The organism is Facklamia sp. P12945 (assembly GCF_050409485.1).
Lineage (GTDB): Bacteria > Bacillota > Bacilli > Lactobacillales > Aerococcaceae > Facklamia.
The window spans coordinates 115344-159367 of record NZ_JBNUPJ010000001.1; the positions used below are offsets into that span (position 1 = coordinate 115344).

Sequence of the window (44024 nt, forward strand, 5' to 3'; positions counted from 1 at the left end):
GCTCAATCTAATTATTCGTAATCGAAATTAAGAGATAGGAAGATTTTGTTGTAAAATCAAGGTCAATTCGTTGTCTTAACCTTGATGTTATGTTATTCTATACAAGAAATAATCAACAGATGATTATTTTCCAATCTATAGAAATAAAGGAGGAGATTTATTAATGGCAAATAAAGCAGAATTAGTAGAACGTGTAGCTGGAAAAACTAACTTAACAAAGAAAGATGTAACAGCCACTGTTGAAGCATTATTCGAATCAGTTCAAGAATTTTTATCTGAAGGTGAAAAAGTTCAGATTATTGGTTTCGGAACTTTCGAAGTTCGCGATCGTGCAGCTCGTAAAGGACGCAACCCACAAACTGGTGAAGAAATTGAGATTGCAGCCACTAAAGTTCCTGGCTTCAAAGCTGGTAAAGCTTTAAAAGAGGCAGTTAAATAATTAAGCATTAGATTGGTGATGAAAGTTTCTGGCTTTCATCACTTTTTTATTTAGCAGTCTTTATCCTCTAATAGTAATATGAAAATAGATTCAAAGGGATGATCTATTTGGTTGTCTTTGTCTAGCATGGTATAATAGGCTAGACATGGAGGGAACCAAAATGGATAATTTTTTCAGCTTAATGGAGTCTACTAATCAGATTGAGGAGCAATATAAGCTCTTTAAACGCCATTTAAAAAGAATGGATGGAATGGATGAAGCTTTTTTAGCGCAAATATTAGACCGAATGGCTTTTTGGGGTCAATCAGGCTACCGACATCTGCAGATTCAAGCTTATGAAGCTCTTTATCAAAAATTTCCGTCCTCAGTGTTAGCTTTTCTTTTAGGGTATAGTTATTCCGCAGTTAGTCAATATGACAGGGCTTATCAATGGTTGGATAAAGTCGATAAGCAAGACTTGGACCTAGAAGGTCGCTTATTGCTAGCGGATGTCAATCTTAAGCTAGGACACTTAAATGAAGCGCGCAAAGAATTACAAGCTATCATTAACGACCATCCAAGAGATTATCGAGCTTATCATCAAATGAGTGAATTCTATCGCATGCAGGCTATTAATGAAAAAGCAATCTACTATCTTGAGACCTTAATGGAATATTTTATCTCAGAGGATGATTCTTTAAGGCGCCAATGGCGAACAGATCTCTTAGCCCTTTATTTAAGTAGTGAGAGAATCGACACTGAAAAAATCAGTGCATTATTTGATCAAGATAATGAAGATTTGACGATTGAAACAGCTGATGAATGTTATTTATTGGCGCATTTTTATGCCCAAATTAATGATTTCAATCGATCAAATCATTTCTGCGAGTTAGGCCTTCAAATCGATCCCGACCATTTTGAATTAAGACTCTTACAATTAGAAAATTTAACCTATCTACAAGAAACTAGCCGATTTGCCAATCAGTTAGATCAACTATTAAAAAGCCTACCTCCATATGATGGAGTGGTTATGGATTGCCTGCGTTTGGCTGATCGAATGGGAGTCTTTACAGCCAAGCTCATTCAATTATTGGAGGATTACTACCCTTTATTGGATAATGCTGAGGATCAATTCTTAGTTCTCTCGGCCTATGTGGCTTATTATCTTGATCAAAAAGACTATCAACAGGCAAACTTGTTTATGGAAAAATTTGATTTACAAGCCATTGACGAGTCACTCTTGGCCTATTTAAAAGGCAAAATCTTATTTCATCAAGGACAAAAAGAGCAAGCTAAGGCTTATTTAGATCTAGCATGGGATCAACAAGTTCTTGCTAAAGATTTACCTGACATGATCCAGCAATTGTCCAATCTCTAGTCAATCTTAAAAACTCATGAGGGAGGTAAGACCATGGAAAATATTCAAGATAAACACTTATTTTTAAATTGGATGATTCTCAACCATCCTCATCCCAATCGCGAGATAATGATTTTTTTAGCCTATTTACAAATGAGGCCTAGTGAGCTGCAATGGGTTGAGTTTTCGCATGATGTCATCTATGCTCCAAGAGGAATAAAGATATCCTATCCCCCCTTGCAAGAGCCCCCCTTGGTCTATTATAAAGAAGATTATATCTACCATCAGATTGATCAAGCCTTTCACGATTTCCGGTTGAACTCACTTAAAAAGGGTCAAAGCTTTTACATAGAGTTTGATTTAGCCGATTATCAACTAGAGGCGATGCAAAGAGGTCTTTTAAAAGAAAATCCATTTGTCCCCATCCAAATGAAGGCTTTAGATCAAGTCAATCAAAGCTTACATCAAATTAGTCGCCAAGCTTATAAACAAATGATCATGGAAAAGATTGACGGTGCGTTAGAAACAAATAATTACGATCAAATTGAGCAATGGCTTGATCAATTTCAATCCGGTTTGGAGTGATAGCATGCAAATATCTTTAGAGGATTCGCTTTTTCAAGCGTCTATTCCTGTATTAAAAAAAATTGAGTCTCATGGCTATGAGGCTTATTTTGTTGGAGGGGCCATTCGCGATGTGCTATTAGAAAAATCAATAGGGGATATTGACATTGCGACTTCCGCCTTTCCTCAAGAAATTCAAACCATCTTTCCCAAACACTTTGATGTAGGCATCCAACATGGCACCATTGTGGTTTTATATCAAGGAAACTCTTATGAAATAACTACTTTCCGTACCGAATCGACTTATTCGGATTATCGAAGGCCTGACCATGTAGAATTTGTCAGAAATCTTGAGTTAGATACTTTGAGACGAGATTTCACGATCAACGCCATGGCAGTAGACGCCAAGGGCAATTTATATGATTTTCATGGGGGCTATCAAGATTTGAAAGATAAGTTGCTGAGGGCTGTCGGCGAGCCATTGGAACGTTTTCAAGAAGATGCCTTAAGAATCATGCGTGGCATTCGTTTTGCCTCTCAGTTAGGCTTTCGATTAGAGGAAAAAACTTTCCAAGCCATGTGCCAATTAGCTAGCAATCTGTCTAAAATTTCCATTGAACGCATCCGCATTGAATTAGAAAAGATGATGGCAGGGCCTTATTTAACACAAACCATTTCATCCTTTAAAAAGGCTAAGCTAGACCAAGCTTTCCCTCAAGCCAATCAATTTGATTATGTAGAAGGTTTGACTTACTTGGTAAATCAAACAACAGGACAAGCAGGGCTTAGTCCACTTATCACTTGGTCCTTGCTATTAAAGGGAATGGAAATTAATGATGAAAAGACTCAAAGACACTTGATGAAGCAGTGGACCTTATCTAATCGTTTAATGGATCAAGTAGTCGCTTTTTTAAAGCTTGACCATGAAATTAGCCAGCAGACCTTCACCATCGAAACCGTCTATGGCTATGCTCAAGAAGTGATTGATCAAATGAATACTTATTTAGAAATCACTGATCAAATGGCTACCAAAAAAGAAATAGAAGTTTTAATAAGTAATTTACCTATTAGAAAGCGGCAAGAACTAGCCATTAATGGTAAGCAAATTATGCAAGCACTTAAAATGGCAAAAGGCGGGCCGGTGATTGGACAATTGCTCGATCAAATCGAAGCAAAGGTTATTAGAGGAGAATTAACTAACCAAACCGCTGCCATTATTGACTGGCTCAAAGACCAATAAATATATTAAAAGAGAGGAGGGACTTCATGAAATATGCCATCGTCGACCTCGAATCAACCGGACCACGTCTAGACAGTGGAGACCGAATTATTCAAATTGGGGCGGTTCTTATTGATCAAGGTCAAATCATTGGTCAATATGAAATGCTGATTAATCCTGAACGTGAGGTCCCACAAAACATCCAACAATTAACCGGTATCTCACAAGAAGAGGTTGATCAAGCACCTCTTTTTGAATCAGTTGCAAACTTATGGTTCAAGCGTTTAGAAGATTGTCTTTTTGTAGCGCATAATCTCAACCATGACTTGACCTTTATGCAACACCATTTCCAAGCGTGTGGCTATGATTTTAACCCTTTGGCCATCGATTCCGTCAAGTTAGCTAAAATTATCTTCCCTCAGGCCACAGGATTCAATTTAACAGATTTAAGCTTCTATTTAGACATTCCCTTTAACCAGGCACATCAAGCTTTAGCAGATGCCAAAATAACCGCAAAAATATTAAATGCGATGGCTAGCAAGTGGATGCAACTGCCTAGTAAGACACAAACCCTCTTATTGGATTTAGCTCAGGCTTTAGATAAGCAGGAAATTATTTTCTTTCAACAACCGCAGCAATTCATACTCAATCAAGCAGCAGACACTCAATTAGATAAAAAACCACCATTTGATCAAGAAAATCTTCTAAGTACGAAAGCAAAAGCTCAAATTAATTGGTTGTTAGAAAAAATGCAGACTACAAATCGATTAGTAGTAGAAGGACAATGGCGGCCAATTGATCCACTAGTGGTAAAATATTGGTTACTTGAAGTTTTAGCTAAAAATAAGTCTTCGCTGGTATTAGCTGTTTCTAGTCAATCGGCTCTCGAAGAATGGGCTACTTTCTTCAAGCAAGAAGAAATCCCTTTTTCTTACTTATTGAGACCGAGTCAATATTTACATTTAGATCATTTTAAACGCTACCTTGATCAAGTGGTGATTTCTCAATTAAATCAGCAAGAAATTTTAGTGATTGCTTCAACCTTAGTCTGGCTAGAAGAGACCCAAACAGGCTTACTGATGGAAATGAACCAAGAATTGAAGATTAGCGATCAAATTAATCGCTTTAATCATGGGCTTTATCCGAATTATCGAGCCTCCTATTTTTACCAAAAAGCTTTATCCAATCATGATAAACAAGCAGTCGTACTGACTCAAACCAGCTATTTGATGGAAGAAGCGAGTCAAGAGGGCAGTTTTAGTAAACAGCAGCTCCTAGTGTGTGATAATCTCAGTCTATTAAGCAGACAATTGTCCTTTTTCCACCAAATACAGTTGGCTTATAGTCAACTCTTAATTTTGTGCCAACAAGTCTTGGATATCTTATATCATCAGGATCGAACGCATGCTGCTATTCAAGCTTCAATCTTAAGAATGGATCATTTAATTAATCTAATCCGGCAAGTATTGAATCTTTTAGAAAGTGAAATTCAAAATCACCACTTCCGAGCGGTTGAGCGGGAGTCCAGCAGAGAAGTCAAGGTGTCCTTGTCAACTACTCGAGCTATCTTAAGCATTCAACAGCAAATGCATAAGGCTTTAAAAACACTGCTTCAAGAACAAGCATTAAAAGATCTTTTAGCAAGCAAGCCACATCATCTTAAGATAAAAATGCTGCACCTACAGGCCTTTTTAAATAATTTAGATAACTTTCAAGCTAAAATTAGTCAGTCCGAAGGTTATTTAACTATTCGTGTCAGCCAAATAGAAGATCGTTATTATCAATTCCAACTGACATGGAAACCCATTCGTTTAGTTCAAGAATATCAACATGCCTTTGAAAGCTTTCAACAAGTCTTACTCTTTAGTCCAGGGGATCTGCATTTTCGCTTAAATAGCGGGAGTTATTATCAGTTAGGACTCGATCTATACAACTACTTGCAATTACCACAACCAATGGAAAAGTTAGTCATTGACGTACCATTCGATTGGATTGCTAAAAAAAGTCAAGATTCTCAAAGAAATCAAGAGCAAGGTCGCTTAATCGGTGAAAACTTGCTTGAAAGCATTGAAGCTGATCAGCTGCCACCCTTAAGTCTGATTATTGTAAACAATCGCCAGCAAGCTATTGATGTTTATCGCCAAATAAAAGGCAAGTTAAAAGATCAAGAACAAGTTCGATTGTTGGGTCAACATGTATCTGGATCCTTAAATAAAATCAGACGGTTGGCTATGGATGATTGTGATACCATTTTAGTCATTCAATGGCAGTCGCTCTTAAATGAAAACTGGCTGTTAGATAAGCGACCTTGCCATATATTCTGGCTGCGCTTACCTTTTAGATCGTTAGAAGATGCTTATATTTTAGCATTAGCAGATCACTTGAATCTGCCGTTCGAACTAATCTTTGATCACTTATTAATCGATCGAATGCTAGTCGATTTTGCCATTGCTTTCGACTATTTAGACCGCCACTTTAACTGTCAAAATTTCTGTTTGTTAGATGATCGTGTCTTTACCAAATATTATTCTAAAGAAATCAGACAGAAGCTTGAACATCTGGTAGAATTTAATTTACAATAAGGAATAGAATATTTTAGAGGGGAAGAATAGAAACTTATGAGTAAACGGACAGTTTCAATCTTGACATTCATCACCTTGTCAATCATGATAGCCTTATTAGCTGTTTTTATGAAAAGTCAGACAGCTTATAACTTGGCTCAAGAAGAAGCAATCGCTTTAGTGACATATGATTATGCGGTAGAAAAGGTTAATAATTTTTATTGGACCACCATTGATCAAGCAACCTTTGCTCTTGATTTTTTTGACGAGAATAATCAGCAACACTATGCTATTATTGAACGAGAAGGTGGAGACATTCATTACTATTCAGTGAACGAATTATTTACTGAAGAAGAAGCAAAATCCGTGACAGCTAGCCAAATTGAAGAGCCAAAGATTATGCAAGCTCGCTTAGGTCTTTATCAATCGGAACCTGTCTGGGAAATGACTTTAAAGAATGACAACAACACCATCACTTATTTTCTACTCTCTGCCAAGACCGGCAAGTGGATTCAAACCATATCAAACATATAAGTAGGAGGAAAATAAATGGAAACTATCACAATGAACCAAGCGGCATCACACTTAAACCAAAAAGTACAAATTAACGCTTGGTTAACAAACAAACGCTCTTCCGGTAAAATTGCCTTTTTACAACTACGTGACGGCAAGACTTACTTCCAAGGAATCGTCTTAAAAGCTGAAGTGGGAGATGAAGTATTCGATACTGTTAAGAGCTTGGGGCAGGAATCAAGTCTAAAACTAATCGGAACTGTTCAAGCTGACGACCGTTCTGCTTTAGGCTATGAACTTTTAGTTCATTCAGTGGAAGTGATCGGCGAAAGTCATGACTATCCAATTACACCTAAAGAACACGGGACAGACTTTTTAATGGATCACCGTCATTTATGGTTGCGTTCTAGTCGCCAGCATGCCATTATGCAAATTCGTAACGAAATTATCCGTGCAACTTATGAATTCTATAATGACCGTGGCTTCATTAAGATTGACCCACCCGTTCTAACTGGGTCAGCACCGGAAGGAACCACTGAACTGTTCCACACTAAGTATTTTGAAGAAGATGCTTATCTTTCTCAATCTGGTCAATTATATATGGAAGCAGCCGCTATGTCCTTTGGTAAAGTCTTCTCATTCGGACCAACTTTTAGAGCGGAAAAATCTAAAACTCGCCGTCACTTGATTGAGTTCTGGATGATGGAGCCTGAAATGGCCTTTACCGACCACGAACAAAGCTTAAAAGTCCAAGAAGAATATGTGGCTTACTTGGTACGTAATACGATTGACAACTGCAGCATGGCCTTGGAAACACTAGGACGTGATATTGATGTGCTTGAAAAGTATACTCAAGTTCCTTATCCACGTATTGAATACACTGAGGCCGTTCAATTATTAAAAGATAATGGTTTTGATGATATTGAGTGGGGCGATGATTTCGGTTCACCACACGAGACTTTTATTGCTAACCAACATGAACAACCAGTCTTCATTGTCAACTGGCCACGCTCTATCAAACCTTTCTATATGAAAGTCAATCCTGACAACCCAGAAACCGTTTTATGTGCCGATATGATAGCGCCAGAAGGTTATGGCGAGATTATTGGTGGTTCACAAAGGATCGACGATTATGAGACTTTAGCAGAGAATATTAAGGCCTTTAATTTAGATCCAGCCGTTTATGCCTGGTATCTCGATCTAAGAAAATATGGTAATGTGCCCTGTTCTGGTTTTGGTTTAGGTCTTGAAAGAGCTGTTGCTTGGATTTCTGGTATTGAACATATCCGTGAAACATCACCATTCCCACGTTTGTTAAACCGTCTCTACCCATAAAATGTAAGGAGTTGGACCAATGGCAAACTCAGTTTATGATTGGATGAAAACGGGTTACACCATGGTACCGAATCTTTTGATTGATCACTTTGGTCAACTAGGCCTTAATTCAAATGAATTTTTATTTATTACTTATCTCTTGAAGCAAATTAATCAGTCCCAATCTGCAGATACTATTATAAACTTATCCAATCAATTTGCTTGGGAGAGTGACCTTCTCTACGAAACACTCAATTCCTTGTTAGATAAGAACTATCTTAATATTGAATTAGTACCAGATGAAGAGGGTAAACAAACGGACCATTATACCTTGCGTCCCTTGTTTGATAAGTTAGATCAATTAGTGGCTGACCAAAAAACAAGTCAGACAGAAGCTCTGTCCAATAAACAAGTTCAAGCTGACCAGAAAGTTAAGGCCGGACAATTGATTCAAGTCTTTGAAGAAGCATTCGGCCGTTCACTTTCAAGTGTAGAATTAGAAACGCTCTACCAATGGATTCAAAAGGATGGTTATCAGCCAGATCTAGTCTATCAAGCACTTAAAGAAGCGGCTATTCGTCAAGTCTTTAATCTAAAGTATATTGACCGCATACTGCTGAATTGGCAAGAACAAAACATTCATACTGTAGATGAGGCTATAGTGGCAAGCAAGCAATACAACCACCGTAATCAAAGTATTCAATCAGAAAAACCCAATCAAACATCCAAATTTAAAATACCCATTTTAAAATGGCATAACAAGGACTAAAGAACCTGCCTAGCTGATCGGTGAGATTTATCGAACAGCTAGGCTTTATTTTGTACAAATAAAAGCTTCATCTTCCTATATAGGGAGGATGAAGCTTTTGAATAGGAGCCTAAATTTCTAAGGTCCGCCAATACTTTCGACAGTATTCAGTTTGTCTTCTGGATCAGATGGATTAGGATCTGGAGCCAGAGTCGTTTCGCTAATTTCTAAGGTGGTTTCTTCACTAGTAGTCGTTTCTTCGACAGATAAATCAAAGGTAATAATTAATTGATCAGAGGCAGAATGGCCATCGACAATGCGTAAGCCTAATTCATAATAGCCAGGAGCAGGTGCTGGAACTTTAAATTCAGTATCTGTTCCTGAATAGACGATTTCACCATTCAGTCTTAACTCAAAGCTAGCTTGAATGGTTAATGGTTCCCACTTGGCTTCAATTTCTTCAGTCTCTTCATTGTATTCCGCATCGAAACCACTTGGTGAAGCTAATACTTTATAAACAGGTGAAATCTGGGTCGGTTGACTACCTTTTACAAAGAGTTCATTTGACCGCATATTGGCAGGTGTTTGGGGACTTGGTTTTTGCAGTGGCTGGGTATATTTTTCAATTTCAGCCACTTCGACCGAGTCTGGTTTTTGCCAATCAGCTATCGGGACTTCTTGCATCAGATATTGAATCATCTGGCTGTAAATCAGCTGTGGAATAAGTGAATCCTGATAGCTCAATTGATTACCAGCCTTATAAGGATCATCATAGCCCACCCAAGTGGCAATGGCATATTGCGGTGTAAAACCAGCATACCAAGCATCGGGTGCAGCAAAACTTTGTGGATCAATGCCAATTTCCGTTCTTTGTTGGTCGGAATAGTTGGTTGTTCCGGTCTTACCAGCATGGTAGAGACCATTGACGCCTGCTTTTTCAGCAAAGGTTCCAGGAACACCCTTTAAGATATCCACTAACATATAAGCAGTAGAGTCTTTCATAGCTTGACGACTTTCCGCTTGAAATTCTTGAATGGTTCCTGCTTGAGTAACGACTTTGTTAACGGTATAGGGTTTATGATAGTTACCATAATTAGCAATAGTCGCATAGGCAGCCGATAATTGAATGGGCGTCATTTCACCCCCAATGGCATTGGATTCAACTAATTCGCGTTGGTTATTGTTCTTAATATTTATATCCATCTTTTGTAGGAAGGAATAAGACTTGTCTAAGCCCACTTCTTGTAAGAGTTTCAAGGCCGGGATATTACGTGAACCTACTAAGGCTTCTCTAAGTGTTTGTTTTCCCTTGTAGTCTCTATCATAATTATAAATTTCATCCCCCGAGGTATAAGTGTAAGGTTCATCAACGACCGTTTGGCCAGTTGAATAATTGAGGTATTCAATCGCTGGTCCATAATCGGCTAACGGTTTCATAGTGGAACCGATACTGCGGTTAAGGGTGGCTGTGCGGTTAAGTCCCATAGCCACTTCTTGGTTACGTCCACCGGATAGGGCGGTGAGCTGTCCATTATCGACATTGATGATAGAAACAGCTGTTTGCATTTCATCATTAGGGAAGAGATTGCCATTAGCATCTTGAACCGTTTGATAGAGATATTTTTGAGCGTCTATATCGAGATTGGTGTAAATTTCTAGACCATCCGTATAGACATTTAAGTTCATTTTATCTTGAACTTCTTGAGCGACGACATCGATATAAGCATCGACTATTAAGTCCATTTCACTAAGGGTATCATCATTTAAAGGAGACAGCATGGAAGCCACTGGAATAGCCACAGCTTCATCATATTGAGCTTGACTAATCATTTGACGTTTGAGCATGACCTGTAAGACGGTATCCCGACGCTCTTGGGCGACTTCAGGATAAAGATAGGGATCATACTGCGTAGGGGCTTGCGGTAATCCAGCCAAAAGAGCAGCTTCTGCTAGAGTCAGATCTTTTAAGTCTTTATCAAAGAAAGACCGAGCAGCTGTTTTAGCCCCATAAACATTGTTAGAATAAAACAATTTATTGAGATAGAGAGAGAGGATTTCTTCTTTGGAATATTCTTGCTCCAACTTCAAGGACAACCAAGCTTCTTGGGCCTTTCTTTCTAAGGTTTGATCTTCAAATTTAGTGGAAAAAACCGATAATTTGACCAGCTGTTGAGTAATGGTAGAACCACCTTGGCGAATGTCACCCGCTCTAAGGTTGGCTATGGCCGCCCCTACAATTCGGATAGGGTCAACTCCTTTGTGTTCCATAAAGCGCGCATCTTCAATGGCTAAGACCGCTTGTTTTAAGACTTCAGGGACTTGATCGGCTGTCATTAGATCGCGGTTCTTACCACCTAGGGTTTTGACCAAATTACCTCTATTATCAAAGACTTTAGAAGAGACTTGACCAGTTAAATCGTCTTGGTCAATCTCAGGGGCTGACATGGCATAATAAGTAAAGAGACCAGCACCAGCTATTAAAGTAAGTAGACCTAAAGACAGGCCTATTATGACAATGCGCTTGAACCAGGTCATGAAATTTGTTTTTGATCTCTTAGGGGGATGTTGTTGATGATATTTTTTTCTTTCTACGCGACTTCCTGTCACCATATTTATTCCTCGTTTCTATTAGAGACTTTTTATTTGGCTTCTTCTAAGTAGGCATCCAAGGCACTTAAATAATCGACTGAAATAGGAAATTTGCCTTGGGGACAAGCATAAGCATGGGCTTGAATAAAACTATAAGGGATGCTTTGCTTTTGGTTTTTTTGCAAGAAATTTTCTAGCAGGGGATAGGGAATCAGATAGATTGCATCGTGTACCCTAAAGTAGATCAACAAAAAGACGATGCCTCCTTGCTGGAAGCAAAGCTTCATATGTTCGATTTGATGGTCATGTAAATTGGATAAAGGGAAAGAGGTCTTGTTACGCGTTTCCTTAGTCTCAAAGTCAATATACCTGCCCAGATAGACACCGTTATAGTCAGTGGTAGAGGCCTGACGAAAATAGGCTTCAGTAATACGGGCGGCTGATCGTTTGGGGTAATCGACTTTGACAATCTGCACTGGTGTTGGCTTTTTATGAATGACCGCCAGTTGCCGGTTTAAATAATAAGCATTACTCTGATTGATCATTTCTTCAAAGGACATCCCTCGACTACCGTATTGTGTTTTTTGTTTGGATGTTATTTCTTTCCTTTTAAATTTAAAACGCGGACCTTGTCCTGCAGGATAATTAAACATGGACTCACTCCTCAATAAGTCTTATTATAGCGAATTTTTAGTCAGATACCTAGTTTCAATTCAGACTTATTCTAAGACCTAGTCTAACAACAAAAAATGAATTTTATTAGACTTTATTGGTAATATTGATTTGGTGTTTACAAAAGCAGGGAATTTCGTTAAAATGTATGGGTATGTAAATTATATACTAGTCTTGGAGGAAGAATAATTATGACAACTAAATTTGAAAAAAGCTCTATCAATGAAGGAGTTTTAACATTTGAAATTCCAGTAGAAGATATCAACAAAGGCTTAGATAAAGCTTACAATAAAGTACGTAAAAATATCTCTGTACCTGGATTTCGTAAAGGGAAAGTACCACGTCAAATCTTCAACAATGTTTATGGTGAAGCTTCATTATATGAAGAAGTATTAAACCAATTAATCCCAGGCGCCTATCAACAAGCTGTGGAAGAAGCAGAGATTGAAGCGGTTACTCAACCTGAAATTGATATTGAATCAATGGAAAAAGGGAAGCCATGGGTTATTACTGCCAAAGTTACCTTAAAACCAGAAGTTAAATTAGGTGAATACAAGGGCTTAACAGTAGAAAAACAAGACCGCCAGGTAAGCGATGAAGATGTAGAAAAGCGCTTAGAAGAAAAGCGTCAACAATTAGCAGAATTAGTTGTTAAAGAAGATGCAGCGGTTGAAGGCGATACTGTCGTAATCGACTATGAAGGTTTTCGCGACGGGGAACCATTCGAAGGGGGTAAAGGTGAAAACCATTCCTTAGAATTAGGTTCCAATTCATTCATTCCTGGCTTTGAAGATCAACTAGTAGGTGCTAAACCTGGTGATGATGTAGAAGTTAAAGTTACTTTTCCTGAAGAATACCATGCGGAGGAACTGGCTGGTCAAGACGCTATGTTCAAAGTGCGTGTTCACGAAGTAAAAGCAAAAGAATTACCAGAATTCGATGATGAATTTGCTAAAGATGCAGATGACGAAGTAGAAAGCTTGGACGAATTGCGTAATAAAGTACGTGTTCAATTAGAAGAAGAAAAAGAAAAGCAAGCTAAAGAGGTCATTGAAGATTTAGCATTACGTCAAGCGGTTGAAAATGCTGAAATCGTCGAAATGCCTGAAGCAATGGTTCACGAAGAAATCCACCGTCAAATGGATCACTTCTTAAACAACTTGAAGCGTCAAGGAATTAACGAAGATCTCTATTACCAAATTTCTGGTAGCACTCGTGAAGATCTCCATGAACAGTTTGCAGAAGAAGCAGACCTAAGAACTAAAACGAACTTAGTCTTAGAAGCAATCGTTGCAAAAGAAAAGATTGATGTCAATGAAGAAGAAGTTAATAAGGAAATTGAATTATTAGCCAGTCAATACGGAATGCCAACTGATCAAGTGAAACAATATGTGACTGAAGATATGTTGAAGTCTGATATTCGCTTGAAGAAAGCCATGAGCTTAATTGTTGACTCTGTTGAAGAAAAATAGGATACTAAAATAGAAGAAATAACAAAAGAGGGATCGCAACAGTCTGATTTTAAAGTGACTTTTGCGTCCCTTTTTAGTCTTATTTAAGTAAGTAAGACCAAAAAGGAGGAAACATGGGAAAGACTACAAATATCAATGATTATTACTGCTCGTTTTGTGGTAAATCACAAGATGAAGTCGATAAGATTATTGCTGGACCAGATGTTTTCATCTGTAACGAATGTGTTGATTTATGCCAATCAATCATTCAAGAAGAGATGCGCTTTGAAAAAGAGCAAGAACCAGTTAAAGTGTTAAAACCGCAAGAGATTGTTGATCAACTAAACCAATATGTGATTGGCCAAGATCAAGCTAAGAAATCTTTAGCCGTGGCAGTTTATAATCATTATAAGCGCATCAACTTTAAAGCCGTTGATGACGATGATGTCGAATTGCAAAAGTCTAATATCTGTATTATCGGTCCGACCGGTTCGGGTAAAACCTACTTAGCCCAGAGCTTGGCTCGCATTATAAATGTTCCTTTTGCCATAGCGGACGCTACCACCCTAACCGAAGCAGGTTATGTGGGGGAAGACGTTGAAAATATCTTACTGAAATTAGTACAAGCTGCTGATTATGATATTGAACGTGCTCAAAAAGGGATTATTTATGTGGATGAAATCGATAAGATTGCACGAAAATCTGAAAACACCTCGATTACCCGTGATGTTTCAGGCGAAGGTGTCCAACAAGCTCTACTTAAAATTTTAGAAGGAACGGTAGCCAATATCCCACCTAAAGGAGGGCGTAAGCACCCTAACCAAGATTATATTCAAATCGACACCTCGCAAATTCTCTTTATTGTAGGTGGAGCCTTTGCTGGCATTGAAACTACGATTAAAGAACGTTTAGGCTCTAAAGTAATTGGTTTTGGTACGGATACTCACCGACAACATAGTGATGAGAATATCATGCAATTAGCCAGTTCAGAAGACTTGCTTAAATTCGGCTTAATTCCCGAATTTATTGGACGATTGCCCATCTTAACGGTCTTGGATCAATTATCACAAGAAGATTTAGTCAGTATCTTAACCCAACCTAAGAACGCTTTGGTTAAACAATACCAACGTCTTTTAGAAATGGAAGATGTCAAACTAGAGTTTGAAGAAGCGGCCTTGGAAGAAATTGCTCACCAGGCTATTATTCGCGACACTGGAGCGCGTGGTTTAAGGTCAATCTTAGAAAACACTATGTTAGATATTATGTTTGAAGTACCACAAAGAGAAGATATTTCACGCATCAAGGTCACAAAAGACACGGTATTGGGCAAAAGTCGCGCCACTTATTATAATAAGAGTAATCGCAAGATAAGCAAATAAAAAATGGGGTAGACGAATGCACATTAAAGAAGCAAAATTTGTAATTTCAGCTGTTCAAGAGTCCCAAGCGCCACAAGATGAAGTGCCTGAGATTGCCCTTGCCGGGCGGTCAAATGTTGGCAAATCCAGTTTTATTAACAAGGTCCTCCAACGTAATAAGTTGGCCCGGACCTCTGGACAGCCTGGTAAGACCCAAACTTTAAACTTTTATTCGGTAAACGACGCTGCTTTTCGTGTCGTGGATGTGCCCGGTTATGGATACGCTCGGGTTTCCAAGCTAAATCGTAAAAATTGGGCCAAGATGAATTTGAATTTTCTACGGCAAAGAAGAAATCTTCGTTTATTAATCCTCTTGATGGATATTCGTCATGAGCCCACTCAATTAGACAAAGCAATGTATCAATTTGCCGAAGAATTAGACATTCCTTTTGCCATTTGTTTGACCAAGGCGGACAAAATCAAAAAAAGCCAATGGAATAAACATTTATCCCTCTATAAGAAAAGTTTAAATTTACCAACAACCGATGCGCTTTTCACTTTTTCATCGGTAACCGGAGAAGGTCGCGAAGATATTTTAGACTTGTTTGAAAGTTTATTAATGGATGAATAGGAGTCAATAAAGTGAAAAAGCTATGTTCTACTTATACCAAGAAGGAATTTTCATGGATTCTACAAGACTGGGCCAATTCTGCCTATTCTTTAATGATCACCACCGCTTTATTCCCTATATTTTATAAGAGTATTGCCACCAATGCGGGGGTCTCTGATGCTAATTCAACAGCCTATCTTGGTTATACCAATGCTATCGGGACGATCGCTGTCGCTATGATGGCTCCTTTTTTAGGGACTTTAGCAGATTTTCCTGGTTACCGTAAAAAATTATTTACCACTGCTACGCTCTTAGGTGTTTTCTCAGTGCTATCGATGATTTTGATTGGTCAAGTTTCTTGGCAGTGGCTATTGGTACTTTATGGCTTTTCAGCTGTCGGTTTTTCGACTGCTAATATTTTTTATGATGCTTCCTTGATGGATGTCACCAGTCGCGACCGTTTGGACTTAGTGTCCTCAGCCGGTTTTGGTTTTGGTTATATCGGAAGTGTGATTCCTTTCTTAATTTTTATGCTTTTACAATTTTCAGGTGGGTTAAAAGAGGGTGTAGTGGTTAATATCGGTTTTCTTTTAACGGCTGTTTGGTGGTTTGTTTTTACCATTCCTTATTGGAAAAATGTCGACCAGGTCTATATGGACCAACCAAAGCAGCCCCATATTATCGCTTCAACTTTAGCTTCTCTCAAAGAAACTCTAACGGAACTAACCAAAGACAAGGTGATTGTTTATTTCTTAATCGGCTATTTCTTCTACATAGACGGGGTAGGAACGATTATCAAAATGGCTACCTCCATCGGAAGTGACCAGGGCTTAACAGCTACTCAGTTAATTTTGATGTTGTTAGTGGTTCAAATAGTTGCCTTTCCGTGCTCGATTATTTATGGCATCTTAGCCAAACGCTGGGGAAGGCGCACTATGCTTTTTACAGGTATTGGGACCTACATTCTAATTTGTTTAATGGCCCTATCCTTATCCTCTTTTGTGGATTTTATGATCATCGCTATCTTAGTAGGTTCAGCTCAAGGTGGGATTCAATCTCTTAGTCGTTCTTATTTTGGTTCTATTATTCCACTGGAGAAAAACAACCAGCTTTTTGGTATTTATAATATTTTCGGTAAATTTTCATCAGTTTTAGGTACCACCATTCTGGGAATTATTACCCAACTAACGGGTGATTCGCTCAAAGGCTTGTTTGTAATTGTGATTCAATTTATGATGGGTGCCTTCCTACTGTGGAAAGCTAAAAAGCCAATTACTAAAGCTGTTTAAAACAAGCTTGAAATTTTATTAGAGGAGGCAGGCCATGGCCTATATACCGAATGAGGTGATTGATGCTATCAGGCAGTCGGTTAAAATCGAAGACGTTGTCAGTCAATATGTGCAACTGACTAAAAGGGGTCCAGGCTACTCTGCCTCTTGCCCTTTTCATGAAGACAATAACCCATCCTTTTCCATTCATACCGAAAAGCAAATCTTCAAATGCTTCTCTTGTGGTAGAGCGGGCAATGTCTTTGGTTTTATCCAGGAAATTGAATCGCTACCCTTTAAACAAGCGGTTATTAAGGTGGCAGAGTTTGCAGACTACCCTTTGGATTCAAGTTTATTAGCTGAAGATGATTATAGTCCAATTCCTCATCAAGATAAACAATTGTATGCGATCTATGAAAAAGCTAGTCAATTCTATCATTACTTTTTAACTGCTACAGAAAATGGTAATCAAGCTTATGCTTATTTAAGCGATCGTGGCTTAAAGAAGGAAACGATTAACGCCTTTGCTTTAGGGTTAGCGCCTGATAATTCTGAGCTCTTATGGACTTATTTAAAGGATCAGTCTTTCACTGAAGAAGAATTACTGACTTCGGGTATTTTTTACCAAGCTGAAAATAGTCCAGCCATTATCGACCGCTTTCGTGGACGGATTATCTTCCCTTTGAGATCGAATCAAGGAAAGGTTTTAGCCTTTTCTGGACGCCTCTATCAAGCAGGGGAATCTCGCAAGAGTAAGTATGTTAACTCGCCTGAAACCACTATTTTTCATAAGAGTCAGCTGGTTTATAATCTTGATTTGGCACGACCAGCCATTCGCAAGTTAAAACAAATTATAGTTTGTGAAGGTTTTATGGATGTGATTGCACTTTACGAAGCAGGATTCGAACAGGCAGTAGCTACCATGGGGACTAGCTTGACCCATGATCACTTGTCTTATTTGACCAAATTAGCCAATGAAATTCTCTTTGTATTTGATGGCGATGAAGCAGGGCAAAAAGCTACAGCTAAAGCCTTTGAATTGGGAAAAGATTTTCCCAAAGCCCAATTTAAATCAATCCTTTTACCTAGAGGGATGGACCCTGATGAGTGGTTGAAAGCCAGGGGAAAAGAATCCTTCCAAACACTTTTAAACCAAGCACAAACTTCCTTTAATTTTTTCAAAAATTATCACAAGCAATTCTTTCAAATGGATGATAAAGCTGCTGTGGCGGAATATATCGACCGTTTATTAGTTGATTTAAACAAAATCCAATCACCCGTCGAGAAACAATTGTATCTGGTGGAGCTTGCTGAAGAATTTCAAATAGCAGAAAGCTTCTTGCAAGAGCGAATGTTGCGCTTGAGTGGGGGTCAAAGAAAGACTGCTAAAAAGCAACCAGCTATCAACCATTATCAACCACCTCCGCAATTACAAAGTGATCAGCAGGCCTTAAAAGTAGATTCTTTTAAAGCCTTTCAAAGTGAAAAATTATGGTTAGGCTTTTTAATGTACTATCAAGAGGCTTGGAATTATTTAGAAAAATTAAATGAGCTGCCATTTCTCTACCATGACTTTTCACAAAAGGCCTTTCTAGCCTTGACGGATTACTATTATCAAGGCAACAAATTGCCTTTAACAGGAATAGTTGGTAATATTGAAGAGGTTCAAGTCAATAGTCTTTTAACGAATGTAATGTGGGATTTTGAACCGATTGGTTATCAAGATCAAGCGATGACCGACTGTTTAAATACCATCCAAATCGCCTTTTTAGAACAAGAAATAGAAGAATTAAAGACCCAATTTAAACAATATCACCAACAGCAAGAAGCCGATAAGGCAACCGAGGTGATTAATCGCTTAATGGTGTTGCAAAGAAAATTAAAGACAAAAGAATAGGGGGCTTACTTTATGGCAAAAGAAAAGAAAGACAATAAAGCAAGTAAAAATGAATTAAAGCTGACTTTAGACCAGGCCACTGAAAAGCTGATAAAAGAAAAGAAAATTCTCGGTCAAGTTCACTATGATGACTTGAGCAATCAATTAGCCATTCCATATAAATTAGATGCCAATGGCATTGATAAGCTCATTCAAAAGGTGGAAGACCAAGGGATTGCGGTAGTAGGTGATGATGGTGGACCAACCAAGCAACAAATGGTTAGAGCAGAAGACGTTAAACCAGAAGAAGTCCTAACAGCCGCCCAAAAAGCAGCCGCTTCAAAAATAAAGGTAGCAGATCCTGTTCGTATGTATTTAAAAGAAATTGGTCGTGTCGATCTATTAAATGCAGATGAAGAGGTCGAATTGGCCAAGCGTATCTTAGAAGGCGATGAATTAGCTAAGCAAGAACTGGCTGAAGCCAACCTTCGTTTAGTAGTATCGATTGCTAAGCGTTATGTGGGTCGTGGTATGTCCTTCTTAGACCTCATTCAAGAAGGGAATATGGGCTTGATGAAGGCGGTTGAAAAGTTTGACCATACTAAAGGGTTCAAATTCTCAACTTACGCTACTTGGTGGATTCGTCAAGCCATCACACGAGCCATTGCCGACCAGGCGCGAACCATTCGCATCCCGGTTCATATGGTGGAAACCATCAACAAATTAGTAAGAGTCCAAAGACAATTGTTACAAGACCTGGGTAGAGAACCGACGCCTGAAGAAATCGGAGCAGAAATGGATTTACCGACTGAAAAAGTACGTGATATCTTAAAAATTGCTCAAGAACCGGTCTCCTTGGAAACCCCCATTGGTGAAGAGGACGATTCGCACTTAGGTGATTTTATTGAAGACGAAGGCGCCTTAAGTCCAGAAGATCATACGGCTTCAGCCCTCTTAAGGGAACAGTTAGAAGATGTGTTGGATACCTTAACTGACCGTGAAGAAAATGTTCTACGCTTACGCTTCGGCTTGGATGATGGCAATATTCGCACCCTTGAACAAGTCGGTAAGGTTTTTGGTGTAACGCGTGAGCGTATTCGTCAAATCGAAGCTAAAGCTTTGAGAAAATTACGCCATCCTAGTCGGTCTAAACAATTAAAAGACTTTATCGAATAGAATAAGACAAGAAAAACTCCTTCATACGCTTAAGTGAGCGGAAGGAGTTTTTCGTGTTTAAGCCTTTACTTGCGAAAGCGCTTTAATCGTTTTATACTTAAGGTAGGCAAAAGGGGGAAGATTAATGGAAAGTTATTTATTAAAGAACGGTGTCAAGATTCCTAAAATTGGTTTTGGTACTTGGAAGTTAAAAGAAGGTGAAGAAGCCTATCAAAGTGTCCTTCATGCCTTAAAGGTAGGCTATCGTCACATTGATACTGCTCAAGTCTATGGCAATGAAGCCAGTGTCGGTCGAGCCATTAAAGATTCAGGTATTCCACGTGAAGAGATCTTTCTAACTACTAAAATTTGGAATGACAAGCATTCCTACAGTCTAGCCAAGCAAGCGGTGGAAGAATCCATGCAAAAGTTGCAAGTAGATTATTTAGACCTTTTGTTAATTCACTGGCCTAATCCCGTTCACTTACGCAAGGACAAGGCATGGATGCAAGCTAATCAAGAAGTTTGGCAGTTGATGGAAGAATTATATCAAGATGGAAAACTAAAAGCCATTGGGGTGTCCAATTTCATGGTTCATCACTTAGCTGCTTTACTAGCCTCTGTCAAGATAAAGCCCATGGTTAACCAAGTCTTACTCGCTCCGGGAACTACGCAAGAGAATTTAGTTAATTTTTGCCAACAACATGATATGGTTCTAGAAGCCTATAGTCCGCTAGGAAGTGGTAGTCTTTTTAAGCAAGTGCCAGTCGAAGAAATAGCAAAAAAATATAAGAAAAGTGTTGCGCAAGTTGCCCTAAGATGGTCGCTTGATAAAGGCTTTCTGCCCTTACCCAAATCAAAAACACCGGCTAATATCGAATCGAACCTAGACATTTTTGACTTTGAGCTAGAAGCAGAAGACCGCAAAAAGTTGGATCAATTAGAGGGGGTGAAAACACAAAGCGACCCTGATCAAGTTGACTTTTAAAATAGGATCTTTAAACAGATGACCCGGAAGCTTTAATAGCTTTCCGGCCTTTTTTATGATTGAGTGTGTCTAGCTGAATAATAAAAATTTATTAAATATTTACTTAAGTAAGCTATATATTATCGACAAATTGGTTTATAATAAGCGCATAATAGTGACTTTAAGAATGGAAGGAAGGATCAATTGACTTATCAATTATTATTATTTGATTTAGATAACACCTTATTTAATTTTAATCAAGCCCAAGACCAAGCCTTACTTGAATTCTTAAGCCAAGAAGGGGTTCCCCAGCAAGCTATTCCTCGTTTTATTGACTACTATGTTTTGCTCAATCATTCTTTATGGGACAAGTTAGAGTTAGGGTTAATTGATCGGCAAACACTAATTTCTAGTCGTTTTGCCTTATTATTTGATCACTTTGGTTATCAGCGGGACGGGGTAGAATTGGCTCAAGCCTATCAAAAGTGTATAGGCAGACAAGCCCAGCTAATTGAAGGTGCAAGAAGCTTCCTCGATGCTTGTCTTAAGGAGGGTAAGCGTCTGTTTGCCATTTCCAACGGTATTTCTGCTATTCAAAGGGCGCGCTTAGAACATGCAAAGTTGAATCCTTATTTTGAAGCAATTTTTATTTCAGAAGAGATTGGCCATGTGAAGCCTTCTAAAGGCTTTTTCGATTATGTCGCTGAAAATATAAGAGAATTCAATTCTAAAAGGACACTCGTTATTGGCGACTCCTTGAGTGCTGATATTCAAGGCGCCTTAAACGCAGGGATTGATTGTGTTTGGTTTAATCATTTGAATGAAAACAAACAGTCCCACTTACCGGCCAATTATGTGGTCGATAACTATAATGATTTAGCCAAAATCATCTACAGATAAAAAATAGGTAGTCTCAAAAATGCTTTTCTAGTATATAATAGACTTATGAAAGGGAGTATCGGATGAATATCGAAAGACTATCTCAACGACTGGAAAAAGTTGCGCAATATATCGTTCAATATGGTCAAGCGCCGATTCGGTTGGCAGATATCGGTAGTGATCACGCTTATTTACCATGTAATTTACTTAAAAACAAACAGATAGAATTTGCAGTGGCAGGTGAGGTAGTGGAAGGACCTTATTTATCGGCTGTGAAACAAGTCAATGAAAGTCAATTGCAAGATAAAATCATCGTCCGTCTTGGCGATGGCTTTGCGGCAGTTGAAGCCAGTGATGCCATTAATACAGCAGCTATCTGTGGTATGGGAGGTGGTTTGATTGTCTCCATCTTAGAAGCAGGTTATCATGCAGGAAAATTACCAAAACTCTTAGTCTTACAAGCTAACACAGCAGTTGCCAAAGTCAGAGCCTGGTTACAAGATCATTATTACCATATTCTTAACGAATGCTTTATTGATGAAAAGGGGCAATTTTATGAAGTAATGGTTGCTCAAAAGCAAGCAGAAAAAGCAATTTACACTGATAAAGAAATCATGTTTGGTCCCATACATTTGACTCAAAGGGGGCCAATCTTTGAAGATTACTGGCATAATGAATTAAACCACCACCATTTTATTCTTAATCAGTTGTTTCATGGAGTAGAATATGAGCAAATGGCCCAAGACCGCAAAAATAAGGTAGACATTATTCAAGCCGAAATAGATAAAATAGAGGAGGTGGTAGACTATGACAAAGCTCTTTTTTAAAGAGTTAATGGCTTATCTCGATCAAAAATATCCTGCGGCTTATGCCGAAGAGTGGGATAAGGTCGGCTTACACTTTGGCCATCCTGAACAAGCGATTAAAAAGGTGATGGTCGCTTTGGATATGCGACCACAAGTGGTTGAAGAGGCTATTGAAGAAGATGTAGATAGCTTGATTTTACACCATCCGCCCCTCTTCAAAGCAATCGAGCGTTTCGACCAGTCTAAGCCCCAGATAAAAATGTATCAAAGAGCCATTCAAGCAGGTATCAATGTCTTTGCCATGCACACCAATTATGACGCCGCCCCTGGTGGCATGAATGATATTTTGGCTCAAGCTATGAAGTTAACTGATATTAAACCCTTAATCGATCTAGAAGAAGGACAGGTAGCGATTGGCCGGATAGGCAACTTGCCTCGAGCTCTAACGCGCCATGAACTCTTTGCCTATGTCAAGCAAGTCTTCAAACGACCTGCTTTAACAGTGATTGAAAAAGTCCCGCAAGCCACTTATCAACGAGTTGCTATTGTAGGCGGAGCCGGAGCCAGCTTTATGGACCAGGTCGAAAAGGTCCAAGCCGATGTCTTTATTACCGGAGATATCAGCTTCCACACAGGGCATGATCTATATGAAAAGCCCTTTATGACTATTGATGCCAGTCATTATATTGAGCATTTATTTATTGAGGTCGAAGTGGCCAGAATAAAAGAAGCTATCGAACAAAAGGGTTGGGATCTTGAAGTGATTGCTTCCACAGTTTCCACTGATCCCTTTACTTATGAATAAAAAGGAGAATGATTATGGACTTATTTGAAAAAACTAAAGAACGTTTAATTCGTTACGCTAAGATTAATACTCGCTCGGATGAGAATTCAACCACCATTCCATCGACTGACATTCAATTTGACCTTTTAAATCTTTTGGTCGATGAATTAAAAGCAATCGGTATGGAAGAAGTGGTGTTAAATCCTGAAAATGCCTTTGTCACAGCTACTTTACCGGCTAATACTGATAAAGAAGTAGCCAGCATTGGTTTTATTGCTCACGTAGATACAGCCGACTTTAATTCTGAAAATGTGCAGCCACAAGTCTTTGAAAACTACGACGGTAAAGATCTGCACTTGAGTGAAGATTGGGTAATGAGGGTCAGTGAATTTCCTAATCTACCACCTTATAAAGGTCAAACCCTCATTACCACTGATGGAACTACTCTGTTAGGGGCTGATGATAAGTCCGGTATTGCTGAGATTGTGACCGCTATGGAGTACTTAATCCAACATCCAGAAATCAAACACGGTAAAATCCGTGTAGCCTTTGGTCCGGATGAAGAAATTGGACGTGGAGCAGATCACTTTGATGCAGAAGGTTTTGCGACAGACTTTGCTTATACCATGGATGGCGGACCGGTTGGCGAGTTAGAATATGAATCCTTTAACGCGGCTCAAGCAGTATTGAAAATTCGTGGTAAAAATATACACCCAGGAACTGCTAAAGGCAAAATGATTAATGCCACAACCATTATGAATCTCTTCATGTCTGATCTTCCACAAGCAGAAGTACCAGAGCAAACTTCTGGCCGCGAAGGTTTCTATCATGTCTTAAGTGTAGAAGGGACGGTCGATGAAGCAGAATTAGTGCTAATTATTCGTGACTTCAACCGTGATCTTTTTGAAAAGCGTAAAGCCAAGGTGGAAGAAATCGTTGCTAACATCAACAAAGAATATGCTGAACCACCTATCACTTTGGAAATGAAAGACCAATATTACAACATGGCTGAAATCATTGAAAAGGATATGACACCGGTTGACCTAGCCCAAGCAGCCATGGAAGCTTTAGATATTCCTGTTAACATTGTGCCTATCCGTGGTGGAACCGACGGTTCGAAGATTTCCTTCATGGGGATTCCAACCCCAAATATCTTTGCCGGTGGCGAAAACATGCACGGACGCTTTGAATTCGTGGCAGTTGAATCCATGGTTAAGGCGACAGAAGTAATTATCAAAATTGCGGAATTAAATGCCCAATAAGCAAAAGTTAAATAATAATTACAGGCTGGAGCAGGGATCCAGCCTGTTCTTCTACCTAAAGGAGGAGATAGCGTGACGATTCAATTTGTTACCGGCGACTTGAGTCAAAATAAAAAAAGCCTTCTTATTCAAGCCATCATGGACCAATTGAAAGAAACACCTGACTTAAAAGTCTATTATATCGTGCCAGAACACTTGAAATTTGAAATGGAAAAGTTTGTCTTAGAAGAAATCCGTGACCATCAAGTGGACCAAGCCAGCTCTATTTTTAATTTGCAGGTGGCTTCTTTTTCACGCTTAAACTGGTTCTTGATGAAAGATCAAAAGCCCAGTCATGAGATTAGTGACTTAGGTCTGTCGATGATTGTACGGCAAGTCTTAAGCCAATACCGGGAAAACTTAGTGGTTTACCAAAAGCAGGCTCACTATCAAGGTTTTATCGAAGACTTAGTCGTTCTTTTTAAAGAATTTATCGAAGGCAATATTCAAGTGGAAGATTTGCAAGTTGAGCCAGCGCAAGATTTTACTTGGATGGATTTGGAAATAGAAAAGCAAAAAGAATTACAAATGCTTTATCAAGCCTTTCTAAAGGCACTGAGTGATTTTCGGATTGATAATTTTGCCAAGCAGGAAGACTTGATGGACTATATCAACCATCAAAATTTAAATAAGTATCTCTTTGTAATGGACCACTACTATTACTTTAATAGCCAGGAAATGCAATTACTTTTAAGTTTGGCTAAGCATGCTTGTAAAGTTAAGATTGTCTTACCCATCAAGAGCGCTGAATTAAGGGCTAATCAAGCCTTGATGACTACCGCTTTACCTTATGCAACCTACTACCGCATTCGCAGTTTAGCTCAGCAGATGGGACTAGCGATTGAACCCGATTGGGAAATTAAAGACCAGGCTTTTAACTACCAAGATTCGATTTTGAGCTTAGCGCAAGCCTTTAAAGCCCAACAAGACTTACTGCCATCAGCTACCCACCAAAGAGCTGATAGGGACTTTAACAGCCACCGCTTTTTACAATTTGATTCCATCCAGAGTGAATTACGGTATGTCTCCAACCGCATTCATTATCTGGTTACAAAAAAAGGCTACCGTTATAAAGACATTCAAGTCTACACCCGAGATTTAGAAGCCTATCAATCCATGATTGCTCCGATTCTAGCGGCCAATCAAATTCCTTATTTCTTTGACCATGCTAAGGCTATGACCGACCATCCACTTTTTACCCTTATCCAACATCTCATTCGCCTGGACCGCTATAACTGGCGACTGATTGATATTTTAGAAGTTTTAAAATCTCCTTTGGTAAGGCTGGGGCAGTTTCATTCGGCTTTTGCTGAATTAGCTGACCAAGACTTAGAGCGCTTGGTCTATTCCTTTGAGAATTATTTAATAGCCTATCAGTATGAGGGTTATCGCTTTGCTAACCTATCCTATGACTGGCTCTTTATGACGGAAGATGTTTTTTTTCATTCAGCTGAAGGACAGGTCTATGATTTTACACTGGCTGAGGCTTTTAGCTGGATTAGGACCTATCTGGTTGAACACTTTGGATTTAATAAAAAAGCCCTAAAAAGCAGCAAAGGCCAGAATGGATTAGCCGCTAGCTTCTATCAAAAATTAGAAGCAATCGGCATCAGGCAAGCTCTTATGGATTTAAGGGACCGAGCACTTCAAAAGGGTCAGATTGAACAATCGCGCCAAGATGAACAAGTTTGGCAGGTATTGGTCAATAGTCTCGATGAATACCACCAAATCTATGGGCAAGCAGATTTAGACCTAGCCACCTTCTTTGAAATCCTAGAAGCTGGTCTTTCAGCAGCGACCTATCATATCATTCCACCTACTTTGGACCAAGTGATGATTTCAAATATTGTGTCCCCTCAAGTTCAACCTTGTAAAATTGCCTTTGTGATTGGTATGGATCAAAAAGCCTTGCCAGCTAAACAGGCTAGGGATAGTTTGTTGACCCCCAGTCATCGCCAAGCTATCAATCAAGAACTTTTAGCCCATCAATATTTATCCGATCAGGAACATCAAGGGTATCAAATGGAATACTTATTAGCTTATCAAGTCTTACTGTTAGCGACGGATCAATTGATTATTTCCTATGCCATTCATCAAGGCGACCAAGTCCGTAACTTTTCACCATGGTTGCAACAAGCGGCAGACATCGCCAATCTTAAACTGATTCACCAAGCTGACTATAGTAGGGATCTAACTTTAGAAACGCCTTTAAGACTAGCCGATTTTGGACGGTATGCCAGTAACAAGGCCCCTATTTTATATCAGATCCATCAAGACTTTATGCAGGGTAAAAGCCCTCAGCCCGCTTTCTTAGAGTTATTGAAGTTGATGGTAGATTATGAAAGGCAAAACAAAGCAAGCCTTAAAGCAAGTGGCATCGTCGACTTAATTATTCAAACCTTTTATTTTAATGACCTACCGGATAAGATTGATAGCGATTTAGCCTTAGCACTCTTCGGTCGCAACTTATCACTATCGGTGTCTCGGATTGAACAGTTTTTTGCTGACCCTTATTCCCACTTTTTACGCTATGGATTACGATTGAAGGAAAGAGAGCGTTTTGAAGTGGATGCTGCGCTTTCAGGTGACTACTTCCACCAGGCCTTAGACCAGTTCAATCAATTGGTACAAGCCCAAGGGAAATCTTTAGCTGACTTGTCAGAAGAAGAAGTTAAGGACTTATTAGGTGGAGTGATTGACGCTTTAAACCAAGATCCTAATTACCAAGTGCTCAGCAAACATCCGCGGATGCAGGCGATTCATCATCTATTAAATCAACGCCTGCTTTATTTTGTTCAATTAATGCAAGAACAAAACAATTTGACCCATTACCAACCCTTAGCCTCAGAATTAGTCTTTGGCACAGGGGGCAATAGTCAAGTGGCTGGCTTTGAATACCCATTGGCTGCGGGAGGATTGCTAAGCATAAGAGGGAAGATCGACCGTTTAGATCGTATTCAAAAAGGTCAGCAGAAACTGTTACAAGTGGTCGATTATAAGTCAGGTAAAAAAGACTTTGACTTAGTGGATGCTTATTATGGCTTAGACTTACAATTATTAACTTATTTAGCAGTAGCTTTGAAAAATTATCCTGATTACCAGCCTCTGGGTGCTTTTTACCAGCATCTTTTACCAAGTTTTTATAAAGCGGACAAACATTATGCCCAAGGAGAAGTTGATCAACAGACTAAGACGCTTTTAAGTCAACGAACATTGAGAGGGTTTGTAACCATTGAGGCGGATGACTTACAAATAGTTGAATCCTTTGATCACCAAGCTAGTAAAAGTCGCATTTATCCGGTGACTTATACCAAGACGGGCTATCATGCTAGAAGTCCTTTCTTTACTAAAGAAGAAGTCGATTTACTCTTAGATTATACGCATTATCAATTCCAACAAGCAGCTGAGGCTATTCAAAGTGGTGATATTGCCTTAGCTCCTTTTTACGAAAATCCTTATACCCTCTCCTTAAATGCTCAATACCGAGTGATTACAGGCTTCGATGGAACACAATCCTTCCACCGTTATCGCCATAAGCAAGTCAATAAAAAAGAAGTTTTGGCTCATATGAAGGAAAAATTACTTAACAAAGCAGCAAGCGAAGGAGGCGATCATCATAGAAACCCTACCGATTAAACCGGATAATAGTAAATTTAACAACGAACAATGGCAGGCTATTCATCAAAGGGGAAATAATATCTTAGTCGCTGCGTCAGCGGGTTCAGGTAAGACCACGGTCTTAATCGAACGGATTATGAATCATCTACTGACACGTTATGCCGAATTGAAAGAAGTCTTAGTCGTGACCTTTACTGAGTCTGCGGCCAATGAGATGAAAGAACGAATGGAGAAACGGTTAAAATCAGCGGTGAACCAATCGCTAGACGGGGAAGAAAAGCGATACTTGCTTAGTCAAATTAATCAGCTGCCTAGTGCCCACATCCAAACACTTCATTCATTTTGTTTATTTGTGATTCAAAACTTCTTCTATCTGGAAGCTATTAATCCAGCCTTCAACCTCTTAAGTGATGAAAGTCAAAAGCAAGTCATGGTGGAAGAAGTCTGGGACAAGCTTATTGATCAAATTAGTCAAGCCGATTCTCAACTGGCAGTCACACAAGCCGATTATCAAGACCTATTAATTCGTTTAACCAGTGGTCGTGATGATCAAGCCTTGCGTTCAATTGTTTTAGATATTTATGAGTTTGCCCGCGCCAATCCGGAACCCTTAATCTGGTTGGACCAAATGGTGGCTGAGACCGATGGTTTGGAAAGCTTTTGGAAGAGTGAACTCTATCAAGAAAGTCTAAAAATCCAACTTCAAGCACAGTTAAAGCTTGCTGATCGTTCTTATCAAGATGGCTTGAGTCTCTTAGCTTCTTGTTCAAGGCCGACGCTAGATAAGTTTGAACCAGTATTATCTGCAGAAGGGCAGCGCGTGGTCGAACTAACAGAAGCTTTCTTAGAAAACGATATGGCCCACTTTAGTCAACTTTTAGATAACCTAAGCTTTAGCCGTTGGCCGAGTTCAAGAGGAAAAGCCCATGAAGAAGACTTAGAAACACTGCAAATAATTAAGCAATACCGTCAGGCTAGTAAGGATACTTTAGTTAAGATTCAGTCTTACTTTCCTTATCCTTACCAAACTATGCAGGAAGTCGAAGCGGCGATTCAACCCTACTTAAGAAAATTAAGCGATCTAAGTAAATTATTTTACCAAGCCATGCAAGACTATAAATTTCAAGAAGGGTGGATTGATTATTCAGATCTTGAGCACTTAACCTTGCAGATTTTAGCGCCTTATAATGCTCAATTAGGTAAACGTAAGCCATCGGCGGCAGCTGAATATTTTCAAGCCCTCTTTGAAGAAGTCTTAGTGGATGAGTATCAAGACATTAACGAAATCCAAGCAGCCATCTTATCCTACTTATCACGTGAAAGGGTGGAAGCGACCAAAGGCAATCTCTTTATGGTAGGAGATGTCAAACAGTCTATCTATGGCTTTCGGATGGCAGAACCATCCCTATTCCTCCAAAAATACCGTACTTACCAAACCAGTGACCAAGGTCACTTGATTATCTTGGATAAGAATTACCGCTCAAGGGACCAAGTCCTTAACTTTACCAATTATCTGTTTGAACGCTTGATGGATGAATCCTTTGGAGAAATGACCTATGGTAAAAATGAGCGTTTGATGACCGGCAACCAGGACTTCACAGTTGCAAAGGAAATAGACCACTATGCCATTGAATTGCTCTTACATAGCAAGGAACGCTCAGACGAAGAAGATCAAATGCAAGCAGATCGTCCTGATTTATTAATAGACAAGGGAATTGATTACCAAGCCCATCTAATTGCTCAAGATATCCAAGCCAAGTTGCGCGCAGGCTATCAAATCTATGATAAAGAATTGGGTAAGGATCGTTTGATGACCTTTAAGGATATTGTGGTGCTAAGTTCTACCAAATCCAGCTTTGCCAATTTGCAGGCAGCCTTCAGCCATTACCAGCTACCTTTTACTTCACAAGCCATTGAGACCTATTTCCAGCGACAAGAGATTCAGTTAATTTTAGCCCTCTTAAAATTAATCGATAATCCCATGCAGGATATTCCTCTGGTCGCTATTCTCAAGTCTTTCTTTGTAGGCTTGAGTGACAATGACTTAGCCTTGATTCGGGTTAATCATCCACAAGCTTCCTTCTATCAAGCGGTAGAAGGCTTATTGAGGCAAGCATTTGAAAAGGATCATCCATTATTAGCCATACAAAAGAAAGTGCAAAACTTTTTTACCCAACTTGCAAAATGGCGTGACTTTGCTGGCCACCAGGCTATTGATGAAGTCATCTGGCAAATCTATCTAGACACTTCCTTCTTAGACTATGTGGTGGGCTTAGAGATGGGGCGCCAACGTCAGCTTAATCTTCATGCTTTTTATCAAAAAGCTCAAACCATTAATCAAGGTTTAGGAGGCAGTTTAGCAAGTTTTATCCACTATATTGAGACTCTTTTAGAACAAGACAAAGACTTGGCAGAACCCCTACAATTAGACAAGGATCAAAATATGGTGCGGGCTATGACCATTCATGCTTCTAAGGGGAGTGAGTTCCCGGTTGTCTATTTAATTAACAGTAATCACCGCTTTAATTTAATGGATAGCCAAAAAGCTATTGTGGCGACCAAGCATTATGGAGTGGGTATGAACCACTACCAAACGGATGACTTTGTCTATTATCAATCCATCAGTAAAACCTCGCGACAAATGCTCCTAGATCAAGCAGCAAAAGCCGAAGAATTAAGGGTACTCTATGTAGCTTTGACGCGAACCGAGCAGAAATTAATGATAGTGGGTTCGATTGAGAGTAGGGAAAAATGGCAAGAAAAGGGCGACCATTATCAGATGATGACTGACCCTGACAGCTTGCAAGTGGCCCTAGAACTCAGATCACAAGCTAATAGTTTCTTGGATTGGATTCATCAGGCAACTTCCCTCGCTCAAAGAAACCATCAATCACTCGCTACAATTACTGCTCAAGACTTTATCACACGTATCTATACTGAAGACCAAATTCAAGCCAATGTACCTAGCGTGACGGCTAGCCATCCAATAGCCAGCCCGCCGGCCTGGTTGAAGGCGCTACAAAAGGGCGAAGCTTTCGATCAACCCAAGCACAAGCATGAGAGGATCAACCAGCTTGAAGAATTGCTAACTGCCCAATACCCTTATCAATTAGCCAGTCAGACAGCTGCCTATCAATCTGTTTCGGAATTAAAACGTTTGTTCGAAGAACCACCGCATCCAGCTCTTTCTTTTTATGCAGACCGGCGGAAGGAATCTATGCATGAGCTAGATGCATCCATTGATATAGATCAAGGGAATCAAGGCATTCAAGGGATTCGCTATACGCAAGATACCTTTGAAGCCCCAAGCTTTATGCAGTCCAAAACGCTTGATGCAGCTCGGATAGGAACTTTGAACCACTATCTGATGGAGCAGGTGGACTTTGGTCCCTTTAAATTAGCTGACCCAGCCGATTATAATCAGATCTTACAAGACCAGATCCAATCGATGATTGAGCGAGGTTTGATGGAAGCAGAAGATCGGCCACATCTGTACCTGGAAACAATTCTTAACTTCCTCCGAAGTCCGATCGGCCAACAAATGATAGAAAACAGCGATCAACTTAAACGGGAACAAGCTTTTTCTTACCTGGTACCGGCTAAGGACTTGTTCGCCAATCTGACTGAGAGCAAGCAAAGTATGCAGATGGAGCAAGATTCGATTCTGGTTCACGGGGTAATTGATAGCTATTATGTGATACCTAATCAAGGTTTTGTCTTGATTGACTTCAAGACGGACCGCTACCGTCCGCATCTGAGTCAATCCAAACAAGAACAATTGGAAGGGTTAAAAGACAAGTATCGCTACCAGTTGAAACTTTACAAGGACGCCTTAGCTAGCCACCTTAAACTACCTAATATCGGTACTTATATCGTGGCCTTAGGCTTCGACCAGGTGGTTGCGATGGATGAACAGATGAATCAGTAATCGTTTTATTAAGCATTCGCAAAAGAAGCATGGGTCTTTTGACCTAAGCCTAAAGCGGATGCTTTTTTTCAGATGAATGCTCGCAAGGGATCGCTTGCTTTTAAAGGTTGTTTAGGGTAAACTTTCCCTAAACAAGGCAAATTTATTAAATTTCCTTGAATGAGGAAAGAAATATCAATTACTTTCCTCAAGGAAAGGGAAACCTAGCCAGTTATGATCGTAAGATTCTTCTAACAATGGTAAAAAATGAAGTAAGTAGGCAGTAGGCAGGAAGGAGGAGTTCGATGGCTAGTGATGTGGTTATTATCGGGGATTTTATTAAGTCTAAGCAAATCAAAGAACGTAAGGTATTCCAAAAGCAAGTGCAAGACATATTCAAGCGCCTTAATCAGAAGTATCAAAAGCAGTTGCTTTCTCAATTGACCTTAACAGTTGGCGATGAGTTTCAAGTGATTATGAAGTTGGATTCAAACTGGCTGAACTTTTTAGATGACTTATATGTCACATTGCCCCATCCTTTTCGGCTGGGAATCGGTATCGGTGAGATCACGACGGCCATCGATCCTGAACGAAGTATCGGAGCCGATGGTCCAGCCTTTTGGCGAGCGCGAGAGGCGATTGAAGCTGTCCACCGTAATCATTATGGTAACAAGTGTCATCTGGCGCTCAGGACCCAAGACGATTCGATTAATCAGATGGTCAATAGCCTGTTTCTCTTGAGTGAAACCTTGAAAAGCCAATGGACCGACCTGCAACGGGAGACTTTCAAGTTGATGCTTGAAGAGGGGATCTACCAAGCGGAATTTGATCAGGCCCATTTTGCCCAAACGATTCAAATCAGTCAGAGCAGTCTGAGCAAGCGCTTATCACTGGGTAATATTAAGATCTACTTGAGGGGTCGAGAAACGATTGCAGAATTTTTGGAGGGGAATCATGAGTCCCTTTAATCAATGGACAATCATGATTTTAATCCTGCACTTTTTAGGTGATTTTCAATTATAAAGTCCTCAATTAGCTGTAGACAAGCAGCCTAACAGGCAAGCCTTGGCAACTCATTTAGCGATTCATGGCCTTTTTTTCTTCTATCCCTTAATCCGGAGCTTATACTATCAAGTCTTTTGGCCGGCCTTTTATGCTTATCTGATGCTTTGGATTAGTTACAGTCTGATCGACTGTATAAAGAGTGGCTTTGACAAGCTTCAGCCTTCTTATCGCTTATATACTTTCTTAATTGATCAAATCCTACATATTGTCCTCATCATTCTGTTAGGCCAAGTGTTTTTTACTAACTCCTTAGGGTCTGTTTTCCCTGCGTTTTGAACCGTCAAATGCTGACGGGGTTATTAGCGATCCTTTTGGTCGGCAAGCCGGCTAATGTTTTATTTAAACTAGCCTTCAGTCCTTATCCTCACAGTCAGGCCATTCAGCAAGAAGGTCTACAAGGGACGGGCGCTTTAATCGGTCATTTGGAGCGGATTCTTTCCTTGATCTTTTTAGGCATGGGCCAGGTGAATGCGATTGGTTTAATTTATACGGCCAAATCCAATGCGCGTTTCAAACATTTAGAAGAAGACAAGGGGGTTGCGGAGTATTATTTGATGGGAAGCTTATACAGTATTCTGTATGCCCTGTGTGTCTATTTCTTAGTCTTAGCTAGTTAGCAGCTATTAAATGAAAAAAGGAGGCCCCAAACATGAAAGTAAAGATTCTATTTATCCTTCTTGTAGCGCTAGTGACCTATCTAGTCTGGTTGGCTAATCATTTAGACATTGGTCAAGAAGTGGTTGAAGCTGAGGTGGTGATTGTACCAGGTGGGGAAATAGTTCGTCCCTTGAAGGCAGCTGAATTAATCCAAGAAGGCTATGTCACATCACACTCAATGATTGTTTCTCCCTTAAATGAGTTTATCGGCACCAAACCCTTAATTGACTTTATAACTGACACCGGTTTATCGGAAGACCAAGTGATTGGAGAATTAGAAGCAACTTCTACTTGGACCAATGCGACCAATTCTATCGCCATCATGGAAGAAAGGGGATGGCAAACGGCCTTAGTAGTTACGACCGACTATCATAGCCGGCGCACTCGATTGGCTTTTGAGCGTGCGAGTCGGGGAAAGGATATGCACTTTTATTATGTCAGTGCTTATTTAAAGAATGCTCAGGGTGAGGAAGTCCTTTATCAAGACAGTCGCCAGGCCTTAAGGATAATGGCTTCTGAAGTCTATAAATACATCGGCTATTATCTAGAACTCTATTATTGGATTGACCAATAAATAATTGAATTAGAAAAGGTAGACAAAAATGACAAAACGTTTTATTCCATTTGATTTATTACGAGGGCTTGCAACGATAGCGGTCCTCTTGATTCATCTTACAGCCCCTTTATTAGGAGAAAATAAATTATGGATCCTAGCCCTTAATCAAGCGACACGCTTTGCGGTAGCAGTCTTTTTAATGCTTTCAGGTTGGGGTTTGGATCGGACCGATGCTTTGGATTCACAACTTGATTACCCCGCCTTCTTAAAAGACCGCCTCATAAAAATTATCCCGGCCTATTTGTGCTGGTCTTTAATCTATGCTTGGGCTAATTTCTGGTTGGTAGGTGAAGAATTGAGTCTTTTGACCTTCTTGCAGTTTCTCTTGCTAGGGAAGACTTCCTATCACTTGTATTTTGTTCCATTAATTGTGGGACTTTATATCTTTTACCCACTTTTATCTAAAATTGCCGATAACAAGTACTTAGCCATAGCCTTCGTGGGTCTTTTCATCTTCCAAGATGTCAGTGATCACCTACTAGGCTATATTCCTTATGATAAGGTCCAAGACTATTATAGCTATGCTTTTTGCTTCTTCTTTGGCATTTGGTTAAGCCGAGACTTTCAAGCTAAGCTTAAAAGCTTTCAAGTTTATCGTTATGGTATCTTGATTTATACGGTAATAATGCTAGGCTTGTTGATTGAAGAATCTTATCTAAGTGGGGGAGCAGTGATTGCCAATACAAGACCTTTGGTTACTTTCTATTCGATCGGTTTGGTCTTGACTTTTATGTTATATAGGTTGCCTTTTGAGAAGCTTTTCCTATGGTTTAGCCGGTATTCTTTCTTAATTTATCTTTCTCATGTTCTTTTCTTGAAATTACTTGAAGGGACGGTTGAAAAAATGGCTTTATCGATGCCCCCTCTTATCTATGTTAGTGTGGTTGGAAGTGGGTTATTAATATGCCTTTATCTCTTAATAAAAGTTGTCGACCGTGAGCCTTTTAAACGCTGGCTTAGCTAGGTTATGTAATAAATGTAATATTTGAAAGAAAAACGAAGAATGCCTTCAAAATGAGATTTCTTGTGTTATACTTTTAACGGTGAATATTATCATAATGAGGAGAAGCAATATGTATTTAATCTTTAAAAGAATAATAGGCTTTATTCTATCCTTAATGGCCTTAATTATATTATCCCCGTTAATCTTGATTTTGATTATCGCGATTAAAATGGATTCGCCTGGGCCTATCCTATTTAAACAAAAACGCGTAGGGATCCATAAAAGCCATTTTAATATTTTGAAATTTAGAACCATGACTATTAATACACCCAAGGACATACCTACTCATTTATTAGGTAATCCCGATCAATATATTACTAAAGTGGGTAAATTTTTAAGGAAAACGAGTCTGGATGAATTGCCTCAATTAATCAATATACTAAAAGGAGATATGGCAATTATAGGACCACGACCAGCCCTATGGAATCAATATGATTTAATTGAAGAGCGCGATAAGTATGGGGCAAATGATGTTCCAGTTGGCTTATCAGGGTGGGCTCAAATTAATGGACGGGATGAATTAGAAATTCCTCTAAAGGCCAAATTAGATGGGGAATACGTTGAAAAACAAGGCTTAATAATGGATATTCGTTGTGTTATAGGCACTATAATTTCGGTCTTTAAAAGTGATGGAGTGGTTGAAGGTGGCACTGGAAGTCTGACTACTAAGGAAGTGGATGAATTTGACTAAACGAGTTTTAATTACTGGTAAGAATTCCTACATTGGGAGATCATTTATTAAGTATTGTAAAGAAAACAATTACGATTTAGTTATTGATGAAGTTGAAACAAGAAATAATAAGTGGAAGGAAGTAGACTTTCGTCAATATGATGTGGTATTTCATGTAGCAGGTATTGCACATGCTAATGCCAAAAAGAGTCAAAGTGATTTATATTATAAAGTCAATACAGATTTAACGATTGAAGTTGCCAATCATGCCAAAAATAATGGAGTTAAGCAATTTATCTTTATGAGCTCAATCATCATCTATTCTTCAAGTAAATTGATTAACGGTGAAATTACAAAAGACACTATTCCATACTCAAAAGATCCATACGGTGATTCAAAAATTAAAGCTGAGAATGGAATCATGCCTTTATCAGATGAAAAATTCAAAGTGGTTATTTTAAGACCACCTATGATATACGGACCAAATTCTAAAGGTAATTTCCCGAAGTTAGTAAAGGTAGCTTCAATTACACCAATATTTCCTGATTTTAAGAATAGGAGATCGATGCTATTTATATATAATTTAACTGAGTTGATTTATTTGATTATAAAAAAAGAAAGCAAGGGAATATTTTTTCCTCAAAATCCAGAATATGTTAGTACAACTCAGCTTGTTAATTTAATTGCTATAAATAAAAGCCGCCATATTTATTTCACTAAGTTATTCAATCCAATTTTAAAACGCTTAATAAGTAATTCATACTTAAAGAAAATATTTGGAAACCTTTATTATATTCAAGAAATAACTAGGAAAAATAAATTTAATTATCAAAAATATTCTTTAAAGCAATCAATAGATCAGCTGGAGGAAAAGAGTTAATGGGTAAAACGATACTATTTTTAGTTAATCATGAGATTGTTATTTATAATTTCAGAAGGGAATTAGTAGAAAGGCTTATAGCAGAAGGTCACAGAGTAATTATATCATCTCCATATGGAAAAAAAATTGAAAAATTAAAAAATATTGGGGCTGAACATGTTAATTTAAAAATTGATCGTCATGGGAAAAATATCTTTAGCGAACTGAAATTAATTCAATATTATAAAAAAACAATAAAAGAAATTAACCCAGATATTATCTTTTCCTATACAATAAAACCTAATATTTATGGAGCAATCGCTGCAAGAAAATATAACATACCGTTTGTTGCGAATATAACTGGCTTAGGAACTGCTGTAGAACAACCAGGTATTATGCAAGGATTGACGTTGCTATTGTATAAATATGCTTTTACATCAGTGAAGACCGTTTTTTTTCAAAATGAAGAAAATCAAAAATTCTTCGAGAAGAATAATATTGCCATTGCTAAGCATAAACTGTTACCAGGTTCTGGTGTTAATTTAGATTATTTCAAATATCTTGACTACCCCGACTCTGAAAATAGTATTAACTTTATATTTATATCTCGAATAATGAAAGAAAAGGGAATTGATCTTTATTTAGAAGCAGCAGAAGTAATCAAGAAGAAATATCCAAAAACAACATTTCATATAATAGGATTTTGTGAAGAATCTTATGAAAATAAATTAGAGGAATATCAAAATAGAGGAATAATTCAATATCATGGAATGCAAAACGATATACGAGAGTACCTAAAAAAAACTCACTGCACTATACATCCAACTTATTATCCTGAAGGCATGTCGAATGTTCTACTCGAAAGTGCTGCTTCAGGAAGGCCGGTTATAGCTACTGATAGAAGTGGTTGTAGGGAGATTGTAGATGATGGAATTACTGGGTATTTGATAGAACCAGAAAATGGACAAGATCTCATTGAAAAAATAAAAAAATTTATAAATTTATCTTATGAAGAACAAAAAAGTATGGGATTGGCTGGTAGAACTAAAGTAGAAAAAGAATTTGATAGAAACATTGTAATTAATAATTATATAAGAGAAACGGGAGATATATAGTGGATTATAAAAAAATAATTAAAAATCGAGAAACGAGATTTAAAATTCTAAGCTTATTATCTTTTTTACCGGATGATTTAATGATAATAATACAATATTTTATCAAATTAAAACGGTTTCCTAATTTAAATAATCCAACTAGATTTAGTGAGAAAATACAATGGTATAAATTATTTTATAGAGATTCAAAAATGACGATAGCAGCTGATAAATTTAAGGTGAGGGAGTATTTGTCTAAAAAAAATTTAGATAATCTTCTGGTAGATTTATATGCTGTTTACGAAAATTCGGATGAAATAGAAATAAAAAATTTACCTAAAAAATTTGTAATGAAAACAAGTGATGGTAGTGGAACTAATATTTTTTGTAAGAATAAAAATGAAGTTGATGAAAAAAATTTAAAAGATCAATTTAAAATTTGGCTTCATCGCGACAGTTATAACGCCGGGCGAGAATGGGCATACAATGGAATAAAACCAAGAATAATTGTTGAAGAGTTCTTAGAAGATGAGTACCAAAGAAATGGAGTAAATGATTATAAGTTTTTTTGTTTTAATGGTGAACCAAAATACGTAATGCACAATGTCAACAGGTTTGAAAATCATATAAGGAATTTTTATGATATAGATTGGAATTTTATACCTGTCAATTTCGAGGGTATTGAAGCAAAGGATATCTTTGAAAAACCCAGTCATCTAAACCAAATGGTTAAAATTGCCTCCATTCTAGCTAAAGACTTTCCTTTCGTTAGAGTTGACTTATATAGTGTTAATAAAAAAATATATTTTGGTGAATTAACTTTTTATCCATGGACTGGCTATGTTCAGTTTGACCCTGATGAATTTGATTTTATTCTAGGTGAAAAGTTTATTTTACCAAATCCAAAGAAGGAGTTATAGTATGAGAGTTCTCTTTTGTCACGATGGGCCAATTAGAAAAGATGATCATAATGATTTTTATGGTATTGCACATAATGACGAAACTTTTGAGCGTTATTACTCAATAGCAGATGAAATAGCAGTAGTAATAAGAGTTCAAGATATCTCAAGTTCCGAAGCTTATAAAAAATTATCTAAAATCACGGTAAATCCATTTGAAGTTATTTCTGTTCCTAATATTTCTAGCGTTAAAGGACAATTTAAATTTAAAAAAGAAGCAATTAAAATAATTGATAAGGAAATTCAAAAATCCGATTATATTGTTGCTAGACTTCCAAGTTTTATTGGAAATATTGCAGTAGATTTAGCAAAAAAACATCATAAACCTTATTTAGTCGAAGTAGTTGGATATGCTTGGGATGGCTATTGGAATCATAGTATTAAAGGGAAATTTGTAGCTCCTATTATGAATTATAAGACTAAATTACGAGTTAAAGAGGCACCTTATGTTGTTTATGTAACTAATAATTTCTTGCAAAATAAATACCCTACAAATGGAAAATCTACAAATTGTTCAAATGTGTCTTTAACAGACTTTAATGATAAAGTTCTCGAAAGACGAATAAAAAAAATTGAATTAATGAATGGAACCGACAAAGTAATCTTAGGAACGACGGCGGCTGTGAATGTGAAATATAAAGGTCAACAGTATATAATCCAAGCTCTTGGAGAATTAAAAAAGTCTGGAATAACAAACTATGAATATCAACTAGTTGGAGATGGGGATCAAACTTTTTTGAGATCAATTGCAAAAAAATATGGTGTTTTAAATCAAGTGAAATTTTTAGGAGCTATGCCACATAAGGAAGTATTTAACTGGTTAGAAACTATTGACATATACGTGCAACCTAGTAGACAAGAGGGGTTACCTCGCGCGTTGATTGAAGCTATGAGCAAAGCTCTTCCTGCTATTGGTGCTAATACAGCGGGTATACCAGAACTCTTAAATAAAAAATTTATTTTTAGCAATACACATAATAATATTAAAGAGATTTTAAATATTTTAAATGGTTTTAACAAAAATACGATGCTTGAGCAAGCAAAAGAGAACTATCAAGAATCAAAAAAATATGAAAAGGAAATCATAGAAAAAAGAAGAAAAAAATTCTTTAGAGCTTTTAAGAACTCTCAAAGTAAAATTTAAGTAAAATATCAGATTTTTATAGGAGGTATTTGTGAATATTTTCTTTCAATTATTAGCATTATTTATAAATTTTGTTATATTTTTAAGTACTTTCATGAAGCTTAAAAATAAGCTAAATATAGTATATATTATATTATTGCTTTTTCAGATAATTTTTGTATTTCCAATCCTTTTAGAATTGATCTTAGGTGTTCAAGATTATAGTTATAAGTCTCCAGGTTTTCAAAAGGCGTTGACTGATATTACGACTAATATTATTTATAGCATATTCACAATTATTATAGTAGTTATTCTATACTTAATGGGGAATAAAAGAGAAACAACAAGATTTTCGATTTCAGATATAAGAGAAACGTTAAGTAATTTAAAAATTCGAAGAGAATTTTATCTTCTTTCGGTAGTTTTAATGTTTATTCCATTGATATTTGCACTGTTTTCACCATCACCAGAAAAATATTTTACAGAATATGCTCATTTTCAAAGATTTGCATTCATGGCTACTGATTCCGAACTTTGGTATCATCAAAATTTTATGCGTATAGGTGGATTTATTTCTCTAATATTTATTCTCATTACAAAGTTATTTAGTAAAGAAACAGCCTTTAATAATTTTTTAATTATTTTAGCAACTATTATCACTGGAATACTGAATGGAAAAAGAACTTTATTTGCATTAATAGTCTTTGCAATATTATCAGTAGATATACTTAAAGCTCCTAGAGGCAGATTTCCCATTAAAAAAGTAGTTTCTGGCAGTTTGTTTATTCTGATATTTTTTTTAGCTTATGCATTTATTATTGATAAGCATACAGCAAATGTTACTACAATTGATAACCTTAGATTATATTTTTTCCGCGATGTTGATGTGAAATTCTCAATATATGCATTATTAAACCCTAAAGAATATAAAATGTTTGATTATTGGGGACAGAGTTATCTATATAACATTTTGTTTTATATTCCTCGAAGTTTTTGGCCAAACAAGCCATACCCATATGATATTTATGTTACTGCATCGGCATTAGGATATTCACCAGGAACAATTATTAGTTGGAACTTTCAAACCAGCTTATTCGGTGAGGCAATATCAAATCTAGGTTGGCTCGGAATTCCATTTTCGTTATTCTTATTGAATAAATTTATTAAGATATCTGAGCAGACTAAAAATCCAATTATTATAGTACTTTGCATATTCATTATTATGTTCTCATATATGAATCATTTTGGAGCGTATCGTAACTATTTAATAGTATGGATATTATTAGTTTTAACTACAAAATTTAAAATAATCCCATGATAGTGCTTTAAATCTCAAAATCTAAAACAATGAGGTGAATTAAATTGAAAGAAGTAAACTTTTTTATTGGAACACTATCTACCGGGGGTGCAGAAAGAGTAGTATCCAACCTAACATTACATTTGAATAATAATATTTTACGAAACATTTTGTTGTTTGGAGAAAATTCGAGAATTGATTATCCTTACGAAGGAGAAATTTTATATCTCGATAAGACTAAACCTAATAATTTTTTTAGAAAAATAATTTCTTTACTTTTAAGAAAGGCGAAAATTTGGAAATTAAAAAAAATGAATGAGGATTCAGTAACTATAAGCTTTCTAGAATATCCAAATTTAATTAATTCATTGACATCTAGTAGTGGTAAATCCATTATCTCTGTAAGAAATCATATGTCAACTAAGCATAGTCACGGTATGAAATCAAAGTTTTGGAATTTAACAATTAAATATCTTTATCCAAGATCAGATCTAATTATTTCTGTATCTGAAGAAATAAAAAGAGATTTGATTAAAAACTATAAGATTGATGAAAGTAAGATTAAAGTTATATATAATTCATATGATATTCATACAATTCAAGAAAAATCAAAGGAAATTCTTGAAGAGAAATATAACTTTATTTTTGAAAAGCCTGTAATAATAACAGCTGGTAGGTTGAATAAACAAAAAGGTCACTGGCACCTTATAAGATCTTTTTCTGTGGTAAAAAAAGCGATTCCGAATGCCCAATTGATAATTTTAGGAGAAGGTAATCTAGAATCTTATTTAAAGAAATTAACATTCGACCTTGAAATCGATGACAGTGTTCACTTTTTAGGCTTTCAGAAGAATCCATTCAAATATATTTCGAAGTCTAAAATTTTTGTAATGACTTCATTTCATGAAGGGTTTCCTAATGCATTAGCTGAAGCTATGGCTTGTGGTGTCCCCGTAGTGTCTAGTGATTGTAAGTCAGGTCCGAGAGAAATATTAGCGCCTTCAGAATTTGATTACAAAGAAATGAATTATAAAATTTGTAAAAACAGATATGGCATCCTTACTCCGGTCTGTGACGGTTCAATGTACAAAGCAGAGGACGCAATAACTTCAGAAGAAATGCAAATAGCAAATTCAATCCTTTCCATACTAAAAAATCAAGATCTATATAAACACTTCTCAATCCAATCAAAAAATAGAATTAAAGATTTTGAGATTAATAGGATAATTAATGATTGGGAAAGTGTAATCTATTAAAAACGCTTAGGAGTGAAAATTTATGGTTAGAATTATAGATTTTTTAAATGAAAGGAAGAATTTTATACTTTATTTTCTATTGAAAGTTTTAATCATGCTTTTAGGATTAATAACTAATATAGTAATTGTCAGAAAATTATCCATAAATGATTTCGGTTTATTTTCACTAGCTTTTATGTTTATAGGTCTAATAACTACATTTGGATTTAGTTGGAGCTCATCCTCGATACTATACTATGGGAGTCAAGAAAAAGCCAAGACCGGATCAATAAATAAAACGTTCTGGGCTAGAAACGTTATAATTTCTGCTAGTCTAATTTTAACAACAACACTCTTCGTAATATTTAGAAATTCTATTAATGAATATATAGGAATAGAAGTCACTTTTTTATTATTAATTTGGTTGTATATCAGTGTGGCTGAAGATTACTTAAGTCAGTATTTTCTGGCTGTCAAAAAACAATTGTTATCAAGTATGCTTTCAGTAACAGCAAAACTTATTTATCTAGCTATGATTTTTATCTTCGAAATTGATGTAAAGACACTAATTCTACTAAATATAATTAGCCATTCAACAGTTCTGTTTTATATATTTGGAATTAACAAAAACGATATAGGTAAATTCGAATTTGACAAAAGCTTTTTTATAGAAATTTTAAATTTTTCTCTATGGCAATTATTTGGATTTTCTGGTCTTTATTTAATCAACTTTGGAGATACGGCTGTTATTAAGTATTTTATGACTACCAAAGATGTTGGTATTTATAACGCTGCATATAAACTGTTCAATACAATAGCAAATTTTTCTTTTGTCATAAGTAGTTATTATGCAGGAAGTGTTTCTCAATATTTTGCTAAGAATCAATATAAAGAGATAAAGCATTTTTTTTATAAGGAACGTTTCATAATTTTTGGATTAAGCACATTTATGCATTTGATTGTAATTTTCTTTTCAAAACTAATAATAACAAAACTTTATGGAGAACAATATGAAAACTCCGTACAAATATTCAATATACTAATGCTTGGTAGTATGTTTCGGTATTGGGGTGTCTTTTATATGATATATTACAATACAAATCAAAAATATAAGATACAGCAAACAATAAATATTTTTAGATCAGTGTTGAATGTTATTCTTGATATTGTCTTAATACAGTATTTTGGACTTATTGGACCAGCAGTAGCTACGACTATTTCTATAGTTATCACCTTAATATTTTCAATCTTTTACTGTGAAAAAAATATTTTTAAGACTGCATATTCAAAGGTATAATAATGAAAATTTTAGGTATTAATTATTACAAAGTACTTAAAGATTTGAAATTGATAAATTTAATAACGTTTTTGTTAAGTAAAATCATAGCGTAATATTTCTTGTGTGAGCTCTGAGACTCCCTGGAAAAAGAGACCTCACTTATGTAAGATTGTAATAACCACAAAACAATCACAAATAGGAGGTCCCTTATGGAAGACTTTAACACAAAATG

Annotated in this window: 36 protein-coding genes and 1 pseudogene (1 of these 37 only partly in view); 35 read left to right on the forward strand and 2 right to left on the reverse strand. The window is 37.3% G+C overall.

Translation table 11 applies throughout. The annotated features are described in order from the left end of the window. The 9 genes from der to ACQV2X_RS00555 all read left to right on the forward strand — a co-directional run. A protein-coding gene (der, locus tag ACQV2X_RS00515) for a ribosome biogenesis GTPase Der (protein WP_428873711.1) crosses the window boundary here: on the forward strand, nucleotides 1-31 show its end. The gene continues 1283 nt to the left of window position 1, outside the view; 31 of the gene's 1314 nt are visible here — the last part of the coding sequence; its start codon lies off the left edge, out of view; it ends in the stop codon at nucleotides 29-31. A gap of 132 nt (nucleotides 32-163) precedes the next feature. Beyond that, on the forward strand, nucleotides 164-439 hold the full coding sequence (locus ACQV2X_RS00520; RefSeq protein WP_428873710.1) for an HU family DNA-binding protein: 276 nt from the start codon (nucleotides 164-166) through the stop codon (nucleotides 437-439). A 160-nt stretch (nucleotides 440-599) separates the two neighbouring features. Further along, on the forward strand, nucleotides 600-1796 hold the full coding sequence (locus ACQV2X_RS00525) for a tetratricopeptide repeat protein (protein ID WP_428873709.1): 1197 nt from the start codon (nucleotides 600-602) through the stop codon (nucleotides 1794-1796). Between the two features lie 33 nt (nucleotides 1797-1829). Next, a complete protein-coding gene (locus ACQV2X_RS00530) occupies nucleotides 1830-2360 on the forward strand; it encodes a YpiB family protein (protein WP_428873708.1) in 531 nt (176 codons plus the stop codon). Between the two features lie 4 nt (nucleotides 2361-2364). Further along, a complete protein-coding gene (locus ACQV2X_RS00535) occupies nucleotides 2365-3579 on the forward strand; it encodes a CCA tRNA nucleotidyltransferase (protein ID WP_428894156.1) in 1215 nt (404 codons plus the stop codon). Between the two features lie 26 nt (nucleotides 3580-3605). Further along, nucleotides 3606-6140, forward strand: coding sequence for a 3'-5' exonuclease (locus ACQV2X_RS00540; RefSeq protein WP_428875891.1), 2535 nt, complete (start codon nucleotides 3606-3608; stop codon nucleotides 6138-6140). A 36-nt stretch (nucleotides 6141-6176) separates the two neighbouring features. After that, the gene (locus tag ACQV2X_RS00545) at nucleotides 6177-6653 is read left to right on the forward strand and encodes a hypothetical protein (RefSeq protein WP_428873705.1); all 477 of its coding nucleotides are present in this window, start codon (nucleotides 6177-6179) and stop codon (nucleotides 6651-6653) included. 15 nt (nucleotides 6654-6668) lie between these two features. After that, on the forward strand, nucleotides 6669-7967 hold the full coding sequence (gene asnS / locus ACQV2X_RS00550; protein ID WP_428874784.1) for an asparagine--tRNA ligase: 1299 nt from the start codon (nucleotides 6669-6671) through the stop codon (nucleotides 7965-7967). 19 nt (nucleotides 7968-7986) lie between these two features. Continuing rightward, the gene (locus ACQV2X_RS00555; RefSeq protein WP_428875889.1) at nucleotides 7987-8715 is read left to right on the forward strand and encodes a DnaD domain-containing protein; all 729 of its coding nucleotides are present in this window, start codon (nucleotides 7987-7989) and stop codon (nucleotides 8713-8715) included. Between the two features lie 117 nt (nucleotides 8716-8832). Here ACQV2X_RS00555 and ACQV2X_RS00560 read toward each other — a convergent pair whose 3' ends face one another. Together ACQV2X_RS00560 and recU are read right to left on the reverse strand one after the other, a co-directional pair. Continuing rightward, the gene (locus tag ACQV2X_RS00560) at nucleotides 8833-11304 is read right to left on the reverse strand and encodes a transglycosylase domain-containing protein (RefSeq protein ID WP_428892005.1); all 2472 of its coding nucleotides are present in this window, start codon (nucleotides 11302-11304) and stop codon (nucleotides 8833-8835) included. Nucleotides 11305-11333: 29 nt separating this feature from the next. Continuing rightward, a complete protein-coding gene (gene recU / locus ACQV2X_RS00565) occupies nucleotides 11334-11936 on the reverse strand; it encodes a Holliday junction resolvase RecU (protein WP_428875887.1) in 603 nt (200 codons plus the stop codon). A 210-nt stretch (nucleotides 11937-12146) separates the two neighbouring features. On the opposite strand from recU, the gene tig reads away from it, so the two are divergent. The 26 genes and pseudogenes from tig (at nucleotide 12147) to ACQV2X_RS00695 (ending at nucleotide 43810) form a co-directional block, all read left to right on the forward strand. Beyond that, entirely contained in the window at nucleotides 12147-13427 is a 1281-nt protein-coding gene (gene tig, locus ACQV2X_RS00570) for a trigger factor (RefSeq protein WP_428884808.1), read from the forward strand. Between the two features lie 113 nt (nucleotides 13428-13540). Further along, nucleotides 13541-14785 (forward strand): ATP-dependent Clp protease ATP-binding subunit ClpX, encoded by a 1245-nt coding sequence (gene clpX / locus ACQV2X_RS00575; protein WP_428873630.1) that lies wholly within the window; start codon nucleotides 13541-13543, stop codon nucleotides 14783-14785. A gap of 16 nt (nucleotides 14786-14801) precedes the next feature. Beyond that, nucleotides 14802-15395: a ribosome biogenesis GTP-binding protein YihA/YsxC gene (yihA, locus tag ACQV2X_RS00580; protein WP_428873631.1), complete on the forward strand. Its 594-nt coding sequence runs from the start codon at nucleotides 14802-14804 to the stop codon at nucleotides 15393-15395. Between the two features lie 11 nt (nucleotides 15396-15406). Beyond that, nucleotides 15407-16663: an MFS transporter gene (locus ACQV2X_RS00585; protein ID WP_428873632.1), complete on the forward strand. Its 1257-nt coding sequence runs from the start codon at nucleotides 15407-15409 to the stop codon at nucleotides 16661-16663. Nucleotides 16664-16697: 34 nt separating this feature from the next. Next, entirely contained in the window at nucleotides 16698-18539 is a 1842-nt protein-coding gene (dnaG, locus tag ACQV2X_RS00590; protein ID WP_428894157.1) for a DNA primase, read from the forward strand. A gap of 12 nt (nucleotides 18540-18551) precedes the next feature. After that, the gene (gene rpoD / locus ACQV2X_RS00595) at nucleotides 18552-19694 is read left to right on the forward strand and encodes an RNA polymerase sigma factor RpoD (RefSeq protein ID WP_428873634.1); all 1143 of its coding nucleotides are present in this window, start codon (nucleotides 18552-18554) and stop codon (nucleotides 19692-19694) included. 124 nt (nucleotides 19695-19818) lie between these two features. Next, entirely contained in the window at nucleotides 19819-20661 is an 843-nt protein-coding gene (locus ACQV2X_RS00600) for an aldo/keto reductase (RefSeq protein ID WP_428892007.1), read from the forward strand. A gap of 183 nt (nucleotides 20662-20844) precedes the next feature. Next, a complete protein-coding gene (locus tag ACQV2X_RS00605) occupies nucleotides 20845-21540 on the forward strand; it encodes a YjjG family noncanonical pyrimidine nucleotidase (protein WP_428894158.1) in 696 nt (231 codons plus the stop codon). A 62-nt stretch (nucleotides 21541-21602) separates the two neighbouring features. Beyond that, nucleotides 21603-22346 (forward strand): tRNA (adenine(22)-N(1))-methyltransferase, encoded by a 744-nt coding sequence (locus ACQV2X_RS00610; RefSeq protein ID WP_428873637.1) that lies wholly within the window; start codon nucleotides 21603-21605, stop codon nucleotides 22344-22346. After that, nucleotides 22327-23130, forward strand: coding sequence for a Nif3-like dinuclear metal center hexameric protein (locus ACQV2X_RS00615; protein ID WP_428873638.1), 804 nt, complete (start codon nucleotides 22327-22329; stop codon nucleotides 23128-23130). Before ACQV2X_RS00610 ends, ACQV2X_RS00615 begins: the two co-directional genes overlap by 20 nt. 14 nt (nucleotides 23131-23144) lie before the next feature. Next, nucleotides 23145-24371, forward strand: coding sequence for a peptidase T (gene pepT, locus ACQV2X_RS00620; protein ID WP_428873639.1), 1227 nt, complete (start codon nucleotides 23145-23147; stop codon nucleotides 24369-24371). A 72-nt stretch (nucleotides 24372-24443) separates the two neighbouring features. Continuing rightward, the gene (locus tag ACQV2X_RS00625) at nucleotides 24444-28046 is read left to right on the forward strand and encodes a PD-(D/E)XK nuclease family protein (RefSeq protein WP_428894159.1); all 3603 of its coding nucleotides are present in this window, start codon (nucleotides 24444-24446) and stop codon (nucleotides 28044-28046) included. Beyond that, complete coding sequence (gene addA / locus ACQV2X_RS00630) at nucleotides 28042-31956, forward strand: helicase-exonuclease AddAB subunit AddA (protein ID WP_428894172.1); 3915 nt, start codon at nucleotides 28042-28044, stop codon at nucleotides 31954-31956. Before ACQV2X_RS00625 ends, addA begins: the two co-directional genes overlap by 5 nt. 284 nt (nucleotides 31957-32240) lie before the next feature. Beyond that, nucleotides 32241-32903 (forward strand): SatD family protein, encoded by a 663-nt coding sequence (locus tag ACQV2X_RS00635; protein ID WP_428873641.1) that lies wholly within the window; start codon nucleotides 32241-32243, stop codon nucleotides 32901-32903. Between the two features lie 73 nt (nucleotides 32904-32976). Then, nucleotides 32977-33276, forward strand: a pseudogene (locus ACQV2X_RS00640) (DUF3307 domain-containing protein); the annotation flags it as partial. A gap of 8 nt (nucleotides 33277-33284) precedes the next feature. Beyond that, nucleotides 33285-33617 carry a hypothetical protein gene (locus ACQV2X_RS00645; RefSeq protein ID WP_428894160.1) on the forward strand — a complete coding sequence of 111 codons (333 nt, stop codon included), beginning with the start codon at nucleotides 33285-33287 and terminating at the stop codon, nucleotides 33615-33617. Between the two features lie 32 nt (nucleotides 33618-33649). Next, entirely contained in the window at nucleotides 33650-34231 is a 582-nt protein-coding gene (locus tag ACQV2X_RS00650; RefSeq protein ID WP_428892012.1) for a YdcF family protein, read from the forward strand. Between the two features lie 28 nt (nucleotides 34232-34259). Further along, a complete protein-coding gene (locus ACQV2X_RS00655) occupies nucleotides 34260-35237 on the forward strand; it encodes an acyltransferase (protein WP_428875876.1) in 978 nt (325 codons plus the stop codon). Nucleotides 35238-35346: 109 nt separating this feature from the next. After that, nucleotides 35347-35967, forward strand: coding sequence for a sugar transferase (locus ACQV2X_RS00660; protein ID WP_428894161.1), 621 nt, complete (start codon nucleotides 35347-35349; stop codon nucleotides 35965-35967). Continuing rightward, on the forward strand, nucleotides 35960-36826 hold the full coding sequence (locus ACQV2X_RS00665; protein WP_428894162.1) for an NAD-dependent epimerase/dehydratase family protein: 867 nt from the start codon (nucleotides 35960-35962) through the stop codon (nucleotides 36824-36826). Before ACQV2X_RS00660 ends, ACQV2X_RS00665 begins: the two co-directional genes overlap by 8 nt. Further along, nucleotides 36826-37920, forward strand: coding sequence for a glycosyltransferase family 4 protein (locus tag ACQV2X_RS00670; RefSeq protein ID WP_428894163.1), 1095 nt, complete (start codon nucleotides 36826-36828; stop codon nucleotides 37918-37920). Before ACQV2X_RS00665 ends, ACQV2X_RS00670 begins: the two co-directional genes overlap by 1 nt. Continuing rightward, entirely contained in the window at nucleotides 37920-38819 is a 900-nt protein-coding gene (locus ACQV2X_RS00675; protein ID WP_428894164.1) for an ATP-grasp fold amidoligase family protein, read from the forward strand. The genes ACQV2X_RS00670 and ACQV2X_RS00675 overlap by 1 nt, the downstream gene beginning before the upstream one ends. A 1-nt stretch (nucleotide 38820) precedes the next feature. After that, nucleotides 38821-40002: a glycosyltransferase gene (locus ACQV2X_RS00680; RefSeq protein WP_428894165.1), complete on the forward strand. Its 1182-nt coding sequence runs from the start codon at nucleotides 38821-38823 to the stop codon at nucleotides 40000-40002. A 31-nt stretch (nucleotides 40003-40033) separates the two neighbouring features. Further along, nucleotides 40034-41299 (forward strand): O-antigen polymerase, encoded by a 1266-nt coding sequence (locus ACQV2X_RS00685; protein WP_428894166.1) that lies wholly within the window; start codon nucleotides 40034-40036, stop codon nucleotides 41297-41299. A gap of 44 nt (nucleotides 41300-41343) precedes the next feature. After that, nucleotides 41344-42534, forward strand: a complete 1191-nt coding sequence (locus tag ACQV2X_RS00690; protein ID WP_428894167.1) for a glycosyltransferase — start codon at nucleotides 41344-41346, stop codon at nucleotides 42532-42534. A gap of 22 nt (nucleotides 42535-42556) precedes the next feature. Further along, complete coding sequence (locus ACQV2X_RS00695; RefSeq protein WP_428894168.1) at nucleotides 42557-43810, forward strand: lipopolysaccharide biosynthesis protein; 1254 nt, start codon at nucleotides 42557-42559, stop codon at nucleotides 43808-43810. Nucleotides 43811-44024: the final 214 nt, after the last annotated feature.

What these genes read in the sequence shown, in the direction of transcription:
- ACQV2X_RS00520 (WP_428873710.1), top strand. Translation starts at nt 164, where the DNA reads ATGGCAAATAAAGCAGAATTAGTAGAACGTGTAGCTGGAAAAACTAAC.
- ACQV2X_RS00525 (WP_428873709.1), top strand. Translation starts at nt 600, where the DNA reads ATGGATAATTTTTTCAGCTTAATGGAGTCTACTAATCAGATTGAGGAG.
- ACQV2X_RS00530 (WP_428873708.1), top strand. Translation starts at nt 1,830, where the DNA reads ATGGAAAATATTCAAGATAAACACTTATTTTTAAATTGGATGATTCTC.
- ACQV2X_RS00535 (WP_428894156.1), top strand. Translation starts at nt 2,365, where the DNA reads ATGCAAATATCTTTAGAGGATTCGCTTTTTCAAGCGTCTATTCCTGTA.
- ACQV2X_RS00540 (WP_428875891.1), top strand. Translation starts at nt 3,606, where the DNA reads ATGAAATATGCCATCGTCGACCTCGAATCAACCGGACCACGTCTAGAC.
- ACQV2X_RS00545 (WP_428873705.1), top strand. Translation starts at nt 6,177, where the DNA reads ATGAGTAAACGGACAGTTTCAATCTTGACATTCATCACCTTGTCAATC.
- asnS (WP_428874784.1), top strand. Translation starts at nt 6,669, where the DNA reads ATGGAAACTATCACAATGAACCAAGCGGCATCACACTTAAACCAAAAA.
- ACQV2X_RS00555 (WP_428875889.1), top strand. Translation starts at nt 7,987, where the DNA reads ATGGCAAACTCAGTTTATGATTGGATGAAAACGGGTTACACCATGGTA.
- ACQV2X_RS00560 (WP_428892005.1), bottom strand. Translation starts at nt 11,304, where the DNA reads ATGGTGACAGGAAGTCGCGTAGAAAGAAAAAAATATCATCAACAACAT.
- recU (WP_428875887.1), bottom strand. Translation starts at nt 11,936, where the DNA reads ATGTTTAATTATCCTGCAGGACAAGGTCCGCGTTTTAAATTTAAAAGG.
- tig (WP_428884808.1), top strand. Translation starts at nt 12,147, where the DNA reads ATGACAACTAAATTTGAAAAAAGCTCTATCAATGAAGGAGTTTTAACA.
- clpX (WP_428873630.1), top strand. Translation starts at nt 13,541, where the DNA reads ATGGGAAAGACTACAAATATCAATGATTATTACTGCTCGTTTTGTGGT.
- yihA (WP_428873631.1), top strand. Translation starts at nt 14,802, where the DNA reads ATGCACATTAAAGAAGCAAAATTTGTAATTTCAGCTGTTCAAGAGTCC.
- dnaG (WP_428894157.1), top strand. Translation starts at nt 16,698, where the DNA reads ATGGCCTATATACCGAATGAGGTGATTGATGCTATCAGGCAGTCGGTT.
- rpoD (WP_428873634.1), top strand. Translation starts at nt 18,552, where the DNA reads ATGGCAAAAGAAAAGAAAGACAATAAAGCAAGTAAAAATGAATTAAAG.
- ACQV2X_RS00600 (WP_428892007.1), top strand. Translation starts at nt 19,819, where the DNA reads ATGGAAAGTTATTTATTAAAGAACGGTGTCAAGATTCCTAAAATTGGT.
- ACQV2X_RS00610 (WP_428873637.1), top strand. Translation starts at nt 21,603, where the DNA reads ATGAATATCGAAAGACTATCTCAACGACTGGAAAAAGTTGCGCAATAT.
- ACQV2X_RS00615 (WP_428873638.1), top strand. Translation starts at nt 22,327, where the DNA reads ATGACAAAGCTCTTTTTTAAAGAGTTAATGGCTTATCTCGATCAAAAA.
- pepT (WP_428873639.1), top strand. Translation starts at nt 23,145, where the DNA reads ATGGACTTATTTGAAAAAACTAAAGAACGTTTAATTCGTTACGCTAAG.
- ACQV2X_RS00635 (WP_428873641.1), top strand. Translation starts at nt 32,241, where the DNA reads ATGGCTAGTGATGTGGTTATTATCGGGGATTTTATTAAGTCTAAGCAA.
- ACQV2X_RS00645 (WP_428894160.1), top strand. Translation starts at nt 33,285, where the DNA reads ATGCTGACGGGGTTATTAGCGATCCTTTTGGTCGGCAAGCCGGCTAAT.
- ACQV2X_RS00650 (WP_428892012.1), top strand. Translation starts at nt 33,650, where the DNA reads ATGAAAGTAAAGATTCTATTTATCCTTCTTGTAGCGCTAGTGACCTAT.
- ACQV2X_RS00655 (WP_428875876.1), top strand. Translation starts at nt 34,260, where the DNA reads ATGACAAAACGTTTTATTCCATTTGATTTATTACGAGGGCTTGCAACG.
- ACQV2X_RS00660 (WP_428894161.1), top strand. Translation starts at nt 35,347, where the DNA reads ATGTATTTAATCTTTAAAAGAATAATAGGCTTTATTCTATCCTTAATG.
- ACQV2X_RS00670 (WP_428894163.1), top strand. Translation starts at nt 36,826, where the DNA reads ATGGGTAAAACGATACTATTTTTAGTTAATCATGAGATTGTTATTTAT.
- ACQV2X_RS00680 (WP_428894165.1), top strand. Translation starts at nt 38,821, where the DNA reads ATGAGAGTTCTCTTTTGTCACGATGGGCCAATTAGAAAAGATGATCAT.
- ACQV2X_RS00695 (WP_428894168.1), top strand. Translation starts at nt 42,557, where the DNA reads ATGGTTAGAATTATAGATTTTTTAAATGAAAGGAAGAATTTTATACTT.